This is a genomic window from Roseateles amylovorans (genome assembly GCF_025398155.2).
Lineage (GTDB): Bacteria > Pseudomonadota > Gammaproteobacteria > Burkholderiales > Burkholderiaceae_C > Roseateles > Roseateles amylovorans.
In genome coordinates this window covers 1,776,198-1,833,868 of sequence record NZ_CP104562.2, presented here as the reverse complement: position 1 = coordinate 1,833,868, position 57,671 = coordinate 1,776,198, and the positions used below count along the sequence as shown (strand labels likewise).

Genomic DNA, 57,671 nt, shown 5'->3' with positions numbered 1-57,671 from the left:
CGTTGCTCTTCCTTCAAGGCCTTCAGATTGATCGTCTTGCGCGGGGATTCGACATCGCCCGCCTTGACCTGACCGGTCTGACGGGTGAGGTCCTGGCCGCCGCCCTTGATGATGTGGGAGGCGTCGCCCGAGCCGGAGCCGCCGAACATCGCCACCTTCAGCGGCGAGGCGAAATAGTCCGCAATGCCCTTCTTGTCGCCCTCGGTGGTCGAGCCCAGCAGCCACATCAGCAGGAAGAAGGCCATCATCGCCGTCACAAAGTCGGCATAGGCGATCTTCCAGGCGCCGCCGTGAGCGGCATGGCCGCCCTTCTTCACCCGCTTGATGATGATCGGCTGGAGTTTCTTGGCGTCACCGGCCATGGCGGTCAGCTCCGGAGGGTTGGATGGTCAAGGCGCGGTGCGGGGCGATTATTTCTTGCCCTTCACATGGCCTTCCAGCTCGGCAAAGGTCGGACGCTCGGTCGAATAAAGCACCTTGCGACCGAATTCAATGGCGACTTGCGGCGCATAACCCTGCATCGACGCCAGCAGCGTGGTCTTGATGCACTGCAATTCCTTACCGGCCTCGTCGACCTTGGCCTCCAGCGCCCCGGCGAGCGGCTCCGCGAACGCGTAAGCCAGCAAGATCCCGAGGAAGGTACCGACCAGCGCCGACCCGATCATGCCGCCCAGCACCGACGGCGGCTGACCCACCGAGCCCATGGTGTTCACCACGCCCAGCACCGCCGCCACGATGCCGAAGGCCGGCAGGCCGCCGGCCAGTCGCTGCAGCGCAATCACGGCCAGAAATGCCTCGTGGTGGTGGGTATCGATTTCGGCATCCATCAAGGATTCGATTTCATGCGCGTTCAGATTGCCCGACACCATCATCCGCAGGTAATCCGTGATGAATTCCGCGACATGGTGGTCGTTGCCGACCGTCGGGTATTTCTGGAACAGCGGCGAGCTGTGCGGATCCTCGACATCCTTTTCAATCGACATCAGGCCTTCCTTGCGGGCCTTCTGCAGGATGTCGTAGAGCAGCGCCAGCAACTCCATATAGCGCGCCTTGGTGTATTTGCTGCCCTTGAAGCAGTCGCCCAGGCCTTTCATGGTGGCCTTCATCACCTTGGGCGGATTGGTGGCGAGCATGCCGCCGATGGCCGCACCGAAGATGGTGGTCATCTCGAAGGGCAGCGCCTTCAGCACCACCCCAATATTGCCCCCGTGCGCAATGAACACGCCGAAGATGCACGCCAGGGCCAGAAGCCAACCAATGATGACAAACATGGAAGTTGATCCGTCCTAAATGCCGTTGCCATCGTGTCCCCTTTCGACACGACTCGTCTCATCCGTTATCGACCGAATCCCTGCCGGCTTGAGCGACCAGGCCGCTCATCCGGGGATGGGTCGATGGCGTCTCGCGGGACCGCCCGATCTTTGAATCTTTCGATCTTTCGATCGCTCGATCACTGGATCGACTGACCGCCGCACCCCTCAAGGTCCTCAAGGTCCTCATGGCCGTCGCAGCGGTGGGGCCGGCCCCGAGTGTCGGGGGCGACAGGGCCCGCTGTCTCGGCCTGACTTGGCGGTCAGGTCCGCGCCGTGCGCAAATCCCGCATTCTGTAGACATGCACCCGATGCCGCGTCCCTGTCTCCAGCTGCGCGTGAACCCGCTGTCCGGGCAGCGGGAAATCCAGGCTCACCAGCCAACTGTCGGGTGCGAGCTCGGCCAGCGCCTTGTCCAGGGCCCGCGGCATGGATTCCGGCCGCTGGAAGAGATAGACCAGATCCATCTCCGCCCACGACTGTGCCCACAAGTCCCCGCGCGACAAGCGCGCCCAAGGACACCGCAGCCGGGCCAGCAGCCACAGCACCGCACTGTATTCAATGCCCTCCAGCCGCACACGCGGATAAGCGCGGCGAAGGGCCATCAATCCGTCGCCAATCCCGCAGCCGGCATCCAGCACCCGGGCCCCATCGGGCAGCGGCACCGCTTGGGGCAATCCGCGCAAGGCGTCGTGGGGGGTGGGATACAAGGGCGCGTCGGTCCAGCCGCGTCGCGGATAGGCCAGCAGCAGCAGCACCAGGGCGATCAGCCAGCTCCATGCCGGCAACGCCGCGCCGGTCACCACCAGGGCCAGCGGGAACCCGGCCGCCACGATCAGGCGACGCCAGGACTGCCGGTGCGGCGCTGCCAGCACCAACCCCAGGCCGCAGGCCGCCAGCGCTGCCGGCCAACCCGGTCCGAAGCCGCGCCAGACCGCCCAGCAGGCCGCCCAACTCAGCAGCGCCAGCAGCGGCCAGCGCCAGGGGGATGCGGTGGCGACCACCCGCCTCAATGCATCTGAATGCCGCCGGCGGCCTTGCCCTTGCCGGCACGTGCGGGCGGATTGCACAGGCCGCAGACGTAATGCTTGGCCACTTCATGCGGATGGGTCACGAAATGACCGCCGCACTTGCTGCACTTGGTCATCGTCAGCATGCCGTTGTCCACGAACTTCACCAGCCGCCAGGCGCGCGTCACCGACAGCAGTTGCTCCAGGTTCTGCGCCTTCGTCTGCTCGTCGTAGAGCTGATAGGCCTTGATGACCACGTCGATCTCGTCCATCTCCGCGACCTTGTTCAGGTACTCGTGGATGTTGAGAAACAGGCTGGCATGGATGTTGGGCTGCCAGCTCATGAACCAGTCGGTCGAGAACGGCAGTTGGCCCTTGCTCGGGCTCTTGCCCGAGACTTCCTTGTACAGACGCAGCAGCCGCTCATAGCTCAGGTCCGTCTCGGACTCCAGCACCTGCAACCGCGCACCCAGCTTGATCAGGGTGACCGCGCGTTCAATCTGCTTGGCTTCGGTCAGGATGGACTTGGTGCGCATGGGGGGACTCCGGTCTCAAGTTCTTGCGAGAAGCGTCGAAACAATCAGGGAGCGTCACGGGGGACGCTGGAATTCTCGGGCATCGGCGCCGGACGGACCGGCGCAATGTGGCGATCAGGCCGGCTGTTCAGGCCGCTTCCTGATGGCGACCCGCCATCAGGATGGAGGCATGCAGGCGGGAGACGCTGTCGTTGGCGGCGGGCTTGCCGTGCGAAGTCAGCAGGCCCCAGACCAGGTCGTCGTCCATGCGGAATCGGCACAGCAGGGTGTTGCCGGAGGCGATCTTCAGCATCTGCGACGCGCTCAGCGTGTCCAGCAGCGAAGCGGTCTCTTCAGAGATGCCCAGACGGAACAGCGCCTGTTCGCGGTCGGTGCGGATCAGACTTTGAGCCAGCATCAGGTACGACAGGTTGGCTTCGCGAATCTCGGCGAGGATCTGGTCTGCGTTCATCTCGGGGCTCCTGGTGCCGTCTGGCATTCGTTTCAACGTGAGACGGATTGTGGAGACCCCGACACAAAGCGCACATCAGGTCGCTTCCATGTAAAGGTTAGGTGTCGCGCCGACAGGTTTGTCAGGGAACTTCCTACAAGTTGCCAGATCAGCGCCATCCCGGCGCTGCTTTTCGTCGGATCAACCGAGCGAGGGGAAAGACTGCCGCAGGGCGCGCGCCTCGTCCGCGCGGCCGGTGGCGTCCAGCACCAAAGCCAGGTTGTAGGCGGCCAGATGGCTGCCCCGACCGGTCACCGCACCGGTTTGATCCGGCCGCTCACCGATCTCCAGACAGCGCCTCCAGGCATCTTCAATCATCGGCAGCAGTGTCTCCGCCAGCGTCGGCTCATCCGCCGCCCAGTCCAGCAGCAGGTCGCCGACGGCGAAGAAGAAGTCAGGCGAGTCTGCACATGTTTGCAATTGCGATTCGGCGAGCGCCATGCCCTCGGCGTGACGTTTCAGCCGCTTGAGCGCGAACAATCGACGCGCCACCAGATCTCGCCACCATGACGGCGGCGAGCTCAGCCGCTCGGCGGCGGCAGCGAATGCGGATTCGGCCTTGGCATGGTCCTCATAGACGAATGCGTCCTTGCCGAGCTGGTACCAGAGGTAGGCATCGTGTGGCCGGTCCTCCAGCGCACGCTGCAGGAGCAGCGCATTGCGACCCTGCTTGGCCTGCAGCCGATCGGGCAGATAGCCGTCATGGCCGACGCGCATCGCCAAGGGGCGGACCGGCAGCCCGTGAATGGGCTGCTCGTGAATGCGTCCGGCATAGCGGACCGCACCCGGCAGCACCCGGCTCAAGCGGGCTTGAGCGGTGCCGCCGTCAAATTGATCCTGGAGGGCGATGGTGCCCACGAAATCGGGGGAGGTGTGACGCAGTGCGGCCAGAACGTCGCCGCCGTCGATCAGCCACTCGTCCGCATCCAGCACCAGATGCCAGTCGGAGGCGGAAGCGGCCAGTGCCGCATTGCGTGCGGCCGAAAAGTCGTCGCACCAAGTGAAGGTGGCCAGGCGCGCACCCGCAGCCTGCGCGATGCGCGGCGTGTCGTCGGTGGAGCCGGTGTCCATCACCAGCACGTCGTCGACATGGGGACGGACGCTGTCCAGCAAGCGCTTGAGGGTGGCCGCCTCATCTCGGGCGATCACCACCAGACCGACACGCCATCGGGCTTGCATCGTCTGCCGACCTTGCCGTCGATCGGTCCGTCAATGCATCTGGATGCCGCCGGCGGCCTTGCCCTTGCCGGCACGTGCGGGCGGATTGCACAGGCCGCAGACGTAATGCTTGGCCACTTCATGCGGATGGGTCACGAAATGACCGCCGCACTTGCTGCACTTGGTCATCGTCAGCATGCCGTTGTCCACGAACTTCACCAGCCGCCAGGCCCGCGTCACCGACAGCAGTTGCTCCAGGCTCTGCGCCTTCGTCTGCTCGTCGTAGAGCTGATAGGCCTTGATGACCACGTCGATCTCGTCCATCTCCGCAACCTTGTTCAGGTACTCGTGGATGTTGAGAAACAGGCTGGCATGGATGTTGGGCTGCCAGCTCATGAACCAGTCGGTCGAGAACGGCAGTTGGCCCTTGCTCGGGCTCTTGCCCGAGACTTCCTTGTACAGACGCAGCAGCCGCTCATAGCTCAGGTCCGTCTCGGACTCCAGCACCTGCAACCGCGCACCCAGCTTGATCAGGGTGACCGCGCGTTCGATCTGCTTGGCTTCGGTCAGGATGGACTTGGTGCGCATGATGGTGTCTCCGTGCGTCGATCGTGGGGTCAGGCGTTGACGGAAGCAGCTTGGATGCCCGCCCGTCGCCCGGTGGCCTGAGGAGGCCCGCGCGAGACGCCCCGAAGAGCGTGTGCCGGCGGGCGCTGAAGGAAGGATCAGGCCGCTTCCTGATGGCGACCCGCCATCAGAATCGACGCATGCAGGCGGGACACGCCATCGTTCGCCGCCGGCTTGCCGTGGGAGGTCAGCAGACCCCAGACCAGGTCATCATCCATGCGGAAGCGGCACAGCAACGTGTTGCCCGACGCCATCTTCATCATCTGAGCAGGACTCAGGGTGTTCAGCAACACAGCCGTCTCTTCCGAGATACCCAGGCGATACAACGCTTGCTCGCGATCCGCACGGATGAGGTTCTGAGCCAACATCAGGTACGACAGGTTGGCTTCGCGGATTTCGGCGAGGATTTGGTCAGCGTTCATCTCGGGGCACTCCTTGCGGTCGTTCGGGGCAGCGGTGTCTTGCTGCGATGGAATGAATTCTGGAGGCAGGTCCACGTTCGCAACATCAGGCGCACGCCAGATCCAGGTTAGGGATCGCGCCGACGGTCTTGTAGGGCTGATTCCTACATGCCCATAGGGGCGGTGTTCCGGGCGGATGACAGCGTGCCGATGGGCAGGGTCGTCTGAGCGGGATGCGGGCCTGCCGCGCTGTCAGGGAGCCCTGCGCTGACCGGCTGACCGGGTGGCCGGAAGATGGCGTAGTCAGTGGGGGCGCACTGGCATGTTGATGTCATTGACCCACGTTCCCTGCCCTGCTGCCCTGCTGCCGCCCCCGTCCTTCACAGACCGAGCAAGATTGGAGGGGCGGGTGGCCCCTTTCCTCCATGTCCCTCTCTTCGCCACCCTGGCGGGTGTCGAATTCACTTCCTTGACTTCCGGAAAGGGGCCACCCGCCCCTCCAATCCGCATCACCCTGCCCTTCCACCGCCCCCCTCCCCCCCGCACCCGCCAAAGACACCCGGCAGCGTGAACGAAGTCACACCCCGTCCAACACGCACCACATCCTGCGCCGTCGTGATGTACGCCGACAGCCAATGTCATCGGCTATGGACTCGCAGAATGGGTCGCTTCGACCCGCCCGCTCTCCGCTCCCTTCCCCTTCCCCTTTCCCTGTCCCTTTCCCTTTCCCGCCTGGCGGTTTCCGGGCATCGCCTCGAGGGAGGAAAAAACAAAGGCCGCGAATGCGGCCTTTGTTGAACGCGCGCTGGGCGGGCGTCGGGGGGGGGAATGGTGCGCGATACGGAGACAGCGATGCGGTGATCCCTGCATCCGTACGGTGTCAGGCGATGCCTTCAGCCCGCGGCTTGCAAGCGGTGCAGTTCGGTGAAGACCAGCGGCACCAGATCCGGCGTGTCCCGGGTCAGCGAGGCCAGCGCTTCGCCCTGGCTCAAGGTGGTCAGGACCTCGATGGCGGACTTGATCTCACCCAGGCCCGACAACGCGAAGCCCAGCGTATACAGGCTTGGCGCATGGTGGGGCGAGAGCTCGATCGCCCGGTGCGAATAGAGGGCAGCGTCCGTCAGTTGCCCCGCAGACAGCAGCAAGGCGCCGACGTCCGAGAGCAACTCCACACTGGACGGATCGATGACCAGCGCGTCGCACAACAGGCTCACCCCGTCGCCGATCTGGCCCTGTGCCGCCTGGGCATAAGCCACGTTGCGGGCTTGCGCCAGCAACAGCTGGGACTCGCGGGAGCCGGGACGGACTCGGCGATCGGCATCAGCCACCACCGGGGACATCATCGACACGGCGGACCGTGCCTTCATTTGCGTTTGCTGCGGCATAGGCCTCTCCATGGTCGGGTTGAAATTGAAGGTGCGGGGACGGGACGGGCACCGCCCTGTCGGCAGCGCTGAGACGCACTTTAGGGTGGCACCCCCGTGATCGAGCGCACGAAAAGCGCCGGGTTTCCCCCTCAATACCGCCGCCAAACGGCCGTAAGAACAGGGGTGTCCGTCGCGGCACTTTCGGCCGGCAGCCCCGGTTGAAAGTCAAACGACAAAAGCCTGTTGTCAGACCCGCTTATCCAGCTTTCAAAGTCTTGACAAATCGCCCTCAAGTTCTATGGCGCAGGTGCCGACAACCAAAACAACGGGTCTGCTGAATCAACTTCAGACAGAACCGTGGTCCGGTTAGAAGGCCTCGCGACCTGAGCCCCAGGAGGGCGGGCGGCAACGGTTGACTAGCGTCGGACTGGGACCCAGCAGGGCATTCGCCCCGTGAGGTTCAGCAAGAGCACCTGCTTACGGCGCTCATGTGTGGTTCGGCGCTTTTGCCGGTATTTATGTATAGCTGTTAGGAGCAATCATGGCCCAAGTCATCAACACCAACCTGCTGTCGCTCAACGCCCAGCGCAACACCTCCACCAGCCAGTCCTCCCTGGCCGTGTCGATGCAGCGCCTGTCTTCCGGCCTGCGGGTGAATTCCGCCAAGGACGACGCCGCCGGCCTGTCCATCGCCGACCGCATGCAGGCGCAGACCCGCGGCATGAACGTCGCCCAGCGCAATGCGAATGACGGCATCTCCCTGTCGCAGACGGCTGAAGGCGCGCTGTCCAAGGTGGGTGATTCGCTGCAGCGCATGCGTGAACTGGCGGTGCAGGCGCGTAACGCGACCAACACCACCTCCGACCTGGATTCGATCGGCCAGGAATACGCCCAACTGGGCTCGGAAATCCAGCGCGTGCTGGGCGGTACGACCTTCAACGGCCGCGCCATCCTGGCCGGCGATGCAGGCACCCAGACCTTCCAGATCGGCGCCAACACGACCACCAATGACTCGGTGGACGTGCAGACGACCAACATGACCACCGACACGACGGTCACGGCTGTGACCAACGGCACCATCACCAACGCTTCGACGACCACCGACCTGGCCACCGTGATCGACAACATCGACACGGCCATCAAGACGGTGTCGACCGAGCGTTCCAAGCTGGGTGCCTCGCAGAACCGCTTCGACGCGATCATCTCCAACCTGCAGATCTCGGTGGAGAACCAGACCGCTGCCCGCAGCCGGATCATGGACGCCGACTTCGCCTCGGAAACCGCCAACCTGAGCCGCGCGCAGATCCTGCAGCAGGCCGGCAACGCGATGATCGCCCAGGCCAACCAACAGCCGCAGCAAGTGCTGGCGCTGTTGCGCTAAGCCACCCACGGCCGACGCCGGCCTCCACAGGAGGCAGGCCCTGCAGAGGTCCGGCAACGCCGGCGCCCGCAGGGCCTCGCGCGAGGGGCCCTGGCCACAGCCGGGGCGAGGCGACGCGCGGCGCGGTCGATCCGGTGGTGGTTCGCGTGACCCGGCACCTTGGTTCCGGGTGGCGCGATCTCCTTCCCGTCTGGCACCCGGCCCATCGCCGGAGACGGATGCGAAGGAGATCGCGAGCCGGCATCCAGGCGCCTGCCGAAGCGAAGACCGAGGCCGCAAAAGGACGCGCGCCTGCAGGGTGACATCGGGAGATGTCCCTGTTCATGGGGTTGGCCGCGATGCAGACCGGAGGTCGGTCGCAGCGAGGCGGCAATCCATCACGGCCCGCCGGTGCCGTTACAACCTTTCTTTTCAAGAAGGGCTCAAGTCCATTCCTGGGCGACCCGATAACTGCTTCAACGGGTCCGCAAATCTTCAGCTAGGGCCGCGTGGTCCGGCTCAGTCGGACAGTTGTCTCAACGTCCGACGGGCCGGCAAGGTCCCTGTCACCGAAAGGAATGGTTCATCATGGCTCAGATCATCAACACCAACCTGCAATCGCTGAATGCGCAGCGCAACCTCGCAGGTTCGCAGTCCTCGCTGGCCACCTCGATGCAGCGGCTGTCGTCGGGCCTGCGGGTCAACTCGGCCAAGGATGACGCCGCCGGCCTGGCCATCGCCGAGCGCATGAATGCACAAGTTCGCGGCATGAATGTGGCGCAGCGCAATGCCAACGACGGCATCTCGCTGTCGCAGACCGCTGAAGGCGCGATGTCCAAGGTGGGCGACGCCCTGCAGCGCATGCGTGAACTGGCGGTGCAGGCCCGCAATGCCACCAACACCACCTCCGACCTGGACTCGCTGGGCAATGAATATCAGCAGCTCAGCCAGGAAATCGGCCGCGTGCTGGGTGGAACGACCTTCAACGGCAAGGCCATTCTGGGCGCTGATGCCGGCACCCAGACCTTCCAGATCGGTGCGAACACCACGGCGAACGACTCGGTCGACGTGATCACCACCGACCTGACCAGCGATGCCACGATCACCGCCGTGACCGCCGGCACCATCGACAACGCCTCGACCCCAGCCACCCTGGCCACGGTGATCGACAACATCGATGCGGCCATCAAGCAGGTCAGCGGACAGCGCGCGGTGCTGGGCGCCTCGCAGAACCGGTTCGACGCGATCATCTCCAACCTGCAGATCTCGGTGGAGAACCAGACCGCCGCCCGCAGCCGGATCATGGATGCCGATTTCGCCGCAGAAACCGCCAACCTGAGCCGCGCCCAGATCCTGCAGCAGGCCGGCAACACCATGGTGGCCCAGGCCAACCAGCTGCCCCAGCAGGTGCTGTCGCTGCTGCGCGGCTGATCAGGACGCATCGCCGACGGGCCCGCGCGCCCGCCGGCTGGGCGCCGGAACCGGTGTCGGTATCGGTATCGGTATCGGTATCGGTGTCGGTGTCGGTGTCGGTGCCGATGCAGGCGCCGACGTCCACGACACAGTCAGACTCTCTCCTCAAGCGCCGGTCCGCAAGGCCGGCGACTTCAAAGGCTCCGCCGCTTCCCGGCTTACCGGGAGGCTGCGGGGCCTTCTTTTCTTTTGGGCGGTGTTCCACCCGCTAATCGAGGCTTTGCCACCCCTGCGCCTTCTTCACAATGAGTCCATCGAGCAGGAATGATCAGCTCGACCACCGGTCCAACCGGCAGATTCCTTCAAGCCTGCGATTCCCGCAGCAAGGATCGGCAGGCGAGGTCGGGAACGACAGCGTCAACCACGATCGACATCCGGATCGCAGCCAGGACAGGATCTCCGCAGGAGTGCATCAATGCCACAGACCATCAACACCAACATTGCCTCGCTGAACGCGCAACGCAATCTGAACGCCTCGCAGTCGTCCCTTGCGACGTCGATGCAACGGCTGTCGTCGGGCCTGCGGGTGAACTCCGCCAAGGACGATGCCGCCGGCCTGGCGATTGCCGAACGCATGAATGCGCAGGCTCGCGGCATGAGCGTGGCAATGCGCAATGCGAATGACGGCATCTCCCTGTCGCAGACGGCTGAAGGCGCACTGGGCAAGGTGGCCGACTCCCTGCAACGGATGCGGGAACTGGCCATCCAAGCCCGCAACGCGACCAATGCCGACAGCGACAAGGACTCCCTGGACAAGGAGTTCGGCGAGTTGGCCAAGGAAATGCAGCGGGTGCTGGGCGGCACCACCTTCAACGGGAAGTACATCCTCGGTGCCGATGCCGCCACACCGCAGACCTTCCAGGTCGGCCCCAACACCACGGCCAACGATGAGATCGCGGTCACCACGCCCGACCTCACCCAGGACGCCAGCATCACCAACATCGCCGGCACCGACAACTCGGGCACCGGGCGTGCCGTGATCGATGCCACCGCCGATCCAGCGGCCATCGCCACCGTCGTGGCCAACATTGATAACGCCTTGAACCGGGTCAACTCGGAGCGCGCCACCCTGGGCGCCACCCAGAACCGGTTCGATGCGGTGATTTCCAACCTGCAGGTCGCCTACGAGAACCAGATGTCGGCCCGCAGCCGGATCATGGACGCCGACTTTGCGGCGGAAACCTCCAACCTCAGCCGGGCGCAGATCCTGCAGCAGGCCGGCAACGCGATGGTGGCTCAGGCCAACCAGTTGCCCCAGCAGGTCCTGTCCCTGCTGCGCGGCGGTTAAAAAAATCACAAAAACGGCCCTCAAGTCGGGCGGCCGTTGCGCCGATAAACCAGACAGGGCCTCCATCACGAGGCCCTGTCGTGCATTGAGCCGAGGGAAGTTCTGCATCACATCCAGCCTCCACGGCCCCGGATGACGCGGCGTCCCCCCCCAAATCAGCGAGGAGTTCGAGCCATGGCCACCATCACTTCCACCGGTTTGGGGAGCGGTCTCGATGTCGAGAGCATCGTCTCCAAGCTGGTGTCGATCGAAAAGCAGCCGATCACCGCCCTGCAGACCCGTACCGACACCATCAAGACGCAGATCTCGGCCTACGGCAAGATCCAAAGCGCCTTCAGTGCCATGCGCGACGCGGCCTCCAAGCTGACGACACCCGCGAGCTGGGCCGCCCTGACCGCGACTTCATCAGACGCCAGCATGGCCACCGTCACGGCCAGCACCGGCAGCGGCGCCGGCAGCTATGCCGTCAGTGTCACCAATCTGGCGGCCGCCCAGAGCCTGTCCAGCCAGGCGTACACCAGCACGGCGGCAGTCGGCGCCGGCTCGCTCACGATCGAACTGGGCCAATGGAGTGCGGACAATTCGACCTTCACCGGCAAGGGCGGCACCTCTCCGGTCAGCGTCACCATCGGTGCAAGCGACACGCTCAGCACGGTGCGAGACAAGATCAATTCGTCTGGCGCGGGCGTGCTGGCGTCGGTCGTCACCGATGCCAGCGGCTCGCGGCTGGTGATCCGCTCCAAGGACACCGGCGTGGAGAACGGTTTCCGCATCACGGCTGCGGATGCCGACGGCAACAACGGCGACGCCACCGGCCTGTCCGCCCTCGCCTACGACCCCACCGCCTCGGTCGCCAGCCTGACCCGCAATGTCGCCGCGGCCAATGCGAACCTGACCATCAACGGCCTGGACATCAGCTCCGCGACCAACAGCATCGAAAGTGCGGTGGACGGGCTGAGCATCAACCTGCTGAAGAAAGGCGACCTCACCGTCACCGTCGGCCAGGACAAGGATGCCGTCAAGAAGGTCGTGACCGACTTCGTCACCGCCTACAACAGTCTCATGACGATGCTGCGCGACAACACGAAGTACGACGAAAGCTCCAAGTCCGCAGGTGCCCTTCAGGGCGACAGCACGGCAGTGAGCCTGCAGGCCCAGTTGCGCAACATCACCTCCAGCGGGAGCACCCTGGGGGGAAGCTTTGCGCGTCTGGCCGATATCGGCCTGAACATCGGATCCAATGGCCTGATCACCGTGGACAACAGCAAGCTGACCAGCGCCATGGGCCACATCAGCGACGTCAAGCAGCTGTTCATGGGCGTGGACAACACCAATGCGGACAACAGCGGCATTGCCCAGCGCTGGCGCAAATTCGCCGATCAGGTGCTGAGCGTGGACGGCAGCATCACGACCCGCACCAGCGGCCTGCAGTCCCGCGTCACGGCCAACACCAAGCGCTCCGACGAGATGACCGATCGAGCGGCCGCCTATGAGAAGCGGGTCCGCGCGCAGTACACCGCGCTGGACACCCAGATGGCCAAGCTCAACGACATGTCCAGCTATGTGAGCAAGATCACCAGCATGCTCAGCAGCAGCAGCTGACCGCGGGCACACCTCGAACAGCGCGGTGGAACCTCGCCAACAAACAAGGCCGTCGAAAGGCGCCTTCTCCGGCGCTTCGAAAAGCGTCCTGCCAAGCCTCCTCACGGAGGCTTTTGTCTTTGTGAAGTAGCGCAGAATTTGCTGACAAATTCCACGAAGTGACAGCTCAAGTCGGCGAGCGGGGGGCCGAAAACAAATTCAGGCACCCGCAACTCTCGCAGCAGATCATGTACGGTAACTCTTCACCTTTCGCCTCCCACGGCCAGCGCGCCAGCAACATGTACAACCGCGTTGGCGTGGAGACCGATGTGCTGACCGCATCGCCGCACCGTCTGGTGACCATGCTGCTGGATGGCGCCTTCGACGCCATGACCCAGGGCCTGGGAGCGATTCATGCCCAGAACGTGGAAGTGAAGAACCGTGCGCTCAGCCGCGCCGTCCGGATCCTGGATGAAGGTCTGAAAGCGGCCCTCAACCTGGAGACCGGCAAGCTGGCCACCGATCTGCGGGACCTGTATGCCTACATGTGCATGCGTCTGACCTTCGCCAACCTGCACAGCGATGTGGCGGCGATCGAAGAGTGCCAGCGCCTGCTGCAGCCGATCCGCGAAGCCTGGATGAGCATCGCACCGACCGCCAACGAACAACGCGCTGCGGCCTGAGCACGCACCGACCGCGCCCTCCGCACACTGCCCAAACGTCGACCGCACACCGAATTGAGCCGTTCCATGACCAAGCAAACCGCCGCCAAGTCCCTGAATGCGCATGCCGCTCAGACCGCCACGACGACCTCGGACCGAATCATGAACACCCATCTCCTGAGCTACTACGAGGCCATCGAGCAGGCCAGCGCCGACATGCTCAGCGCCGCACGCTCGGGCAATTGGGACGAGGTGGTGAAGCTCGAAGGCGCCTGCGTGCTGCTGATCTCGCAACTCAAGCATGCGGCCAGCTCGCAGCAGTTGGGCCCGGACGAGACCCAGCTCAAGACGCGCATCATGCAGCGCATCCTGCTGAACGACGCCGAGATCCGCCACCTGGCCGAGCCCTGGCTGGAAGATCTGGACCACCTGATGAAGGGCAAGTCCAAGACGGTTCACTGATCAAGGGTCGGCTTGCGAGAGGATTCCTCCCTTGAGTGACGCCCCCACCACGGCCACCCCGCCCGACGTCGTCGATGCCGATTACCGGCTCGATGCGCCGGGCGAAATCATGAGCTGGCTGCGCGAGTTGCTTCGCAGCCAGTCGCGGGTGCAATTGATCACGCCGGACGGTGAGGCGATCCACACGGTGCTGCGGGCCTTGGACACGCCGCACGGCATGCTGAGTTTCGAAGCCCCGGTGGATCGCCAGTCCTTGGCGCCGGTGCTGGCCAGCGATGAGCTGGTGGCCACCGCCTTCCTCGACCGCATCAAGCTTCAATTCGATCTGGCCACACTGGTCAGTGTGCGCGGCGATGGCGCGGAGGTGCTGCGCGCGCCGATTCCGCTGCGGCTCTACCGCTTTCAGCGCCGCCAAGCCTATCGGGTGCAGTCGCAGGGCCAACTGTTCCCGGCGCTGCGGCTGCAGGATCCGGACCTCCCCCGCTTGCGCGTGCTCAATGTCAGCGCCGGCGGCATCGCCCTGCAATGGCCGGCCGACGTGCTGCCGGTCCCGCGCGCGGGCGAGGCGATCCGGGGCGTGCTGGAACTTGAGCGCGAGGTCAGCTTCAGCGCCGTGCTCCGGGCGCAGCACGTGACCGACGGCCTGGAGGGCGCGCCGCATCAGATCGGCTGCGCCTTCTCGGCCATGACGCCCAGCGCCGCTCGCGCGCTGCAGCTGTTCATCGACCAGGCCCAGAAGCGCGAACGGTTGCTGCGTCGGGATTGACCGCACGCGCGGCGCGGCCCGCGCGCTCCCGCTGCAATGGGTTCGAATGGGCACGGACGAGGCACGGACATGTCCCTCAGCCCTCTGGCCGTCAGGCAATGGTCGGGCGCCGTCCCCCTCGATGGTTGACGGCGCCCGAGGGTTCGGCGACGACTACACGCCCATCACCGCCATCTGTGCCGGCATCGGCTGAGGCATGAGGTCGGTCGGCGGGCCTTGCCAGATGAGGGACTCGGACGCATCGGTCGATCGCCACGGGAGGGGCGAAGGAGATCGTGACGGGGATCCCGTCATCGGCTGCGCCGCCATCTCGGACAGCCAGCCCGCCCATGCCGCAGCGCGACCGTCACCCACAGCACTCAACGCGTCAGGCGGCAAGCGCACGGAGGTCCCGTCCTGAAGTTGAATCGACTCCAGACGGAAGCGCGCATCAGTGAACCAGCCCTCCACCGTCACGCTGTCCGTCCCCACCGGCCACGGGCTGGCGGCCTGACCTGAGGCTGCAGAGGTCCCGTCCGGCTGCAATTCGATGCGCAGATCGTTGCCCACCCGGGCGAATGTCAGGTCGGTGGCCGCAATGCCCGGGCCGAAGATCAGCGTGTCGACATGGCCCGCCGTGTCGTCCTCATCCAGGATCACATCGGCGCCGCCACCCCGTCCGAAGCGGTAGACATCGTTGCCACGGTAGCCCACCAGACGGTTGTTGGCCGCATCGCCCTCAAGTCGGTCCGCCGCATCGGTCCCGCCCAGGTTTTCGATGCCCACCAGTCGGTCGATCTGGCCCCACGAGCCATCGGACCCGATCTCCGTTCCCGCCCCCGGGCGGCCCGCCGCACTCACCGTCCCGCTGGCCAGCGAGGCGTCGATGCCTTGGTCGTGACGCTGAAGCGCTGTCCGATAGTCCACGGTATCGATCCCGTCGCCACCGTCCAGCCACTTGCCGTCGGTGAAACCGCCGAGCGTGGTCAGCGTCAAACCGCGGACCCCATAGCCGTGCGCATCGGAGGATTGGGCCACCCCGGTCAACAGGCCTTGGCTGGCCCAATGGAACGAATCGTGGGTCTTGTCGCCCCAGGCATAGCGGGACTGCACCACGCTCACGCGCACACCCCCAGCCTCGCCACTGAAGTCATCCGCCGCATCGGTGAACCGCAGTTGCACGGCCTTGGTGTGCACGCCGGTGAAGCCTCCCACCCATACCAGGCGCTCGCTGTCCCCCACCGCTTCGACCGCCAAGGCGCGCGCGCCCATGGCCCCCACCGAGGCGCCGTCCAACTGGAAGCGGCTGGCCTGGAAATCGATGTCCGCCACCCGGCCTCGGGTGCTGAGGGCCGTCGACTGGAAAGTGACGAATCGATCCAGCGTCAGCGTCTCGGGCGATTGCTCATGGCTGACCACGATCAGATCGTCACCGTCCCCGCCCTGGACCCTGTCGCGTCCCAGGCCGGTGTGGATCTCGTCGTTGCCGCCGCCGCCGTCGATGCGATCAGAGCCGCCATAGCCCATCAAGCGATTGGCCTGCGCATTGCCGACCAGCCGGTCCGCCGAGTCGGTGCCCCCCAGATGCTCGACGTCGATCAGCAAGTCACGCCCCAGGCCGACCGTCACCGAGGCGCCCGAAGTCTGACCTGTGCCGGCGGCCTCGCCCATGGCACTCGGTGGGGCCGCTGTACCCGCTGTACCCGCTGCGCCCAATGAGCCAAATGCGCCCGTAGCGCCCGTAGCGCCCGGCGCCGTCGCGGCGTCGGTGAGCACGGCCGTCACGCCGACCTGGTGATAGCCGAAGCCCGCGCGATAGTCCACCGTGTCCTGCCCGTCACCGCCGTGGATGATGAACCGGTCATCGAAGCCCGCCACGGTGAGCGCCATCGCCGCCAGGCCATAGCCATGAGCGGTGGGCGCGTCGGCCACGTTGGTCAACTGGCCGCGGGTCTCCCAATCGAAGGCCTGGCCCGTCACATCGCCCTGGGTGAACTTCGCGGTGAGGACCCGGGCGCCGATGCCACCGTCCGCCAGGTCCTCGAACCGGACCTTCACCGCCTTGGTATGGACCGACGATGCAAACCCGATCCACGCGGTGCGGACGCCGTCCACGCTGTCGTCCACGCTCAGCACTCGGGCGGATGCGTGGCCGCCGACCGCCAGGCCATTCATCGCGAAGAGGCTGCTGGAGAAGTCGAGGTCGGCCACCCGCCCGACCTCGGCGATCGTCTGCTGGCTGCGAGTGAGGTAGTCGTCGACGCGAATCGACGAATGGGCCAGGGCATCGTGCCAGTCGTGACGAACCTGGATGAAGTCGTCGCCACCGCCTGCGGACAGTGTCGGCAGCGTCACCTCGCCACCTTCGCCGGGGCCTGCGGCGGCGCGCACCGTCCTCGCCGACGCGATGAGCTGATCATGCCCCTCCGATCCCTGATCCAGCCGTGCGAGCAGATCCGCCGCACGCCACTCGGTGCCATCCTCGAAGTGCACGCGCTCCACGCCGGCGCCGCCTCCGGCGAACTGGAATCGGAGGGTGATCGAATCGTGCTCATCCCAGCGCAGCACGAGGTCATCGCCTCGCCGCAAGACCTGCGTCATGGCCGCGGAAATCCCGGCGCCGAGCGCCAGGGTGTCCACATCCGTCTTCGCGCCTGGGCCGCCGCGCTCTTCGATGACATCATGCCCATCCCCACGCTGGTACATGAAGACATCGCTGCCGGATCCGCCCCGCAGCAAGTCGTTGCCTTTGCCGCCGATGAGCACGTCGTCGCCGGCGCCGCCGTCAAGCTCGTCATCGCCGGGTTGATCGCCGGCCACCTCCTGCGCTGCCTCGCGGAGCAGCCGGTCCAGGTTGTTCCGTAAATAGGTGGCGGCCGTGCCGGTGGCTGCGGCCAGCAGGGGCGAACGATCGATGTCCTCGCCAGAGGCCCCATCGCCAATCAGGCGGTCATTCCCGGCACCGCCATAGAGGCGGTCATTGCCGTTGCCGCCAACGAGCAGGTCGTCGCCCTCATCGCCGTTCAGCCGGTCTTTTCCGCCCTCGCCGTAAAGGCGGTCGTTGCCTGCGCCCCCGGACAGGACATCGTCGCCGTGGAATTCGCTGGGCGTCAGGGCATCGTCGCCGTGCAGCACGTCGTTGCCGGCGCCGCCCCGGATCACATCGTGGCCGCCGTTGCCGTAGACGAGGTCATCGCCGTCGCCCGCGTCGATCAGGTCGTTGCCATGCCAGGCGCCGCTGAGCACCAGGCCGCCGAGGTTGTCGCCGCTGATCATGTCGTTGCCGGCGCCACCTCGGATCTCGTCGTTCTCGCTGCCGCCGTAGAGGACGTCCTCGCCGTCGCCGCCATCCAGCTCGTCGCTGCCGGACTGACCCAGCAGCCAGTCGTTGCCCGCGCCGCCGAGCAGCCGGTCCGCGCTGAAGTTGCTGCTGCTGTTGGTCGATCCCGCGAGTTCATGCAGCAGGACGGTGCCGCCGTCCAACGGGTTGTCCAGCAGCCGCTCCTGTCGTGTCACCGGCGAGAAGCGCCACGCCCAGACCTGGGTGGGCGCGCCCGGCAGATAGCCGATGCCTGGCACGTAGGTGGGCAGGCCGGGCTGCAAGCTGCTGGTGAAATTGCGCTGCGGGATGATCTCGTCGACCAGCATGTCGTCGCCGTCACCGCCGTCGGCCACATTGCGCCCTGAGCCGCCCATGAAGAGATCGTCGCCGCCGAGACCGAAGAACTGGTCATCGCCATCGACCGAGTGCACCGTGTCCACGCCGTCGCCCATCACAAACCGATCGGTGCCCGCGCTGTCGTTCCAGGCAGCGCCGACAGTGGGGGCCCCCACCACCCAATAGTTGCCTTCGGGTCGACCGTTCCAGATGGCATCAGGCTCGGGCAGCGAGCGCGGCGCGTCGGGCAGGAACAGCCCCAACATCGATCCGAACGCGCCGTCTGGGCGTGCGTCCATCAGCCCGGCCATGCCGCTCGCCATGGCCGCAGGCGTCGAGGGCTCGCATCGGATGGTGATGCAGCTGGCGTCGTACTCGCCTTGCGCGTTTCGCGTGTAGATGAGCAGGTCGTCGCCCGCCCGCCGATACAGCTCGCCCTGGGCGCCGATCCAGCTGTTCAATCCCAGGCGGCCGGCGGCCTCTGGCAGCGCACCGCTCAGTTCCACACCGTTGACCATGATCCGGCCGCGTCCGTCGGCGTCCAGCACCACGTCGCCCGCGGTCACGTGATAGGTATCGAAACCGCGTCCACCGTTGAGCACGTCGTCACCGGCGCCGCCATCGAGCTGATCGTCGCCGTCGCCGCCTTCCAGCAGGTCGTTCCCGGCACCGCCGTACAGGTGGTCGTTGCCGGCGCCGCCATAGAGTCGATCGTCGTTGCGGCCGCCTCTCAGCACATTCGCCGTGGCATCGCCGAATCGCACGAAGCGGGTCTGGGCCGTTTCACCGCCCCGCTGGATCAGCAACTGCGATTCCAAGTCGCTCCAGACGATGTCCTCCTGGTCATACTGGGTTGCGCGCTGGCTCGCCGGCTCCCGCGAGGCCTTCGTCTCATAGACCGCATTCGCTTCGTTGAAGTAGTTCTTGCGGGTCAGCAGTGCAGCGCGGTCTTCCCGCCATGCGTCGGTGACCGACAACAGCGCGGGGTTCTCCGCCGCCGTGCCGTCGGCCTGGGCCGACCGGTCGGCCTGCCAGCGGGTCCAGGTGTCGCCCCAGGTCGCACTCAGCAGCCCATCCAAGGTGGCGGGATCGCCTTGCAGCGACAGCACGAACGGGCCGAGCGCCACCAACGCCGCATAGGCACCGAAGTCCTGTCGCGCCTGCGTGGCGAGGTCGTCGCCGCCGGCGGAGAGCTGGCAGGAGACCTCCCCTCGCTGGATCGCCTGGTACAGCGGACTCTTGCGGATGTCGTCGATGCGCATGTGCAGCGATTCGCGGCCGGTGTAGCCAGGATCGTTGGGGGACGAGCCCTTCATGTCGCCCATCTCGGCGTAGGTTGCCCCGGAAGGATTGCCGCGCAACTTGGGTGCGCCGTCCGGCCCCAGGCAAAGCGCGGCCAGTGCATTCAGCGTGTTCTCCAGCACGTCGCCTTCCGCCTTGCCTGCGCCACTGCCGATAAGGACGTCGCCGTCCTGCCGGACCAGGTTGGACGCCTGCCGCAGGATGGTGCGCATGGGCTCGGTGGCCGCGACGCGATCGCCCTCCGGAAGCATCCGCACCAGCAGGTTCTGAACGCTGAGCGAGTCGATCAGCAGCACCAGGCTGTGGGTGTCGCCGAAGTCGCGCTCGCCGTAGCGGTCGGGTAGCAGCGAGATCGAGCCGGCAGCCAAGGAGGCGGACACGGCGCCGGACACGACGCCGCCGCGCATCAGCGGCTGGTCTTCAATCCCGATGCGGATGTCTTTGCCGTAGTGCCACTGGCTGTGGGCGACCATGGATGGCGAGGTGTCGGCCACCACGTCGTATTGATGGGCCAGCGCGGCGTTGCCCTCCGGGACGGGCAACGTGGACTTATCCCAGAACGTCTGCTTGAGGTTGGTCGTCACGCCGGCGCTCTGGCTGCGGCTCGACACCATGGCGACAGCCATCTGATAGTCGAGCGAAAAGGCAGCGATTTCATTGAGGGGCACTTCCATCGGGCTGGAGGCACTGGACGTGCCGTCAGACCGAAGCTTGGGGAGCCGTGCATGCTCACTCGAGAGTGTCTGCAGGTTCGACAACGCACCGATGAGGGTGGACGCCAATATGGGTGGCGGTCCGTTGTCATCATTGCCGGCCACCGGGTAGAGGCTGCGCACATGCGCCAGCGCGCGGGCCGCGTCCCAAGTGCCATCTTCCAGATGGCTGCGCACTGTGTTGTACAGCGCGATCATTTCTGGGGAATCCGTCAGTCGGGCGACGATGGTTTCCGGGCCGTGGCGCAGGAGGTTGAAATCGTCCAGCGCCGCTTGCAGCGTGCCTTCCTTGATTTGCCCGACGCCAGCGCCGTTGAAGGTCACTGTGGTCTGGGCTGCGTCGGGATTCAGCAAGTTGAAGGCCGTCGCTAGATGGCCACCCAGGCTGTAGCCGGTGACGGAAAGCGGCGCGTCCGGGGGGATCAGGCCCTGACCCTTCAACTCATTGAACCAGGCCTGCATGTCGGTGATCTGGCCCCAGGCGAAACCGGTGTTGAAGACTTCCAACGTGTTGGTGGCCTTGTTGTCGCGGACAGCGTCGTCGATGAATTCGGTGGAGCGGAAGGAGAGGATCAGCTCGCCCTTTTTGGCGCCGGTGATGGGGTCGTCTTGGCGGCATTCAAGGAGGGTGCCGCTAAACCCAGTGGCGGTGTTCGGGCAATGAGCAGCGATATTCCAATTCTTAGTCATATTCGTCGCATCAATATACGTGAAGCGACTGTTGTGATCGTTCCCTGAAAATAGTGCATTAACGAAATCAAGCCCAGCCTTTGGATCTCCATTGTCATCATTTAGAAAAGCTTCGGCGGACATTTGAGCCGCGGACAATTTGAGCAAATCTTGTACTTTGATATCTGGAAAATTCTTCATGCCTACTCCAAATTTTTAGTCAACCACTGGAATTAGTATCTTTTCCACGAAGTCCGACGTTTGACGAATCTGCATGGACGAGCCACGACGCTCCCCCTTTGCACCCGGGAACCGGTCGAAGCTCGGACAAGCGTTGTTTGCCGCGTAAAGCCATGGCTGACGGCCCATTGCCAACGACCCTTGACTCAAGTCAACCATATAGCCCACCCGTTCACCCAAAATCTCACCTGACGCAATGTCAATCACGTAGAGCCGGCTACCGGCTATCCATAAATCCCTCTCCTCTTTGGTTGAAATATCTTCATAAGCTACACCGTACTTCCCTGTTGGCCAGTTAATTGGCACCTTAAACACGTCGAATTTCCAGTCCTGCGGCTTTAGCGGGTAACTTGAGCCCTGCTTAACCTCGACCTGTCCGGTATACCGGTACCACTTACCCGATTCGACATCGAGCGCCTCCACAAAACGGTAACCTTGCCGCTGAGGCCAACCAGGCCTTGCTACCCAATAAGGTCCAACATTCCCCCGAAGAAAGCTATGTATATAGCCATCCCCAAATGCGTCTCTGCCGTATGGATCGTTCAATGCATACTGATCTACAAAGTCAACCACCTTAATCCGCTGCTTCAGCAAGACAACACCTTCAACGCCCTCAACGGTCCGGTAGATACGTTCGCCCGCTTTCGCGCATCTTTCCGCCATCAATTCGATCGCCCGTTTGGCGCGCAAATCAGACCCAGAATGGGAGCAGCCAAATATTCCAGACACGGCAAATAACACCACGAACATAAATTTTTTCATTGCAGCGCTCCTAATCTGATGGGTCCTACCCTCATATGTGGATATTGACATGCCAGGCGTCATAATCAGCACATTTGAGCCTTCCTCCTTTGAAAGTGCCCAAGCTTATAGAAGGACAGAAACCAATAACACAAAGATTATTTGTGAATCTGAATGAAACGTTTCAGAATCGAAAATCACCCTTAGATCGCAGATAAAACACAGCTTCATCCCGACCTCCTCTCCGAGAAATTCCATTGAAGAATTTCAATGCAATCAGCGTACGCCCGAGCCACCTACCGATGCATTACCTATCGAGGTCTTTTTGATAGCAACGAATTGCAGGCATTACCCACCCATAGGTATTACGCATTGGCTATAAATGGGCTTCTGCTTCACCGCTCTCCCGCTCCTCCGGCGCCTGCACATGGAACACTCCAGCCATTTCTTCGACATATTCCATCGCTGAAGGGGCCCGCTCAATGAAAAATGGCGAGCCAGAAGCTCGCCATTCGTTACGGCGCATGCCATGAAGGCAGATTCGCGACATGAAACCGCCACACGACCGGGCCGCCCAGTTCTGAAAATTCGGGAACTCGCCTGAGGTATTTCGCGACTTGACGGACTCCCGATTCCTGACGCCTCACGAGATCAGGAATCTTCATTCATCTCCTGTCGATCTGGATTACGCCAGCCGTTTAATAAATTGCGGTCGGCACTGCCCAGATCCCTATCGCCGCCATGTCGCCCCTCTCTCGAATTTCGCTCTCGACCGCCCTGCTCGCACTGCTGTCAACCTTCGCCCCAAAGCAGACTGCCCTGGCTGCGGAGCAGCAAGCCACGAGATCCAGGGCGACCCACCCCAGCGCTGCGGAACAAGTCGCAGACAAAGCGACGGGCAGAAGGATTTCCGCCAATGCGTATGAAAGCAAACTCAACGCACTCGGTAACGGCTTCCAAAACCTCTGTGAGAACCTGTCGTCCAATACCAGCGCGCTGATCGGAGCCACCGGCTTCCGAATCCTCCACATCCATGCCGCACCGACACTCCCCGCGCGCGGCTACGCATCCGCAATCGATTTCTATGCGGCATTCAGCGCAGGAAAACTGAAAGTGGCGTCGGCGGTGGAGGCGATCCAGATCGCCATCGCCTCGGAAGATCTCCCGATCTCCCTGGAATACCAGGACGCCAAAGGTCAATGGAAACGAAGCCAGTTCGATCGAACGACTGGTCAAACAACGGTCTCCGATCTTTCAGAATCGACGGCCTCCCACGGGATCATCTTCACGCAGGTACTGACCAACCTGGAACGTGATTTCGCCATCTACGGGGTGGAGATGTCCGTCATTGATCTCGGGACACAGGAGGTCGTGGCCAGAAACATCGGCTTCGCACGCGATGTGCAGTTCGGCATCGACGTCGGACGGTCGCTCATCCCTGCCCCGCAACGTTGCGGTGACACGGACGAGGTGAATTTCGTGGGTAGCTGGATCCTGTCGTTGGTGCGACCGTATCCGGCGGGCTCGCCCGATCCCTACGATCCGTCACGCACACGCCCCGTCATCAGCGACATGCAGCGCCACTGGGCCACGCCCAAGCGTCGCTGAGCAACAACCTTCAGGCCCGCATGGCCGGACAGCCAGCGATCGTGGCCCGAAAACGCCTCCCGGCGCCCCGGACTCACACCTGCATGTTCATGATTTCGGAGTAGGCGGACACCAGACGGTTGCGCACTTGCAGCGTGGCCTGGAAGCCGATCTGCGCCTTCTGCATCGCCACCATGGTCTCTTCCAGGCTGACGGTGGGGTTGTCCAGTTGAACCTCCCGCTGCAGGCGGGACGCCTCGTTCTGCTGCGCGCTCACACCCTTCAGCGCCGAGCTCATCGCATCAGCGAAGCTCGTGCCGGACGCGGCGGTGGCGGCCTTGGCCACCGGCTGACCTTGAGGGGTCAGCCCGGCGCGGGCCACCGCGTTCGCGAAATCGAAGGGTTTGAGTTTCAGGTCCACGGAACGCATCCTAATGAAAACGGGCCGGGCGCAAGATCGGAACTGGGGGGCCTTACTCGGCCTGTTCCCGGCATTCTTGAGGGTGTTCTTGCCAATAATTTCGACCTGTGGCCAGACTTGCGTCCGGCTGCATCCGCACCGTACGTCGCCGTACCGCCCCGCATCCAACGACGCCCCATCGCCGCCCCATGGACAACGCCCTGAGCAGCCCCGCCGCCGGACTCCCCGAGGTGAAGCCCGCCGAACCGACGAGCTTCCCGGCCCGTGTCGCCGCCATGCCGCTGAAGAGCAAGATGATGCTCGGCGCCGGCGTGGCCGCCCTGATCGCGGTGATCGTGGCCATGGCGATGATGACCGGCCGCGCCGACTACCGCCCCCTGTTCTCCGGCCTGTCCGACAAGGACGGCGGCGCCGTGATCGCCCAACTGGCGCAGATGAATGTGCCCTACCGCAACGAGCCGGGCGGCACGATCATGGTGCCCGCCAGCCAGGTCTACGACCTGCGCATGAAGCTCGCCTCCGCCGGCCTGCCCAAGGGCGGCATCACCGGTTTCGAGCTGATGGACAAGCAGTCCATCGGGCAGACCCAGTTCAATGAACGCCTGAACTTCCAGCGCGGCCTGGAAGGCGAACTGACCCGCACCATCACCGCCCTGGCCGACGTCGCCGACGCCCGCGTCCATCTGGCCATGCCGCAGCAGAACGGCTTCTTCCGCGAACAGCAAAAGCCCAGCGCCTCGGTGATGCTGACCCTGCGCGGCGGCCGCACCCTGGACCGCGCCCAGATCGCCGGCATCGTGCATCTGGTCTCCTCCTCGGTGCCGGAACTCAATCCCAAGGCCGTCAGCGTGCTCGACAGCACCGGCACCCTGCTCTCCCAGAACGGCGACAACAACAACGGCACGGGCCTCGACAGCCAGCAGCTTCAGTACAAGCAGCAGATTGAAGCCAACCTGAACAAGCGGATCGCCGAACTGCTGGAGCCGGTGGTCGGCCGCGACAACCTGCGCTCCACCGTCACCGCCGATGTGGACTTCAACCAGGTCGAATCCACTGCCGAGGAATTCAAGCCCAACCAGGGTCCCAATACCCAGAGCTCGGTGCGCCGCATGAATTCCGAGGAGCAGACCGGCTCCACCCCAGGCGTGCCCACCGGCGTCCCCGGCGCCGCCACCAACCAGGTGCCGCCGCCGGCCGCCGCCCCCATCAACGGCGCCGCGCAGCAGCTGCAGCCCGCCGGCACCACCGGCGGCTCGCAGAACATGCGCCGCGTCAACGGCACCGAATTCGAGGTCGACCGCACCGTGCGGGTCACCCGCAATGCCATCGGCCAGGTGCGTCGCCTGAACGCGGCCGTCGTCGTCAACCAGAAGAGCGTGACCGACGCCAAGGGCAAGACCACCAGCCAGCCGCTGTCGGCCGACGAGCTCCAGCGCCTGGACTCCCTGGTCAAGGAAGCGCTGGGCTTCTCCCAGGAGCGCGGCGACTCGGTCAAGGTGCTCAGCGCCCCGTTCGTCACCGAAAAGCTCACCCCCAACGACGTGCCGCTGTGGCAGCAACCCTGGCTGCGGGACATGGCGCGAGAAGCCGCCATCCCGGCCGCCCTGGTGCTGGTCGCCCTGATCGCGGTGTTCGGCATGGTTCGCCCTGCTCTCAAGGCGGCTTTCCCGCCGCCGGCTGAAAAGGGCGAGACTGAGGCCTCGGCCAACCCACTGAGCGAGCTGGCCGACGAGACCCCCGCCCTGCCAAGCCCCGGCGGACTGCCGGTCCTGGAAGCGCCGGTCTCCAACGACAAACTCGAACGCGCCCGTCAATTGGCGAAGGAGAATCCGATCGCTGTGGCCAACATCATGCGTGCCTGGGTGAACGGCGAAGAACTCGAGATGGCCAAGCGCTGAGCGCCGCCTCGATCCCGCGCCCACCACCCTTTCGACACCGACCGGCCTCACCGACCCGATCCCCCCCAGCGCCACCGCACCGACACAGATCAACCGAGACACCCCATGGACGACAAAGGCGTAGAAGACGCAGCCATCCTGCTGATGTCGCTGGGCGAGGAAGAGGCCTCCGAGGTCTTCAAGCATCTCGCGCCCAAGGAAGTGCAGAAGCTGGGCGAAACCATCGCCAAGATGAAGGTCGTGCCGCGCGAGCGCGTCGAGAAGGTGCTCGACAAATTCGATCAGTTGGCCGAGTCCCAGAGCACCCTGGTGTCGGACACCGACGAATACGTGCGGGCCGTTCTGCGCAAGGCGCTGGGCGAAGACAAGGCCAACCTGCTGCTCGACCGTATCCTGCAGGGCTCGGACGTCTCGTCGATCGAAAGTCTGAAGTGGATGGACCCGGGCTCGGTCGCCGAACTGCTGCGCAACGAACACCCGCAGATCGTCGCGGCGATCCTGTCCCACCTGGACTTCGACCAGAGCAGCTCGGTGCTGCGCGTCTTCACCGAGCGCCAGCGCAATGAGGTGTTGATCCGCATCGCCACGCTGGACGGCATCCAGCCGATGGCGCTGAAGGACCTCAACGAGGTCATGGGCCAGATCCTGGCCGGCGGCGAGCGCATGAAGAAGTCCAACCTGGGTGGCGTGAAGACCGCCGCCGAGATCATCAACATGATGGGCTCCAGCGTGGAAGCCTCGGTGCTGGACTACATCCGCGAGGCCGATTCCGACCTGGCCCAGAAGATCATGGACAACATGTTCACCTTCGACGATCTGGACAAGATCGACGACCGTGGCATCCAGGCCGTGCTCAAGGAAGTGCAGTCCGAATCCCTCATCGTCGCGCTCAAGGGCGCCGGCCCGGAGCTGCGCGAGAAGGTCTTCCGCAACATGTCCAGCCGCGCCGCCGAAACCCTGCGCGAAGACCTGGAATCGCGCGGCCCGGTGCGCCTGTCCGAGGTGGAGGCCGAGCAGAAGGAGATCCTCAAGGTCGTCCGCCGGCTGGTCGACGAAGGCCAGATCGTGCTGGCCGGTGGCGGCGACGACCAGTTCCTGTAATCCTCAGGCTTTCACGCCCACCGGACCCCTCGCCCCATGGCCACTCGACCGCCCCGCCAGGTTCCCCCTCCGCCCCGCGCCGAGGGCGAGTCGCCGCGCGGCAGCACCTACAGCCGCATCATTCCGCGGGAGGAGCTGTCCGGCTTCGCGGCCTGGAATCCCGGCTCGCTGGACGGCGGCCAGGCACCGCGCCGCCCGCCGGTCAGCGCACCGCCGCCGGTCGAACCACCGGCGCCCCCGCCGCCTCCCCAACCCAGCATCGACGAGCTGCTGCATGCGGCCCGCCAATCCGGCTACCAGGACGGCTACCGCGACGGCATGGCCGCGCTGGACGCCTTCAAGCAAAGTTTCGCCAAGCAGATCAGTGCCCAGGTCGGCACGCTGGTGACCAGTTTCGATGCCGATCTGCAGGCACTGGAACAGGACATGGCCGGCGCGCTGGCCCGCACCGCGGTGGAACTGGCCCGCCAGGTGGTGCGCAATGAACTCGTCACCCAGCCCGAGCTGATTGCCCAGGTCGCCCATGACGCGGTCGAGGCCCTGCTCATCAACGCCCGCCATGTGCGGGTGCGGGTGCACCCGGACGACCTGCCGCTGGTGCTGGACGGCGCCGGTGAAGAGCTGCGCGCCCGCGAGGCGCAGGTGATTCCCGACCCGGCCATTGCCCGCGGCGGCTGCAAGATCGACGCCGACATCTGCAGCGTCGATGCCACCCTGCCCTCGCGTTGGCAGCAAGCGGTGGGCGCGCTTGGGCAGTCCTCCGTCTGGGAGGACCGTCGCGCCATGGGCGCCGAGCACGATCGCCCCGCCCGCAACGCGGCGGGCTCGGAGGGGACTCGCGACGACCGATTCGCCCCTCGCGGTGAGTCACGTCAGGATCAGCGCCAGGACGGTGGCCGCCAGGACGGACGTCACGATCAGCGTCAGGACGCCCGTGACGACTTCGACGATTCGCCGCGAAGCGAGGGTCGCTCGGAGGCCCGTTCGGACCCGCGGTCGCCTCTCCGTTCGGATGACCGTGGCGAAGGTCGCGGCGACAGCCAAGGCGGCCATCGCGCCGACGACCGATTCGATCCTCGCCCCAGCGACCGAGACGATGACCGCGGCGAGCCCCGGGGCGACATCCGTCCGGATCACCGCTCGGAGCCGCGCTACAAGCCTCGGCAGGACCAACGCTACGACGCCCGGCTCGATGCGAGCCTGGACTCCCGCTATGAACCGAGTCGCTTCGGCGACGACACCCCGGCATGAACGCACGCACCGACCGTTGGCGCCAGTACCTGGATGACCTGGAGAACTTCGCCGGCAATGCGCCGACGCTGGAACCGCAGGGCAAGCTGGTGCGGGTGGCCGGTCTGGTGCTGGAGGCCACCGGGGTGAAGGTGCCAGTGGGCTCGGTCTGCGAGATCCACATGCCCTCCTCTGCGGCCAGCCCGCGGCGCGGCCAGCGGCCGGTGCAGGCAGAGGTGGTGGGCTTTTCCGGTGACCGCGCCTATCTGATGCCGACGGACGAGATCCACGGTCTGGCCAGCGGCGCGATGGTGCTGCCCCGTCCTGCCGCCCTGCACGGGCCCGCGCTCGGGGAGGTCCGCCATCCGTGGCGCCGCGACGAAGACCGTGGCCTGCACCTGCCGATGGGCGATGGCCTGCTGGGTCGGGTGGTCGATCCACAGGGCCATCCGCTGGACCGCGCCGGCCCGCTGCTGGAGGTCCGCGACGAGCCCATGGTGCGTCGCCCGATCAATGCCATGGACCGCGATCCGGTGCGCCGGCCGCTGGACACCGGCGTGCGGGCAATCAACTCGCTGCTGACTGTCGGCCGTGGCCAGCGCCTGGGCCTGTTCGCCGGCACCGGCGTCGGCAAGTCGGTGCTGCTGGGCATGATGGCCCGCTACACCGAAGCGGATGTGATCGTCGTCGGCCTGATCGGCGAGCGCGGCCGCGAAGTGAAGGAGTTCATCGAGGACATCCTGGGCGAGGACGGCCTGCGCCGCAGCGTGGTCGTCGCCGCGCCTGCCGATGCCCCGCCACTGCTGCGCATGCAGGGGGCCAGCTATGCCACCGCCATCGCCGAGCACTTCCGCGACCGTGGCCAGCATGTGCTGCTGCTGATGGATTCGCTGACCCGCTACGCCATGGCGCAGCGGGAGATTGCCCTCGCCATCGGCGAACCGCCGGCCACCAAAGGTTATCCCCCTTCCTGTTTTGCGAAGCTTCCGCAGTTGGTGGAGCGCAGCGGCAACGGCTTGGCGGGAGAAGGCTCGATCACCGCCTTCTACACCGTGCTGTCCGAAGGCGATGACCAGCAAGATCCGATCGCCGACGCCGCCCGAGGCATTCTGGACGGCCACATCGTCCTCAGCCGGGAGCTGGCCGAGGGCGGCCATTACCCGGCCATCGATGTGGAACGGTCGATTTCCCGGGTCATGACCAGCGTCGCCGACCGCCGCCATGTCGAACTTGCTCGCCGATTCCGGCAATTGCTCGCGAAATACAACAAGGCGAGGGACCTGATCCAACTCGGCGCCTATCAACCGGGGCACGATCTCGATCTGGACACGGCGGTGCGCCTGCACGGCGACATGGTCCGATTGCTTCAACAAGACATGCATTCACCCGCTTCTTTGGCGGATTGCCTGTCCCAGTTGGGCGCCACACTGAGTTTCGCGTGAAAGCCGTCGAATTCCGCCGAAATCCGTGACACGAGGTCGTCCCCATGAGTTCATCCAATCTCCAGGCTCTGACAGTTCTCCTGGAACGCGCTGAAGCCGAGCGCGACGAGGCCCTGCGCCATCTGCGTGATGCGCAGGCCCGTGCGGATGCCGCCAAACATCAGCAGGAGCAACTGTCCCAGTACCGCCAGGACTATCGGCAGCGCTGGTCGCAGGAGTTTGCGCAACGCACCACGGTCCAGATCCTGGGCTGCTACCAGAACTTCGGCGGTCGCCTGGACCAGGCGATCGGCCAGCAAAGCGGCATTGCCGACTTCGCCGACCAGCGCCTGAATGCCGCACGGGACGTCCTGCGCGAGCGTGAGATGCGCGTGGCCTCGGTGCGCAAGCTGATCGAGCGCCGTCGCGCCGAAACCCTGCGCACCCAGATGCGCCAGGAACAGCGCAGCACCGACGAGCAGGCCGCCCGCGCCGCCGCCCGGAGCAGCAACCCGCTGACCCGCCTGGTCGCCTGAGGACCCGCGTCATGAGCCTGATCCAGCAGAACACCCCCCTCTTCGGCACCAACGGTGCCGTGGGCGCCCTCGGCGTGAACGCTAACGGCCGCAAGGAAGGCGCCAACAACGCCCACGCGGGCACGCCGCCCTTCTCTCAATGGCTCAACCAGAGCAGCCAGCAGATGAAGGCGCCGGTCCCAGTGCCAACGCCCCCTGCGCCTGCGCCGACGCCGACGCCGCAGGCTAGCGCTCAATCGGCCAAGGCGCCCGCGCCCAGGCCTGAGAACGCCGCGTCGCAGGACGAGAACAAGCTGGCCGCGCGCAACGCGGCCAACCGCACCGCCGCCAATCGTCAATCCGACACCCCCAAGTCGCCAGCCAAGCCGGCATCCAAGGACGGCCCGGCCACCGACGCGGCAGCGTCGGACGCTGCCAATGCAGCAGACACCGCGCGCGCCAACGCAGCCAAAGGCAGCCAGGAGACCGGCGGCGAGGTCCAGGCCCGCGATGCCAAGTCGAGCGACGAGGCGACCCCGGACGACAGCAAGACCGACGCCACCGCCACGCCCGCCCAGCAGATCCTCGCGATGCTGCGCGGCGAGGCGCCCCCGGAGGCCAAGCTCGATGCCCGGGCCGTTGTGACACAAGGCGATCAGCCGGATGCGAAGGCGGCGGACACCGCCATCAGCGGCAACCCTCACGGCAAGCCCGGCCATGCCGGCGCGCTGCAGGATGCGCGCCAGCTCCAACAGGAACTGCGCCAAGCCGCACGCGGCGAGGCCATGGATGCCGCCACACAGGCCGATGGCCTGGAAGCCGCCCAATCCAGCCACGGCGCGCACGAGGTCGCCATGACCGACGCCAAGCCCGCCAACGGTGCCCCCGCGCACAGCTTCGAGGCCCTGCTGGCCGCTGCGCAGGGCGGCGCCAGCTCGTCGGTGGGCGGCGGAGCCGCGTCCAGTCGAAGCGAGGCGCCCACCGTCCCGCTGTCGCAGCCGATGCACAGCCCCGATTTCGCGCCCGAGCTGTCAGCCAGCGTCAGCCTGTTGATCCAGGACGGTGTGCATGAGGCGCAGCTTCAGCTCAATCCGGCCGAGATGGGCCCGGTCGCGATCCACATCCAGGTCGACGGCCAGCAGGCGCAGGTCAACTTCCATGCCGAACAGGCCGCCACTCGCGACGTGCTCGAGCGCAGCCTGCCGGACCTCGCCGCCGCACTGCAAAGCCAGGGCCTGACCCTGAGCGGCGGCGGCGTGTTTGCCCAGCAACAGTCCGGCAGCGACCAGAACGGTCGCGAGTCGCAGGGCGAGCGCGGCAGTCGCCGCGGTGGAGCCGGCAGCCAGGACGATGGCGGCCTGGCCGGCGCCGGCCGCGCCGAACGCCGTACCCCGCCCCGAGGACTGGTGGACCTCTACGCCTGACCTCTAGGCCTGGCCGGTACGCCTGACCGGTACGCCTGATTTCCCTGCCTTTTCCAGGCTTGCAGGCTCGGGCGTTCGGCCCACAATGGACGCCATTGAATCGTCCATCCCGCATAGGAGCGCCCCATGGCCACTGCCGCTGTCGGCACTGATGCCGCCCCCAAGGGCGGAGGCAAGAAGAAGCTGATCATCATCATCGCCATCGTGCTGGTGCTGGTGCTCGCCGGCGTGGGCGCGCTGCTGATGATGAAGAAGAAGGCGCAAGCCGCGGAAGACGAGGAAGGGGCCGTGGAGGAAAAGCCGGCCGCCGCCGCCCATGTCAAGCCCGGCACGCCGCCCACCTTCGTCCCGCTGGATCCGTTCACCGTGAACCTGGCCGACAAGGAAGTCGACCGCTTTGCCCAGATCGGCATCACGCTGGAAGTCAACGATCCGAAGTTTGCCGACCAGCTCAAGGCCTACATGCCGGCGATCCGCAACAACGTGCTGATCGTGCTCTCGCACAAGACCTCCACCGAATTGCTGAGCATCGAGGGCAAGGAGCAACTGGCCAAGGAAATCCGTCGCGAGGCGGTGCGGCCCATGGGCATCGAGCTGGACGACGAGGAAGACGAAGCCGCCGACAGCGCACCCAAGAAAAAGAAGAAGAAAAAGCGCGCGGTCGAGAGCCCGGTGACGCAAGTCCTGTTCTCCACCTTCATCGTGCAGTGAGCGGGCATCCCGAAGGGACCAGGCGATGAATCAGCAAATCCTGTCGCAAGACGAAGTCGATGCCCTGCTGCAGGGCATCACCGGCGAAAGCCAGAAGCTCGAGGCCGAAGAGGTCCAAAGCGGTGGCATTCGCGAATACAACCTGGCCAGTCAGGAGCGGATCGTCCGTGGGCGCATGCCCACGATGGAAATCATCAACGAACGCTTCGCCCGCAACATCCGCATCGGCCTGTTCAACTTCATCCGCAAGAGCCCGGAAGTGGCGATCGGCGGCATCAAGGTCCAGAAGTACAGCGCCTTCCTGCGGGAAATCGTGGTGCCAACCAACTTCAACATCGTGTCGGTGAAACCGCTTCGCGGCAACGGGCTGATCGTGTGCGACCCGACCCTGGTGTTCGCGGTGATCGATTCGCTGTTCGGCGGCATCGGCAAGTTCCACACCCGCATCGAGGGTCGTGATTTCTCGGCAACCGAGCAACGGGTGATCCTGCGCCTGGTCGAGGTGATCACGCAGGAATACCTCAAGGCCTGGAAGGGCATCTATCCGCTCGAGCTGGAATACCAGCGTTCGGAGATGCAGCCGCAGTTCGCCAACATCGCCACGCCGAGCGAGATCGTGGTCTCCACCTCGTTCACGCTGGAAATCGGCGAGACCAGCGGCACGGTGTATTTCTGCATTCCGTATTCGACGCTGGAGCCAATCCGCGATGTGCTCTACAGCACCACGCAGGGCGACTCCACCGAGCCGGACCGGCGCTGGGTGAATCTGCTCAAGCACCAGATCCAGTCGGCCGAAGTGGAGCTGGTGGCCGAACTGGCGCAGGCGCCGGCCACGGTGGAGCAGTTGCTGGCCTTCAAGCCGGGTGACTTCATCGAGCTGGACCTCGAACAGATCATCCAGGCCAAGGTGGATGGTGTGCCGGTGTTCGACTGCCACTACGGCACGTCCAACGGCAAATACTCGATCAAGATTGAAAAGCTGCTGACCGGCCCGGATGCCGGCTGGCTGGGAGCCCGCAATGGCTGACACGCCGAACTCCATGGACGAACAGGACGCAATGGCGGCCGAATGGGCCGCGGCCCTGGCCGAGGCCGCGCCCTCGACCAGCAATGTGGTCGAAGAGGTGCAGGCAGTGACTGAACAGGTCGCGCCGGCCACCTTCGCCAATTTCTCGCCGACCCCGGGCAACCTGCCGGGCAGCGACATCAACATGATCCTGGACATCCCGGTCCAGTTGACGGTGGAGCTGGGCCGCACCCGGATCCCGATCAAGAACATCTTGCAGCTGGCGCAAGGGTCGGTGGTGGAATTGGATGCGTTGGCCGGCGAGCCGATGGACGTGCTGGTGAACGGCTACCTGATCGCCCAGGGCGAGGTGGTGGTGGTGAACGACAAATTTGGTATTCGCTTGACCGACATCGTGACGCCCTCCGAGCGCATGCGCAGATTAAGTAAAGCGTGACCCCCCCTACCGGCTCACGCCGGCCCCCCCAGGGGGGCGAGCAGCGAGCCCGGCAAAGCCGGATCTCGTTGCTCCGCTTGATCTGTCGGCGCTCGCGCGCCTCTTTGGGTTGCGCTGCGAGGGGTGGTTGGAACGGCTCACGCCGGTCCCCAAAGGGCCGAGCAGCGAGCCCGGCAAAGCCGGATCTTGTTGCTCCGCTGGACCTGTCGGCGCTCGCGCGCCTCTTCGATCTGCTCTGTAACGGGGGACGGTCGAGCGCGTCGCCAGGTCGCGTGGTTTGCCTGTTGGTTGTCCCGTGGTCGCCTGCTGGAGAGATGCCGTCATTCACATGCGTGACGCCATAATGCCTCGATGAACTCAAGCCTCGTCCCCGTGCTCTGGTTCCTGGCCATCCTGGCCCTGATCCCCCTCGTGCTGTGGCTGCTCAAACGCACACCACTCGGCGGCGGCGCGCTGGGCGGCCAGTTGCGTACCGTCGCCCAACTGGTCATCGCGCCCAGCCAGCGCATCGTGATCGTCGAGGTCGGCCAGGGCGACGACCGCCAGTGGCTGGTGCTCGGCATCACCGGTCAGCAAATCCGAACCCTGCATGTGATGCCGCCTCAAGCCGACGCAGCCGCCGCACTCCAGACCGCGCAACCCTCGTTCGCCCAGTTGTTCAAACGCACGCTCAATCGGCCCTCCGACAACCCAGGCACCTGAGCCCTCATGACCTCATTGCCCTCGTTGCCACCGACATCCGCCCCATCGAGGGCTGACATCGGCCCGCGACCGCACGATGGCCCGCACGACCGGCCGGACAACCACACAGACAAGGGACCGCACCATCGCTGGCTGAGCGTGGGCGCCGTCCTGGCGCTGGGAGCGATCGGCACCGCCGCCTTCGCCCAGCAGACCGGCAGCCCCGCCAGCGTGCCGTTGATCATCAGCCAGGGCGCCGGCGGCAACAGCTATTCGGTGCCGATCCAGACGCTGCTGTTCTTCACCGCCCTGGGCTTCCTGCCAGCCGTGCTGTTGATGATGACCGGCTTCACCCGCATCGTCATCGTGCTGTCCCTGCTGCGCCAGGCCCTGGGTACCCAGGCCGCGCCACCGAATCAGGTGATCGTCGGCCTGTCGCTGTTCCTCACCTTCTTCGTCATGAGCCCGACGCTGGACCGCGTCTATGCCGACGCCTATCAGCCCTATCAGAGCGGTCAGATCAGCTTCGAGGTCGCCCTGCAGCGCGCCGAGGTGCCGATGCGCGCCTTCATGCTCAAGCAGACGCGTCAATCCGACGTGGCGCTGTTCTCGCGTTTGGCTCGCCTGGATGCGAACGTCACCACCGAGAACCTGCCCTTCCGCGTGCTGGTGCCCGCCTTCGTCACCAGTGAGCTCAAGTCGGCCTTCCAGATCGCGTTCCTGATCTTCATCCCTTTCCTGGTGATCGACATGATCGTGTCCAGTGTGCTGATGAGCCTGGGCATGATGATGCTGTCGCCGGTGCTGGTCGCGCTGCCCTTCAAGCTCATGCTGTTCGTGTTGGCGGACGGCTGGAACCTGTTGCTGGGGTCGCTCGCGGCCTCGTTCGCTCAGTAGCGTCAGGAGACGATCCCCATGGATGCTCAACAAGTCTTCTCCGTCGGCCAGCAAGGGCTGTACGTCCTCCTGATGGTGGCAGCGCCCATCCTGCTGACGGTGCTCGCTGTCGGGGTGCTCGTCTCCGTCTTCCAGGCGGCCACGCAGATCAACGAGTCCACCCTCTCCTTCGTGCCCAAGATCGTCGCCGCCGTGCTGGTCCTGGCCGTGGCCGGTCCCTGGATGATCACGACCCTGGTCGAATACATCCAGCGCACCTTGCAGAGCATTCCGCAGGCGTTGGGCTGAAGGCCGCTCCCCGTGCTCACCTTCAGCGAAGCCCAGGTCATGGCCTGGATCAATCCGCTGCTCTGGCCCTTCCTCCGCACCCTGGCGCTGTTCGCCGGCATGCCGGTGTTCAGCCAGCGCAGCGTGCCGACCCGGGTGCGCATCGGCCTGGCGATGTTCATCGCGGTGGCAGCCCAGCCGTCGCTGCCGGAGATGCCGGTCATCCCCTTGAATTCGCTGCCCGTGCTGCTGTCGGTCGTCGGCCAGCAGCTGCTGATCGGCCTGGCCATGGGCTTTGCGGTGCGCCTGGTCTTTGCTTCGCTGGAGTTCGCCGGTGAACTGATCGGCTTGCAGATGGGGCTGAACTTCGCCGGCTTCTTCGATCCGGCGACCGGCGCGCAGGGCACCTCGTCCGCCCGCTTCTTCGGCTCCATGGTGGCCTTCCTGTTCATCGCGATCAACGGCCATCTGATGCTCATCAACTCGCTGGTGGAGAGTTTTCAGGCCTTTCCGGTCGGCGAGGAACCCTTCCGCTTCCTGCGTGTGGCCCAGCCACAGACCTGGGGCGCGGAGGTGTTTCGCATCGGCCTGTGGATTGCGCTGCCGCTGATCACGATGCTGATGTTCGTGAACCTCGTGCTGGGCATCATCTCGCGGGTGGCACCGCAGTTGAACGTGTTTTCGGTGGGCTTTCCACTGACCGTCAGCATCGGTCTGGTCGGCATGGTGGCCACGCTGCCGCTGATGCATCAGCCCTTCATGATCGCGCTGGAGCGACTGCTCGCCGCCTTCAGCTGACAGGCCGCAAAGACAGCTTCAGCGGGGCATCAACCGGGCATCAACCGGGCACCGAACGGGCATAGAGCGGGCATCAGCGCGGCATTCACGGGGAAGCGCCGGGAAGCAACGCGACCTCAACGCCGCCAAGAATCGCCGAGCTGGCTTCCCCCATTGGTTGGATCTCCCCCGAAGGGGGCGTCCCCCTTCGGCCACCAGTTCGAGTCATGGTCAGACGCGAGCCCGGTTCTCAGAATTCGTTCATCGACGTCGCATTCCGCAACGTCCCCTGACGGAGAACCGAGATGCCCCCTGACCTTCAAACGCCCCTGCCCGACGCCCTCGCAGAAAGCGGCCCGTCGGCCCCCTCAACACTGTGCATGAACATCCCTGGCGACCTGCTCGACCAGGAGGTGCAGTTCGGCTCGCCTGGCTTCACCGCGATCATCACCGCCTTCCTCGCGGCGCAACCCATGATCGGCGCTGAAGACCTCTCCAGCTTCCTGGCCCAGTTGATGGCCGCCACGCCCCAGCGGCTGTGCACGGTGCAGATCCAGGTCGATCCGGAACTGGGCTCGGTGATGCTGCTGCTCACGCTCTACCGCTACACCATGGCGGAATCCCTCGGCACGCCCTGCCCGGCGGACATGAAGCGCTTCTTCGAGAGCATCCAGGCGCAGCCCGCCCTGCTCGCGCTGTCCGAGCATGTCTGCGTGCTGCCGTGTCCGCATGACTTCATGCCCGAACAATGAGCCATCGGAAAGGCCTCTCCCATGACCTGCTTCGACCCCGAGGGATTTCTCAGCGTCGCCGAGCGATTGCTGGCCCACCCCGATGAAGCCAGCGCCCGCAGCGCTGCCTCCCGGGCTTACTACAGCGCCTTCCTGATGGCCCGAGACCGGAGCGGCGTCCACCATCGCGGATCCGCCATCCATGCCAAGGTGCAGAACCACCTGCGCGCCCATGGCGAGGTGTGGTTGGCTCAGAACCTGCAGCGACTTCGCGCTTGCAGGAACCTTGCGGACTACCAGGTGCATCGTCGCTTCCAATCGCGTCGCGCACGCTGGGCCACCGAGATCGCGAAGGACATCCAGGTGATGCTTCGGGCGATGGACGTGAACGGTCCCTCGCATTGGCGAGCGCCGGCCTTCCGCGGCCGCCACTGAAGCATCGGTCAAACGTGTGGTCGCGTGGTCGCGTGGTCGCGTGGTCGCGTGGTCCTGTGGTCGCGTGTGGTCGCGTGTGGTCGCGTGGTCGCCTGGTCGTGACAACAGACGTGCGGAGGTGCAGAGAGTCGTGTGGAGGTGCGGGCTCGTGGGAGCCCTGAGGGTTCACGGCATTCCACACCGCCCCAGGGGGGCAACGGCCGCATCCAAGCGTCAGCTCTCAACCAGTCCGTTGCGGATGGCGTAGACCGTCAGTTCGGAATTGTTGGACAGCGCCAGCTTCTCCAGCACGCGGGCGCGATAGACGCTGACCGTCTTGGGGCTGAGCATCAACTCCTCGGCGATGTCCGACAGCCGCTTGCCGGAGGCGATCATCACCAGCGTCTGAAGCTCCCGATCGGAGAGCTTTTGGTGCGCCTGCTCTGGCGCGGGCGCGGTCAGGCTTTCCACCAGCATCTGGGCAATCTCGGGCGTGACGTATTTGCGGCCTTGGGCCACCGTCCGCACCGCCTGCACCAGCAGCTGCGGGTCACCGCCCTTGTTCACATAGCCGTAGGCGCCGGCACGCAGCGCACGGATCGCATACTGGTCCTCGGGATACATCGACACGATCAGCACCCGCGTGGTGGTGCCCTCGTCCTTGAGCACATGCAGCACATCCAGCCCGCTGCGGCCCGGCATGTTGATGTCGAGCACCAGCACATCGCATTGCTTTTCCGGCGGCAGGCTGCGCATGAGGCTGCGCAGCTCGCCATAGTCGCCGGCCTCGCCCACCACTTCGATGTCGGGTGCATCGGACAAGGTATCCCGGATGCCCCGCCGAATGAGCGCATGGTCATCACACAGAATCACTTTGATCATAGTTGGCCCCAGGTGGACGGGTCATGCTCCACATCGGTCGCGCGGGTCCCCGGCCCGCCTTCCTCGGCATCATCATCCTCGAAGGCATGGATGACGCCACGCAGCGGCACCGACAAGATCAGGCTGGTGCCATGCACACCTGAACTCAGGTCCACCCAGCCACCGACCGTGGCCGCGCGTTCCCGCAGCCCGCGGATGCCGAAGCTGCGGGCCTTGCTCAGATCACCCGGCGCCAGGCCCTGGCCGTTGTCCTTCACTTCCAGCGTCAGCACGCCGCCGTCCATGCTCAACTCCAGCTCGACCTTGGACGCCCCCGCATGCTTGGAGACATTGGTCAATGCCTCCTGCGCGGTGCGATAAGCCACCAGTGGCACGCCGGCGGGCAACTGCAGCAGTTCGCTGGTACTGATGACCGCGGTCGGAATGCCGGTGCGGCGCTCGAAGCGCGCAGCCAGCCATTGCACCGCCGCCAGCAGCCCCTGCTCCAGGATCGCCGGCCGCAGGTTGTGCATGATCCGCTGGCTGGATTCGATCGCGCTGGTCACCGTGTCCAGCGCCGAATGCACCCGCTGGAGGATGGCCGGGTCCTTGCTGTGACGGGCCATCCAGGCCAGTTCGAACTTCAGCGCGGTCAGCGAGCCGCCGACGTCATCATGGATCTCGCGCGCGATCGCGGCGCGCTCCATCTCGATGCTGGTCTGCAGGTGGCCCGCCAGCTCGTGCAGCTGCTGCTTGGACTTGAGCAGCTCCCGATCCGCTTCCTGGCGCGCGCGCTGGGCCTCGCAGGATTCGATCGCATGCAGCAGCGCCGGCGCCAGGCGCGCCAGGTTGTTCTTCAGCAAGTAGTCGGACGCGCCGGTCCGCATCGCCGCCACCGCGGTGTCCTCGCCGATTTCGCCCGACACCAGGACGAACGGCAGCACCAGTTGCCGCTGTTTGATCAGATCCAACACCACCAATCCGGAAAAACCCGGCAGGTTGTAGTCGGAAATCACGGCATCCCACGGGTGAACCAGCGCCGCTTCGATATCCGGCAGGCTGTCCAGCCGCTTGACATCAAACCGCAATCCGGCGCGCTGCAACTGCGCCAGGATCAGTTGGTGATCCAGGTCGGAATCTTCGATATGGAGCAAACGCAGGCGGCGTTCAGCCAGAGGCGAGGAAGGCATGGCGCGAGTATGCCAAGTTTGTCGCGACTCCCTCATCTACGAGAGGGACACAGCGCGCCATTGACATCTGGAAACCTTAGAGTTGCCGTTTTCCCTTATCGAGAATTTGAGCCTCAGGGAGCGGTCTGAAGTAAATGGGCGGGATTTGGCCAATTAGTCCCGTCGACAGACGCCTCCTAAAAGCCGAAGATTCTTGTCAGCCGTCAAGTCCAGGTACGGGTCGAAGTGGGATCGACCCAGGTAGGTCCTAGGACACCTATGTGGAGCCAAGATGCAAATCGATGAGACAGCGGTCGAGCCAGACGGTGGGCTGATGCCGTTGCTGGCCGCCGCCGAAATGCAAGATCATCTGATGACGGTCAATAACGACCTCGAACGCCTGCAGCGTTTGCTCGATGATGCGTGCGAAGCGTTGTCAACGCATTTCTTCGGCGCGTCGTCGTTGGTCGACCAGCTCAAGGCACGTGCCGCGAGCGAGCAAGACACCGATGCGCTGCAGCAACTGATGCTGCATCTGGCCGGAGCGATCACTGCGCTGCAATTCCAGGACATGTCCACCCAGTTGATCGCGCATACCAGCCAGCGTCTGAGGAATTGTTCCGATCAATTGGCCCGGGATACGTTCGGCGAGGATGAAGACGGCTTGACTGTCGTCGAAACTGCACCCCTGCGACCGAATCCCGTGACGCAGGACGAGATGGACGCCGGCTCGGTCGAGCTGTTCTGATATCCGCCCGCGCACCCGTAAGAGCGCCCACAAGGCCCTAAAGATTTTTCAGGTCCCACCGAAAACCGCTTGTCATCCGGAGAACCAAAAATGCCCTCGATCCTCGCCGTAGACGATTCGGCCTCCATGCGCCAGATGGTCTCGTTCACCCTCAAGAATGCGGGTTTCAATGTCGTGGAGGCGGTGGACGGGCAGGACGCCTGGGAGAAGTCCTCCCAGCGCGACTTCGACCTGGTGCTGACCGACCAGAACATGCCCCGCATGGATGGCATCAGCCTCACCAAGAAGCTGCGCGACAACCCCAAGTTCAAGACAACCCCGATCCTGATCCTGACCACCGAGTCCAGCGATCAGATGAAGCAGGCCGGCCGCGCCGCAGGTGCCACCGGTTGGCTGGTCAAGCCTTTTGACCCCGCCAAGCTGATCGAAGTGATCGGCAAGGTCATCCGCTGATACCGGCGGGGGAGAGATTGATGGGAGACATGACCTCTGAAGGCGCCAATCTGGGTGCTGGCATCGACCTGAGCCAGTTCTACCAGGTCTTCTTCGAAGAAGCCGGCGAGAACCTCGACAACATGGAACAGCTGCTGCTGAACCTGGACATCGAGAACCCCGATGACGAGCAGATGAACGCCATTTTCCGTTGCGCCCATTCGATCAAGGGCGGCGCAGCGACGTTTGGCTTCAATGACGTGGCAGAACTGACGCACCAGATGGAAACGCTGCTGGACAAGCTGCGTCGCCATGAACTGGCCCCGACCTCGCCGATGGTGGATGTGCTGCTGCAGTCCGGCGACGCCCTGCGCGCCCAACTGGCCCGCCACCAAGGCTCCGGCGCCGAAGCCTTCGACACCTCGGACCTGCTGGTCAGCATCCGGACCCTGGTGGACGGCGGCACGCTGGACGGCGTCCGCGCAGCGCCCGCACCCGCCCCGGTGGCGGCGCCGGCCCCTGCCCCCAGTGCCGCACCGGCGGCGCTGAAGTCCAATGTGCGCCAACTGGAACTGCTGGTTGGTCCCCTGAGCAATCCCACACAGGCCGACAACCTGGTCGACCTGTTCAAGGAAATCACCGACCTGGGCACGATCGAGCCGCTGGATGGCGGCATCTCGGCCGACGGCATGCGCCGTTTCAAGGTCCTGACCAGCAGCAGCGACAACGACCTGCTGGACCTGTTCACCTTCCATGTCTCCCGCGAGCAGGTCAAGATCCTGCCGCTGGGTGAGGGTTTCGGCTTCCATGAAGGCGCACCGGGTGCGCCAGTGGAAGCCAAGAAGGAAGAGGATCCCGGCTACGGCTTCTTTGACGACGCTCCCGGCGTACCCGCCGCTACCGCGGCCGAGTCCAAGGCGGCCGAAGTGGCCAAAGCCAATGTGCCGGTGCCGGCCAAGGTCGCCGCACCCGCCAAGGTCGAGGCCGCGCCGCGTGCCGGCGGCGCCAACATGGACCAGTCCACGTTGCGGGTGTCTGTCGAGAAGGTCGACCAACTGATCAACCTGGTCGGCGAGCTCGTGATCACCCAGGCGATGCTGGCCCAGAACAGCCGCAACCTCGATCCGGGCCTGTACCAGCAACTGGCCTCCGGCCTGGCCGACCTGGAGCGCAACACGCGCGACCTGCAGGAATCGGTCATGTCGATCCGCATGATCCCGATGTCGGTCGTGTTCAACCGCTTCCCGCGGATGCTGCGCGACCTGGCGGCCAAGCTGGGCAAGAAGGTCGAGCTCGTCACCCAGGGTGAAGCCACCGAGCTGGACAAGGGCCTGGTCGAGAAGATCACCGATCCGCTGACCCACCTGGTGCGCAACAGCTGCGACCACGGCATCGAATCGCCCGCCGACCGTGCAGCCAAGGGCAAGCCCGAGCAGGGCACGATCACCCTGGTGGCGTCCCACCAGGGCGGCTCCATCGTCATCGAAGTGCGTGACGACGGCCGCGGCCTCAATCGCGAGAAGCTGATCAAGAAGGCCCGCGAAAAGGGCATCGATGCGCCGGACAGCATGTCCGACCAGGAGGTCTGGGGCCTGATCTTCGCCCCCGGCTTCTCCACCGCCGACCAGGTCACCGACGTGTCGGGCCGCGGCGTGGGCATGGACGTGGTGAAGAAGAACATCACCTCGCTGGGCGGCACGGTCGAGATCGACTCGGCCGAAGGCTACGGCATGAAGGTCTCGGTGCGCCTGCCGCTGACGCTGGCCATCATGGACGGCATGAGCGTGGGCGTCGGCGAAGAGGTCTACATCCTGCCGCTGTCCTCGGTGGTGGAGTCCTTCCAGGTGCAGTCCGACACCATCAAGACCGTGGGCGGCTCCGGCCGTGTGGTCGAGGTGCGCGATGAATACATGCCGGTCGTGGAACTGGAGCAGGTCTTCAATGTGCCGCGTTTCGACTTCGAGCACGTCAGCTCCATCATGGTCGTCGTGGAAGCCGAAGGCGGCCGCGTGGCCATGCTGGTCGACGAGCTGCTGGGGCAGCAACAGGTCGTGGTGAAGAACCTGGAGGCCAACTACCGCAAGGTGACGGACGTATCCGGCGCCACCATCATGGGCGACGGGCGGGTGGCCCTGATCCTGGACGTGGGCAGCCTGGTCCGACGTTCGCGCCATTGAATGGTGCGCCAAGTCCGAGATAACGAGATAAGAGGTAGGACATGAACTTCAGTGCACTGCTGCGTCAATTCAGCATCCGCACGCGCATGATCGGCGCCATCGGGATCGTGCTCGCGCTGCTGGTGGTCGTGGGGAGCGTCGGCCTGTATGGCATGCAGTCGATGCGCGGCCAGACACAGCAATTCCTCGAGAAGTCGACTGCGCGCGGCAATCTGATCGCCGATCTCACGAGCACGATGGGAAAGATCCGTGTCCATGAAAAGGACATGATCATCAATTACGAGAAGCCCGACGTCGTCAAGAGCCGCCATGCCAAGTGGGACGAGGCCCGCAAGAAGGCGTCGGAGGAACTCGCCGAACTGGGCAAGCTCAGCGGCGAAGATGATCAGGATGCCATCAAGAAACTGCAGACTGCGCTGGAGACCTATGCGGCCAAGTCGGCCAATGTGGTGACCCAGCTCGAAGCCGGCGCCTACGACCACGCCGCCGTGGCCGACCGCCTGCTGCAACCGGCCAAGGACCAGGTCGTCGAGGCAGAGAAGCAGCTCGACGAACTTGCCCAGCGCCTGGAAGCCCAGTCCGAGGAGATGCGCAAAGGCATGGAGAGCACCCAGGGCGGCGTGCTCTGGGCCTTTGGCCTGGTGCTGGTGTTCGCCGCCATCGTCGTGGTGCCGCTGACGCTGCTCAACATGCAGACCATCTGTGCCCCGCTGGCCGATGCCGAAGCGCTGGCTGCCGCGATCGCCGAAGGCGACCTGTCGCGCGCCATGAAGCCGGTGGAAGGGGTGGATGAAGCCTCCAAGCTGACCCGCTCGCTGCACCGCATGCAGGAAGCCCTGCAGACCATGGTCGGACAACTGCGCACGGCTGCAGATTCGATCCGCACCGCGTCGATGGAAATCGCCACCGGCAACCAGGATCTGTCCAGCCGGACCGAGCAGACCGCCTCCAACCTGCAGGAAGCCGCCTCCTCGCTGGTGCAGTTGACCGGCACCGTCAAGCAGACCGCCGACTCCGCCCGCACCGCCAACCAGCTGGCCTCCTCCGCCTCCGGCGCGGCGGCCAAGGGTGGCGAGGTGGTGAGCCAGGTCGTCTCGACGATGGACGAGATCAATGCCAGCTCCAAGCGGATCAGCGACATCATCGGCACGATCGACGGCATCGCCTTCCAGACCAACATCCTGGCGCTGAACGCGGCGGTCGAAGCTGCCCGTGCCGGCGAACAAGGCCGCGGCTTTGCGGTGGTCGCCGGCGAGGTCCGCTCACTGGCACAACGCAGCGCCGAAGCGGCCCGCGAGATCAAGACCCTGATCGGCGCCAGCGTCGAGCGGGTCGAGACCGGCTCGCGCCTGGTGCAGGAAGCCGGCAGCACGATGAGCGACATCGTCTCCAGCGTGCAGCGGGTCACCGACATCATCGGTGAGATCACCGCAGCCTCCAGCGAGCAGAGCGACGGCATCAGCCAGGTCACCCAGGGCGTGGGCAACCTCGACCAGATGACGCAGCAGAATGCCGCGCTGGTGGAGGAATCCGCCGCCGCCGCCGAGAGCCTGAAGGATCAGGCCGAGCGCCTGGGTTCGGTGGTGGATCGGTTCCGCGTGAGTTCGAGCGCTGCGGTGGCAGCCGCGCCGGCACCGGCGTATAAGTCACATGGCGCGTCGGGTGCGGTGAAGTCGGCGTCGGCGCACGCGTTCTCGAATTCGTCGTCCTCGGCCTCCCCATCGACGACGCACGCCCATTCATTTGCCACGACCAGCCCGAAGGCGCCGGTCAAGTCCGCTGCGTCGTCAACGTCGTCGACCGCCGCCAAGCCTGCTGCAACGACCTCCTCCACCGCATCCCACGGCGCTCGCCCGAGCCCCGCAGGTGCACTGAAGAAGCCGCTGGCAGCCGGCGCCAAGCCGGTGTCGAAGACCAAGCCGGCCGCATCGCCCCTGAAGAAGCCCGCTGCGGCGCCGAAATCGGCTGCCGCCTCGTTCACTCCCTCCCCCGCGCCGGCAATCCCGGCCACGGCCGCCGCTGATGGCGACTGGGAAACCTTTTAATCCGTCGCACGAGGTCACATCATGGAAATCGTCCAACAAACCGGCACACAGGTTGTGCAAGCCAGCCCCGGCGCCGCGCTGACCCTTCCTTCCAGCGCGTCGAACGCGCCGGCCGGTGGTGAGTACCTCACCTTCCGTCTGGGACAGGAGGAATACGGCATCGACATTCTGAAGGTGCAGGAAATCCGCTCCTACGAGCAGCCGACCCGCATCGCCAACGCGCCCGACTTCATCAAGGGTGTGGTGAACCTGCGCGGCGTGATCGTCCCGATCGTGGACCTGCGCCTGAAACTGGGTTGCGCCACGGCCGAGTACAACAGCTTCACCGTGGTCATCGTGCTGAACGTGAAGAACCGCGTCGTCGGCGCGGTGGTGGACTCGGTGTCCGACGTGCTGGAACTGAACCGCGACGTGATCCGTCCCGCGCCGGAACTCAGCGCCAGCACCGTCAACACCAGCTTCATCATGGGCATCGGCGCGGTGGCCGATCGCATGCTGATCCTGATCGACATCGAAGGCCTGATGTCCAGCGCGGACATGGGGCTGATGGACAGCCTGACGGTCTGATGACCGTCCGGCCCTGCGACCATCAGGCGCTTGCGCTGCATCTGACGGTCTGACCGAAGGTCATCCTCCGGCGGTCGGATCGACCGCTGGCTCGGCCGCCTGATCGGTCCCGATGAAACGCCCGGCTTGCCGGGCGTTTCGCCGTTTGGGGCCTGTCGCGACGCCATGGGGCTGCTGCGCACGCAAGCCGAGCGGCAGACCGGACGGCGGTCTCTGTGCCGTCTCTATACGAGTGGACAGCGCCCGTCCGGGCGCCCTGTCCCTTTGCATGCCTTGCGACGCCTCGGCGTCAACGCGGCAAGTCGGCGGGGCCCTGCCAGCCCTGCTCGGCAGATCGCCTGCGCAGTGGCCCAGCGGGCGCCTGCCCGGCGCGCCCACTCACTGCGTATCGGCTTCGCGCAGCGTCTGCACCACCGGACGCTTCAGCACGCCGCGCAGCGCCCACCAGCCCGCCAATTGGGCCAGGATGGCTCCGCCCACGGTGGTCCCGATCAGCACCCAGGGCTTGAACTGCCATTCGAACTCGAAGGCGTAATGGGTCAGCGCCCAGCCCAGCGCCTGGGCGGCGAGCCCCGCCAGCGCACCGGCCAACGCACCCAGCCCCAGCAGCTCCGCCCGTTGAACCGCAGCCAGCAAGGAACTCGGTGCCCCCAGCGCACGCATCAGCGCGAACTCCCGGGTACGCGCATCCCGCGACCCGACGGCCGCCACCAGCAGCACCACCACGCCCAGCGCCAGCGCCACCGCGAACAGCAGTTGAACCGCCATGATCACCTGCTCCAGCACCGACTGCACCTGATGCAGCTCGGCCGACACATCGATCAGGGTCAGGTTGGGATACGCATTGATCAGCCGCCGATCCAGCGCTGCGGCTTGCCCGTCGGGCGAGCGGTAGGCGGAGATATAGCTGATCGGCAGCTCCGGCATCTCGGCGCGCGGGAACAGCACGAAGAAGTTGACCCGCATCGAGCCCCAGTCCACCTTGCGCAAGGTGGTGATGCGCGCCTCGGTGACGATCCCCGCGATGTCGAAACGCAGGCGGTCACCCAGCTTCAGGCCCAACTGATCCGCCAGGCCTTGCTCGACGCTCAGACCGTCCTTGTCGTCCGCCTGCCACGTGCCGGCAGTGAGCAGGTTGTGCGCGGGCAAGGTCGCCGTATGGCTGAGGTTGAATTCGCGTTCCACCAGGCGTTGGGCGCGCTCTTCCTGGAACTGTCCGGGCCGCACCGGCTGCCCGTTGATCGCGACCAGTCGGCCGCGGATCATCGGGTACCAGTCGTAGTTCTGGACGCCCGCCTGTTCCAGGCTCGACCGGAATCCGGTGCCCTGCTCCGGCTGGATGTTGATGACGAAACGGTCCGGCGCATCGGTGGGCGTGGCCGCTCGCCAGCTGTCGATCAGGTCGGTGCGCAGCAGCACCAACAGCGCGAGCGCGAGCAAACCGAGCGACAACGAGCCCACCTGCAACACCGCGAACGCCGGGCGTGCCGCCACCTGCCGGGTGGCAAGCAACAACCAGCGCGGTGCGCCCGCCTGCGGCACCACGGCGCGCAGCGCCTTGACCGCGAGCCACGCCAGCAGCGCAAAGCAGGCCAGGGCGACCGCAAACCCGCCGGTGGCGACCAGCCCCAGCCGCCAATCGGCCGACAGCGCCGTCAGCACCGCTGAGAAGCCCAGCACGCCGGCCAGCAGCACGACGATGGAGCCCAGCTTCGGCCGTCCCAGTTCACGACGGATCACCCGCAGCGGCGGCACCGCCGCCAGTTGCAGCACCGGCGGCAGACCAAACCCAAGCAGCAGGCACATGCCCATGCCCAGGCCCAGCAGCACCGGCCAGATGCCAGGCATCGGCAGGTCCACCGAGATCAGACCCGCCAACAGGCCGATGAAGGCGTAATGCAGCAGGAAGCCCAGCAGCACGCCGATGGCGCTGGCGATCAGACCCACCCAGGCAAATTCCAGGGTGAAGACCCAGGTCAGCCGGCGCTGCGGCTGGCCGAGCACCCTCAGCATGGCGCAGTCGTCCAGATGCCGATTGGCGAATTCACGCGCGGCCAGTGCCACGGCAATGGCTGCCAACAAGGCCGCCAGCAAGGCGACCAGATTCAGGAACTTGGTCGCGCGATCCAGCGTCTGGCGCATCTCCGGCCGGCCGGATTCCAGTGACTCCAGCCGCACACCGCGCCAGTTCTGCTCGCGCGTTTGACGAGCCGTCTCGGCATTGAACTGCTTCAGCGCGGTCTCGCCGCCGATCACCGCAAACCGATAGGTGACCCGACTGGCCGGCTGGATCAGCGCGGTGGCGGCAAGATCCTTCATCGTCAGCATCACCCGGGGTGCGAAGTTCAGGAAGCCGGCGCCGCGGTCCGGCTCATTGGCGATCTCACCGGCGATGGTCAGCGTGGCGTCACCCAACAGGATCGGATCGCCCACCTTCAAATCCAGCGCACTCAGCACGCCCGCATCGACCCACACCGCCCCCGGCGGCGGCGCGCCCACCTGACGGCCGTCCTTCAACGCCAATTGGCCGCGCAACGGATAGGTCTCGCTCACCGCCTTGACCGCCACCAGCCGACTGCCGCCGCCCTGCGCCTCGCCGGCGCGGGCCATGCTGGGGAAGTTCAGGCTGTCGACGGTCTTCAATCCAAGGCGGGTGGCCAGGTCGCGCACCATCTGGGGCGTTGGCTGGTCGCTGGCGACCACCGCATCACCGCCCAGCAACTGAGCCGCATCGCGCCGCAGGCCGCGATCCAGCCGGTCGGACAGGAAGGACACCGCGCATACCGCCGCCACCGCCAGCATCAGCGCCAGGACCAGCAGGTGCAGCTCGCCGGCGCGCGCATCACGCCAGGTCTGCAGGGCGGTCTGGCGCCACAGTGAAGGCGGGCGGCGCGACGAGGCGCCCTTGGGCGACATCCCCGTCGCGCCGGAAGTCAGGCCGGACGGCGGGTTGGACTGAAGGGGGGATTGCACGCTCATGCCCGCACTGTAGCGAAGGACGTGCCCGCGCGTGCGACACGCCACTGCGGTCGTGCAAGCCAGTTGAACAGACCATGCAAGCGGTTTTCATGATGGCGTTCGTGGCAAGGGCTTAATTCGGGCATGGATTCCAACCACCACCGCCCTGGCGAGACCGCCATCGATCGCCGCTTCCCCGCGCTCTTCGTGTCCCACGGCTCGCCGATGATCGCACTGGAGCCGGGCCAGACAGGTCGGTTCCTTCAGCATCTCGGCCGTACGCTGGACCGCGACTGGGGCCGCCCCACGGCGGTGCTGGCGATCTCCGCGCACACCACCGCCCGCGAGGCGGTGCTGCTGGGCGGTGCCCAGCATGAGGCGATCTATGACTTCGGCGGTTTCCCCGCCGAGCTCTATCGCCTGCGTTATGACGCCCCCGGCGCCCCGGCGCTGGCTCAGACGCTGTCGGACGCACTCGCCTTGCCGGTGATCGATCACGGCGGTCTGGATCACGGCATCTGGACGGCGATGCGCCACCTCTACCCCGACGCCGACGTGCCGGTGCTGCCGCTGGCGCTGACGCCGCACGCCACACCCGCCCAACTCATGGCGCTGGGCGGGCAGTTGCCAATGCTGTCGGCGCAAGGGGTGCTGGTCTTGGCCACCGGCAGCATCACCCACAACCTGCACCTGCTGATGCGGGGCCAGCCGTCCGAGGATGCCGTGGAGATGACGGAATCCCACGCCTTCCGGCAATGGATCGCAGACCGCAGCGCGGCCCTGGACTGGGAGGCGCTGGCCGACTATCGCCAACAGGCACCGCATGCCGCCCTGATGCATCCCACGGACGAGCATCTGCTGCCTTGGTACGTCGCGGCGGGCGCCGGCGGATTGACGATCCAGCCGCAGCGCATCCACCAAGGCGCCACATTCGGCTGCCTGGGCATGGACGCGTATGCATTCGGTCCGCAGGCGCTGCGCCTGGTCCAGGCCCTGGCGGCCTGAGGCAGACCGACCACCCACGACGCCCCGGCGGGCTGCTCGCACATGAACAAAGGCCGCGCACTGCGCGGCCTTTGTTCATGTCGAACGCCCCATTCGGCGTCGGAGTCCTCCCCCATCTGCGGACTGACGCCCTCTGATGGTGCCGACGCCATTCCGCCGTTCCGCCGTTCCGGCGTTCCGGCGTTCCGGCGCTCAGATAAAGATCGCCGCCAGGATGCCCAGAATCAGCGCCCACTTCACCACGTAGTAGCCCAGGCGCGACTTGGCCTTGAAGGCTTTGAAGAAGATCCGAACCTTGTACGCGTGATAGAAGAACTTGTTGAGCCCGCCGATCGGTTCGCTCTCCAGGTTCTGGGTGGCCGCGGCCGTCATCACCAGCTTGCCGAACCAGCGGTTCAGCCAACGGGTCGGCGCGAAGTACAGCGGACGCTCCACATCACAGAACAGGATTACCCGTTGCTGGTCGGTGGTGTTCTCGGCGTAATGGATGAAGGTTTCGTCGAACATGACGTCCTCTCCATCGCGCCAGTGATAGCGCTGGCCGTCGACCTCGATGAAGCAGCCCGGGTCGTTGGGGGTGGTCAGGCCCAGGTGGTAGCGCAGCGAGCCGGCATACGGATCGCGATGGCGCACCAGGCGAGCCCCCGGCGGCAGGGACGCGAACATCGCCGCCTTCACCGTGGGAATGCGGCGCAGCAGTTCGACCGTCTTCGGGCAAAGCGACTGCGCCGATTCCATGTCGCGGTCATACCACTTCAGGTAGAAGCGCTTCCAGCCGGTGCGGAAGAAGGAATTGAAGCCGATGTCGTTGTAGCCGGACGCGGCCTTGATGTAGCCCTCGTCGTTGAGCTTGAGCGCCTCTTCGCGGATCAACTGCCAGTTCTCGCGCAGCAGGGCGAGTTCCTTGAATTCCTCGGTCTTGAGGTAGGGCGTGGCCGGCGCGCGTGAGAACAGGTACATCACCGCATTGATCGGCGAGATGAGCACCGTGAAATCGGTGAGCGCGCGGGCCAGCTTGAAGCGAACCCGGCCCCGGAAGTGGGCATACAAGGCCGAGGCGATGAAGATCGCCAGCACCCAATAACGCGTCGGCGGCAGCCAGTCGGCCATGTGCAGATTCTCCAGAAAGCGCCGCGACTGGCGCTTGAGCCACGGTCCCCGCCCTGCTTGCCCATTTGCCCATTTCTCGGCAACTTCCGGAGCCTCCCGGAGGGCCCGACACGCAGGGGACCGAGTGAAGCGCGGGATTATCACCGCACGCGGGATTTCCCGCAGAAGGGATCAGACGCGAGCGTCAGGGCTTCGCACCGCCGCGCGTGCGCGGGACCGATCCACCGCCAGCGACACCGCCCAGATCGCCAGCCCGCCGAAGGCCAGCACCACGCCGACCCAGCCGGTGGACGTCCAGCCATAACCGGCCGCGATCGTCAGCCCGCCCAGCCAAGGTCCGAGCGCATTGGCCGCATTGAAGGCCGAGTGGTTGAGCGCGGCGGCCAGTGTCTGCGCATCGCCGGCCACATCCATCAGCCGCGTCTGCAGCACCGCACCCAAACCGCCGCTGCAGCCGATCATGAAGACCACCAGCAGCAGCGTCCACAGGTTGCCGGCCGCAAACGGGTACAGGCCCAGCGACAAGGCGCTCCACAGCAGCAGCCCGCCGACGGTGGGCATCAAGGCCCGATCCGCCGCCCAGGCCGCGCCCAGGGTCCCGGCGGTCATGCCCATGCCGAACACGCTCAGGACCACCGGCAACATGCCCGGGCCGGTGCCGGTGACTTCCAGCAGCGTGGAGCCGAGGTAGGTATAGACCGCGAACATGCCGCCGAAACCGATCGTGGCGATGCCCAGCGTCAGCCAGACCTGACCACGGGCCAGCGCACCCAGCTCACGCATGGCGCTCGCGCCCGCACGAACGGGGTCGCGCGGTGCATGCAGGGCAACCAGCGCGGCCGTGAGCAGCGCCATCACGGTCACCACGCCAAAGCCCCAGCGCCAGCCGGCCCATTGGCCCAAGGCATTGGCGAGCGGCACACCGACGATGGTGGCCACCGTCAAGCCCAGCATCACCAGGCTGACCGCCTGCGCGCGCCGCGCCGGCGCAACCATCGACGCCGCCACCAGCGCCGCCACGCCGAAGTACGCCCCATGCGGCAGCCCGCTCAGGAAGCGGAACAGCAGCATCGCGTGATAACCGGGGGCCAGCGCGCTCAACCCATTGCCGATGGCGAATCCCAGCATCAGCAGGATCAGCAACGTCCGCCGGGGCACCTTGGCGCCAAGCACCGCCAACAGCGGCGCGCCGACCACCACCCCCAGCGCATAGGCACTGATCACATGGCCGGCGGCCGGTGCATCGATGCCCAGATCCGGCGCGAAAAAGGGCACCAGACTCATCGCCGCGAATTCGGTGGTGCCGATCGCAAAGCCACCGATCGCCAGCGCCAGCAAGGCCCAGCCGGTGTGCGCGCCGGGCGGCACCGGCGCGTCAGAGGACTCGGGCGTGGCGATCGGAGCGGCGGCAGACATGGATTGAAAGGTCTCGTTCAGGAAACGTTCAGCATTGCAACACGATTCGGACAACCGGGTCCCGCACGAGGTCGCAGCGCGCCCATTGCAAGCAGGTTGCGGGGAGGATGGAACTGCCCTCCCGTCGCGCTACACTGCGTGCCTTCGCCGCGAGCCGTGACGGCACGCGCGCCGAACCAGCCCTGAGCGGGCGTCGTATAACGGCTATTACCTTGGCTTCCCAAGCCAATGACGAGGGTTCGACTCCCTTCGCCCGCTCCACCTGTCCCACACCCTCCTTTCGCCACGACATCCCCCTCGCTCACGGCGTTCACCGATGGCGGGGCTATGGGTTTTCGCGCGAGCTTGTCGGTCGCTCAGGTGCTTTGGCAGGCCCCGCATCCTCGCGGCGCACGACGGCTTCCGGCTCCCCGCCCGGCCATCGATGCCGCAATTCAGCGCCCTCGGGCCGATGCAGCCAGGGTGCCAGTGAAGGCGGCGCCTCACGCCGATAGGTGTAGACGAAGGGCAGGTAGATCGAGGCCGCCAACGCGCCCACCGTCGCATTCACGATCAACGACTGATGGCCCGCCGACAGGCCGGTGCCTTGCAGGGCCGAATCCACCGCCAACGCGCCCGCCATGATGGTCTCGAAGGCCGAGGTTCGTTGGGCCAAGCCCAGCAGGCACTGGTCCGTGACCGTGTTGCGGTCCGGCCAGCGGGCCCGAAGCGTCAGCCGCAGGGGCTCGACCCTCGGTCGGGGCGCCCGGCCGCAGGCGACATCCACGGCGGCCCGCTGGCGCTGCTCCCGCTGCGCGAGAAGATGGGTGGCGATCGGCATGAACAGGACGTCCAGCACTTCGCCGCCCGCGTTCAGCCCGCCTCTCAGCAGGTCGTGCGGCAGATGCGGCGCCATGCGTTGCACCGCCGCTCGCACCTGGTCGCCGAGGCGGGACGGGGTGGAGGCGAGCCCGGATGCCCCGTCGGCCGCCTGGATGAACCAATGCGCCGCGCTGTCCAGCGGCGAGGTGCCCCGCGGCGCGCGGGCCGCTTCGGCCATCACCCAGCCCGCGCCCGAGCGCGGCGCCCACGCATCCATGCCCATTCCGGTCACGGTCTGACCCACACCATAGGCGCCGGCACCGATGACCGTGCCCCCCAGGCGCACTGGCGAATTGCCGGTCAATGGGAAGAACAGCTGGGCGGTCTCCCGAGCGATGCAATAGCTCAGCATCTGCAAGCCGAAACTGCTCATCCGGCTGGCCATCACCGGTGGATGCCCGACCAGCGCAGCCACGCACAGCCCGCAAGCCGACAACAACAGCATCGACACGCGCGCGAGCCGACTGGCGGCGGTGGCGCGGTTCTGGCATTCATCCCGCATCAGGCCGGCGATGTTCAGGGCCGGACCGATCAGCAGGCAGGACGCGCCGATGGCGTGACGCGCGGTGTCCGACAGCTCTCCGATCGTCATCGCGCGCTCCAGCGCGAAGCCCAGCAACTGCCGCAGCGTGGTGGTCACCGCCACGATCAGACCGGTGTGGATGCTGGCGTTGGTGAGGTTCGCGGCCCAGCGGGCAGCGTCGCTCTCGAACCGGTTCTGGGCCACGGCGGTGCCGGTTCCGTTAACCACGCGCAGCAGGCGCGTCAGCAGCGACAGCAGCGCCATCGAGCGATCCCTTGGCGTGGCGCCGCCGGATGCGGCTGGCAGATGCAGCACCATCAACTCCAGCACCTCGCGCGCGGGCCCCTGGGGATGCGCGGCCCGCGCCGCCGGGACACCCTCCTCGCAAACGGCGAGCGCCATGTCGGCCAGGGCGTCCACTTCGGCGGGAGCCGACTGGCGCAAGCCATCCTCAATCTGCTGCAGTTCGGCCTGCAAGCCCTGCAGCACATTCACGAAAGGAGCGCGCTGCGGCGTCGTGACGGACGACCGACCCACCGCCCCTAACCATCGCGCTTCGACGGTCAGCAGCGCGGTGGCGTCGAGTTCCTCCAGGCATCCCAGGGTGGCTCGGCGCGGTCGCTCGCGGGGCTCGGCGGCCGGCCCCGCGTCAGTCCGTGAATCTGCCTGATCGCTGGAGGCGGCCCAGGAGGGCATGGAGCGGGATGCGGCGAGTGGATTCACGATGGCCTCCTGCGTTGCGCCAAGGCGGCGCTGAGCCGACCGAAGGGGTCGACGAACGGAGGTCAGTCCGGCCCTTGTCTGGCAAGTTCCACCATGACACCTCGCCTCACAGGCGCTCCCGAGCGGCCATCCGCCAAAGTCGTTCAGCGGGGCCACCTGACGGCCACCCGCGCCTCCCCAGCGACCGCGCCACCAGTGGATCGCGCCGCCTCAAACACCCGCCATCATGGTGGCGCTTCCGGGTCGGAGGCCTCCGGGTGGACCTATGGCGATGCGGCCCGATCGCGCGGAACGGCTGACGGAATGACCGTTCAGCTCCTACGAACCCTGGCAGAAAGGTCGGCACTGATCGGCCATTGAGCCAACCCCGGAGCCGTCGTCCATGTACCTTCAACCCCATCGATCCGGCGCTCAGTCACCGGACCTCGACACGCCGACCCAGGCCGCAGCCGCCGAGTCATCCGCACCTGCCGTCCCTGCGGATGAGGCGGGTCGGAATGGCCAGGCGGAATCGCCCGTTCCCAATTCTTCAGCGGCCGAGGCGGGCACGCAGGCATCGAGACGGGAACATCACCGCGAGCTCACCGTGCCCGACTCGGCCTCAGCGCTGGCGGAAGCTTCGCACCCGATCTTTCGGCGAGGTGCCACGCATGAGCGCATGCACAGGGCACGGGCCGCCCAGCCCACCGCCGGGGCCCCCAACACGCGACGCGGTGTGGCCTTGCACGCGCTCCTGGAGGCCAATGCACCGTCACGCCCAGCACCATCACGCGCCGCGCTGACACGCACCTTGGCAGTGCGGCCCGATTCAGGTGATGCAACCGCCCCTGCACGTGCCCACACACCCTTGACATCGTCTCCTGCATCGGCCGCGTCGGCGCCGCTGGGCCGACAGCACCCGCCGTTGGGCCGCCGTGTGGCTCAGGCACCCGGCCAAGCGCGCTCCGGCAGCGACCATCCCGGCACCACTCGACCCGCTCATCCGCTGTTGAGACGCACGCCCGCCGTCGCGCTGGAGGAACGCTCTGCCGCCACGCCGTTGCCAACGCAGCCCGCGCATCAACCACTGATCCGCACACCAGGCGTGGGGCCTGGCGGCACGTCGGCCCCCAGCACGGAACCGTCCAGAGCCCATGCCGCGCTCACACGCACCCTGGCCTCCCCGCTGGATCCGCACGCTGCCTACACCACGCCCACACCGCCGACACGCATGGCACTGGCGCGTTCGCCCGCGGTCAACCCGTTCGACGCCCGGCGTCTGCCGTCGGATCCGGGCGCTCACGCCCCATTGAGCGCGCTGAATTCGAATGCCTCGACCGTCTCCAACAGTTCGGTGCACTCGGACCTGGCGTACGACGTCGAGGATCCGGACCAGCCGGCCACACCCGAGCGATCCCTCGGCACACCTTGGGCACGCATGGACGGGCCACAGCGCAACCTGCAAAACATGTCGCGCGACACCCGCGCGATGTTCGACCCGCTGCGACCGGCGACCGGGACGCTGGACACACCGGCCGAGCAGCAGGCGCTTCGAGAGGACCTGGAGCGGTTGCGCAACATGCCGCTGCGTTCGCTGCTCAACGAGAGACGGCAGAGCCGCGCCCAAAGCCAAGTCCCGTTGGAGTTCGCACGCGCCGTGATCGTGCATCGCGATGTGGTGACCCAACGCGGCGGTCAAATGCTGGAGCGGCTGAAATCCCCCACGGCGGAGCAGATGCTGGAGGACATTCGCAGTTGGCCCGACCGGGACCGTGCCAACGCCATTGCCGCGCTGACCTGGGCGAACATGGTGGAATTCGAACTCGGCAAGGAATCACCCGCCACGGCCCGCCTGATCGCACTGTGTGCCGAGAACAAGCATCTGTCGAATCACATCGATGCCTACTTCCAGACGCTGGAGTATCGCCACAACAATCAGGACTTCCAGCGCGGCCTGCGTGCGGGCGCCTCGCGACGTGCACCCGAAAGCCGGCTCCCCTATCCCGTCGAAGCCATGCTCACCACACTCGGCATTCGCGAATGGCGCAGGGACCGTCCCAGCCCCGACACGCCCTGACAAAGGAAGGCCCCGGCAGGCAAGCGCCTGCCGGCCCCCCCCCGATCTCAGCGCTGAAGGTCGCCCAGGCAGAGGTACTTGCTTTCGAGGTACTCGTCGATGCCCTGGTGCCCGCCCTCGCGCCCCAGGCCGGATTGCTTCACGCCGCCGAAGGGCACTTCCGCGGTCGAGATCAGTCCGGTGTTGACGCCGACCATGCCGGACTCGATCGCCTCGCCCACGCGGAAGATCCGCCCGATGTCGCGGCTGTAGAAATAGCTCGCCAAGCCGAATTCGGTGCCGTTGGCCATCGCGATGCCTTCGGCCTCGGTCTGGAAACGGAAGACCGGCGCCACCGGGCCGAAGGTCTCTTCACGGGCACAGAGCATGTCGGAGGTGACATCGGCCAGCACCGTCGGCTGGAAGAACCGGTCATGCAGCCGTTCCCCCCCGATCAGGATGCGCGCGCCCTTGGCGGTGGCGTCCGCCACATGGCGCTCCACTTTCTCGATGGCCGCGTCGTCGATCAGCGGCCCTTGCGTCACGCCCGACTCGAAGCCATTGCCCACCTTGAGGGCGGCCACCTTCTCCGCCAACTTGGTCACGAAGGCGTCATAGACGCCGTCCTGCACATAGAAGCGATTGGCGCAGACGCAGGTCTGGCCGGCGTTGCGGTACTTGCTGGCCAGGGCGCCTTCCACGGCGCTGTCCAGATCGGCATCGTCAAACACTAGGAACGGCGCATTGCCACCCAACTCCAGCGACAGCTTCTTGATGGTCGGCGCGCTTTGCGCCATCAGGATGCGGCCGACCTCGGTCGACCCGGTGAACGACAGATGGCGCACCGCCGGGCTCTCGCACAGCACCTTGCCAATGGCGATCGACTGGTCGCCGTCGCCGGTGACCACGTTCAGCACCCCGGCCGGCATGCCCGCGCGCTGGGCCAGCTCGGCCGCGGCCAAGGCGGTCAGCGGGGTCTGTTCCGCCGGCTTGATCACGACCGGACAGCCCGCGGCCAGGGCCGGCGCGACCTTGCGGGTGATCATGGCGAGCGGGAAGTTCCAGGGCGTGATCGCCGCGCAAACGCCCACGGGCTGCTGGATCACCCAGTAGCGCTTGGTGGGATCGGTGGTGGGGATGGTCTCACCGTAGACCCGCTTGCCTTGCTCGGCAAACCATTCCAGGAAACTGGCGCCGTAGACGATCTCGCCGCGGGCTTCGGCCAGCGGCTTGCCCTGCTCGGCAGTGAGGATGCGGGCGAGGTCGTCGGCATGCTGGATCAGCAGGTGATACCAGCGCATCAGAATGGCGCCGCGCTCCTTGGCCGTCTTGGCACGCCAGGCGGGCCAGGCGGCCTGGGCGGCAGCCACCGCCGCATCCGCTTCGGAAGCGCCGAGATTGGCCACATGGGTCAGCAGCTCGCCGGTGGCGGGATCGTCCACATCGAATCGCGCCGCGCCGCCGACCCATTCGCCGTTGATCAGCGCATCCGTCTTGAGCAGGCTGGGGTCCTTCAGCTGGGCCAGCGGGGAAGTCTTGGTGTCCATGAAAAATCTCCAGGCAGTTCTCGGTCACGCCGCACAAGGGCAAGCGCGGTGCGAGCGGCTGAGTCGGCACAGCCATCGTTCGGGTCATCCTAGCGGCTTTGGCAAACACGCCACGTCACCAAGGCGGCGCATCCACAGGGGCATGAGGGGCGCTCCTATAATC

At 65.8% G+C, this 57,671-nt stretch carries 48 protein-coding genes, 1 tRNA gene and 1 pseudogene (1 of these 50 only partly in view); 31 read left to right on the top strand and 19 right to left on the bottom strand.

Annotation, left to right across the window (positions count from 1 at the left end; translation table 11 throughout):
* The 9 genes from motB to N4261_RS07870 form a co-directional block, all read right to left on the bottom strand.
* A protein-coding gene (gene motB / locus N4261_RS07910; RefSeq protein WP_261759624.1) for a flagellar motor protein MotB crosses the window boundary here: on the bottom strand, window positions 1-362 show its beginning. It extends 613 nt beyond the left edge of the window; the window shows 362 of its 975 coding nt (coding positions 1-362); it begins with the start codon at window positions 360-362; its stop codon lies off the left edge, out of view.
* Window positions 363-410: 48 nt separating this feature from the next.
* On the bottom strand, window positions 411-1,271 hold the full coding sequence (motA, locus tag N4261_RS07905; protein WP_261759623.1) for a flagellar motor stator protein MotA: 861 nt from the start codon (window positions 1,269-1,271) through the stop codon (window positions 411-413).
* A 302-nt stretch (window positions 1,272-1,573) separates the two neighbouring features.
* On the bottom strand, window positions 1,574-2,314 hold the full coding sequence (locus N4261_RS07900) for a class I SAM-dependent methyltransferase (protein ID WP_261759622.1): 741 nt from the start codon (window positions 2,312-2,314) through the stop codon (window positions 1,574-1,576).
* Between the two features lie 5 nt (window positions 2,315-2,319).
* A complete protein-coding gene (flhC, locus tag N4261_RS07895; RefSeq protein ID WP_261759621.1) occupies window positions 2,320-2,856 on the bottom strand; it encodes a flagellar transcriptional regulator FlhC in 537 nt (178 codons plus the stop codon).
* A 127-nt stretch (window positions 2,857-2,983) separates the two neighbouring features.
* Window positions 2,984-3,307 (bottom strand): flagellar transcriptional regulator FlhD, encoded by a 324-nt coding sequence (flhD, locus tag N4261_RS07890; RefSeq protein WP_261759620.1) that lies wholly within the window; start codon window positions 3,305-3,307, stop codon window positions 2,984-2,986.
* Between the two features lie 180 nt (window positions 3,308-3,487).
* Window positions 3,488-4,525, bottom strand: a complete 1,038-nt coding sequence (locus tag N4261_RS07885) for a glycosyltransferase (protein WP_261759619.1) — start codon at window positions 4,523-4,525, stop codon at window positions 3,488-3,490.
* Between the two features lie 30 nt (window positions 4,526-4,555).
* Window positions 4,556-5,092: a flagellar transcriptional regulator FlhC gene (gene flhC / locus N4261_RS07880; protein WP_261759618.1), complete on the bottom strand. Its 537-nt coding sequence runs from the start codon at window positions 5,090-5,092 to the stop codon at window positions 4,556-4,558.
* Between the two features lie 137 nt (window positions 5,093-5,229).
* Window positions 5,230-5,553, bottom strand: a complete 324-nt coding sequence (gene flhD / locus N4261_RS07875; RefSeq protein WP_261760645.1) for a flagellar transcriptional regulator FlhD — start codon at window positions 5,551-5,553, stop codon at window positions 5,230-5,232.
* A gap of 872 nt (window positions 5,554-6,425) precedes the next feature.
* Window positions 6,426-6,899 (bottom strand): tetratricopeptide repeat protein, encoded by a 474-nt coding sequence (locus N4261_RS07870; RefSeq protein WP_261759617.1) that lies wholly within the window; start codon window positions 6,897-6,899, stop codon window positions 6,426-6,428.
* A 541-nt stretch (window positions 6,900-7,440) separates the two neighbouring features.
* On the opposite strand from N4261_RS07870, the gene N4261_RS07865 reads away from it, so the two are divergent.
* The 7 genes from N4261_RS07865 (at window position 7,441) to N4261_RS07835 (ending at window position 14,491) form a co-directional block, all read left to right on the top strand.
* On the top strand, window positions 7,441-8,280 hold the full coding sequence (locus N4261_RS07865) for a flagellin N-terminal helical domain-containing protein (protein ID WP_261759616.1): 840 nt from the start codon (window positions 7,441-7,443) through the stop codon (window positions 8,278-8,280).
* Window positions 8,281-8,847: 567 nt separating this feature from the next.
* Window positions 8,848-9,690 (top strand): flagellin N-terminal helical domain-containing protein, encoded by an 843-nt coding sequence (locus tag N4261_RS07860; RefSeq protein ID WP_261759615.1) that lies wholly within the window; start codon window positions 8,848-8,850, stop codon window positions 9,688-9,690.
* Window positions 9,691-10,147: 457 nt separating this feature from the next.
* The gene (locus N4261_RS07855) at window positions 10,148-11,020 is read left to right on the top strand and encodes a flagellin N-terminal helical domain-containing protein (RefSeq protein ID WP_261759614.1); all 873 of its coding nucleotides are present in this window, start codon (window positions 10,148-10,150) and stop codon (window positions 11,018-11,020) included.
* 174 nt (window positions 11,021-11,194) lie between these two features.
* Window positions 11,195-12,622, top strand: a complete 1,428-nt coding sequence (fliD, locus tag N4261_RS07850) for a flagellar filament capping protein FliD (protein ID WP_261759613.1) — start codon at window positions 11,195-11,197, stop codon at window positions 12,620-12,622.
* Between the two features lie 278 nt (window positions 12,623-12,900).
* Window positions 12,901-13,284, top strand: a complete 384-nt coding sequence (gene fliS, locus N4261_RS07845; protein ID WP_261759612.1) for a flagellar export chaperone FliS — start codon at window positions 12,901-12,903, stop codon at window positions 13,282-13,284.
* Window positions 13,285-13,425: 141 nt separating this feature from the next.
* Entirely contained in the window at window positions 13,426-13,725 is a 300-nt protein-coding gene (locus tag N4261_RS07840; RefSeq protein WP_261760644.1) for a flagellar protein FliT, read from the top strand.
* 31 nt (window positions 13,726-13,756) lie between these two features.
* Complete coding sequence (locus tag N4261_RS07835) at window positions 13,757-14,491, top strand: flagellar brake protein (RefSeq protein WP_261759611.1); 735 nt, start codon at window positions 13,757-13,759, stop codon at window positions 14,489-14,491.
* A gap of 153 nt (window positions 14,492-14,644) precedes the next feature.
* Here N4261_RS07835 and N4261_RS07830 read toward each other — a convergent pair whose 3' ends face one another.
* Together N4261_RS07830 and N4261_RS07825 are read right to left on the bottom strand one after the other, a co-directional pair.
* On the bottom strand, window positions 14,645-21,013 hold the full coding sequence (locus N4261_RS07830) for a calcium-binding protein (protein ID WP_261759610.1): 6,369 nt from the start codon (window positions 21,011-21,013) through the stop codon (window positions 14,645-14,647).
* Between the two features lie 15 nt (window positions 21,014-21,028).
* On the bottom strand, window positions 21,029-21,814 hold the full coding sequence (locus tag N4261_RS07825; RefSeq protein WP_261759609.1) for a hypothetical protein: 786 nt from the start codon (window positions 21,812-21,814) through the stop codon (window positions 21,029-21,031).
* Window positions 21,815-22,534: 720 nt separating this feature from the next.
* Between N4261_RS07825 and N4261_RS07820 the strand changes: the two genes are divergently transcribed.
* Window positions 22,535-23,401: a hypothetical protein gene (locus N4261_RS07820; protein ID WP_261759608.1), complete on the top strand. Its 867-nt coding sequence runs from the start codon at window positions 22,535-22,537 to the stop codon at window positions 23,399-23,401.
* A gap of 73 nt (window positions 23,402-23,474) precedes the next feature.
* On the opposite strand, the gene fliE is transcribed toward N4261_RS07820, so the two are convergent.
* Window positions 23,475-23,801, bottom strand: a complete 327-nt coding sequence (gene fliE, locus N4261_RS07815) for a flagellar hook-basal body complex protein FliE (RefSeq protein ID WP_261759607.1) — start codon at window positions 23,799-23,801, stop codon at window positions 23,475-23,477.
* Window positions 23,802-23,989: 188 nt separating this feature from the next.
* On the opposite strand from fliE, the gene fliF reads away from it, so the two are divergent.
* The 15 genes from fliF (at window position 23,990) to N4261_RS07740 (ending at window position 37,352) form a co-directional block, all read left to right on the top strand.
* Window positions 23,990-25,699: a flagellar basal-body MS-ring/collar protein FliF gene (fliF, locus tag N4261_RS07810; RefSeq protein ID WP_261759606.1), complete on the top strand. Its 1,710-nt coding sequence runs from the start codon at window positions 23,990-23,992 to the stop codon at window positions 25,697-25,699.
* Between the two features lie 105 nt (window positions 25,700-25,804).
* Window positions 25,805-26,800, top strand: coding sequence for a flagellar motor switch protein FliG (gene fliG / locus N4261_RS07805; protein ID WP_261759605.1), 996 nt, complete (start codon window positions 25,805-25,807; stop codon window positions 26,798-26,800).
* A 36-nt stretch (window positions 26,801-26,836) separates the two neighbouring features.
* Window positions 26,837-28,051, top strand: a complete 1,215-nt coding sequence (locus tag N4261_RS07800; protein WP_261759604.1) for a FliH/SctL family protein — start codon at window positions 26,837-26,839, stop codon at window positions 28,049-28,051.
* On the top strand, window positions 28,048-29,472 hold the full coding sequence (gene fliI, locus N4261_RS07795; protein WP_261759603.1) for a flagellar protein export ATPase FliI: 1,425 nt from the start codon (window positions 28,048-28,050) through the stop codon (window positions 29,470-29,472). The genes N4261_RS07800 and fliI overlap by 4 nt, the downstream gene beginning before the upstream one ends.
* A gap of 44 nt (window positions 29,473-29,516) precedes the next feature.
* Window positions 29,517-29,987 carry a flagellar export protein FliJ gene (gene fliJ, locus N4261_RS07790; RefSeq protein ID WP_261759602.1) on the top strand — a complete coding sequence of 157 codons (471 nt, stop codon included), beginning with the start codon at window positions 29,517-29,519 and terminating at the stop codon, window positions 29,985-29,987.
* A gap of 11 nt (window positions 29,988-29,998) precedes the next feature.
* Window positions 29,999-31,390: a flagellar hook-length control protein FliK gene (locus tag N4261_RS07785; RefSeq protein ID WP_261759601.1), complete on the top strand. Its 1,392-nt coding sequence runs from the start codon at window positions 29,999-30,001 to the stop codon at window positions 31,388-31,390.
* A gap of 126 nt (window positions 31,391-31,516) precedes the next feature.
* The gene (locus N4261_RS07780) at window positions 31,517-32,101 is read left to right on the top strand and encodes a flagellar basal body-associated FliL family protein (protein WP_261759600.1); all 585 of its coding nucleotides are present in this window, start codon (window positions 31,517-31,519) and stop codon (window positions 32,099-32,101) included.
* Between the two features lie 25 nt (window positions 32,102-32,126).
* Window positions 32,127-33,128, top strand: coding sequence for a flagellar motor switch protein FliM (fliM, locus tag N4261_RS07775; RefSeq protein ID WP_261759599.1), 1,002 nt, complete (start codon window positions 32,127-32,129; stop codon window positions 33,126-33,128).
* A complete protein-coding gene (gene fliN, locus N4261_RS07770; protein WP_261759598.1) occupies window positions 33,121-33,564 on the top strand; it encodes a flagellar motor switch protein FliN in 444 nt (147 codons plus the stop codon). The genes fliM and fliN overlap by 8 nt, the downstream gene beginning before the upstream one ends.
* A gap of 351 nt (window positions 33,565-33,915) precedes the next feature.
* The gene (locus N4261_RS07765; RefSeq protein ID WP_261759597.1) at window positions 33,916-34,266 is read left to right on the top strand and encodes a FliO/MopB family protein; all 351 of its coding nucleotides are present in this window, start codon (window positions 33,916-33,918) and stop codon (window positions 34,264-34,266) included.
* Between the two features lie 6 nt (window positions 34,267-34,272).
* A complete protein-coding gene (fliP, locus tag N4261_RS07760) occupies window positions 34,273-35,142 on the top strand; it encodes a flagellar type III secretion system pore protein FliP (RefSeq protein ID WP_261759596.1) in 870 nt (289 codons plus the stop codon).
* Window positions 35,143-35,160: 18 nt separating this feature from the next.
* Window positions 35,161-35,430, top strand: a complete 270-nt coding sequence (gene fliQ, locus N4261_RS07755) for a flagellar biosynthesis protein FliQ (protein ID WP_088403381.1) — start codon at window positions 35,161-35,163, stop codon at window positions 35,428-35,430.
* Window positions 35,431-35,442: 12 nt separating this feature from the next.
* A complete protein-coding gene (gene fliR, locus N4261_RS07750; protein WP_261759595.1) occupies window positions 35,443-36,207 on the top strand; it encodes a flagellar biosynthetic protein FliR in 765 nt (254 codons plus the stop codon).
* 359 nt (window positions 36,208-36,566) lie between these two features.
* Window positions 36,567-36,938, top strand: coding sequence for a hypothetical protein (locus N4261_RS07745; protein WP_261759594.1), 372 nt, complete (start codon window positions 36,567-36,569; stop codon window positions 36,936-36,938).
* 21 nt (window positions 36,939-36,959) lie between these two features.
* Window positions 36,960-37,352, top strand: coding sequence for a hypothetical protein (locus N4261_RS07740; protein ID WP_261759593.1), 393 nt, complete (start codon window positions 36,960-36,962; stop codon window positions 37,350-37,352).
* Between the two features lie 213 nt (window positions 37,353-37,565).
* Here N4261_RS07740 and N4261_RS07735 read toward each other — a convergent pair whose 3' ends face one another.
* Together N4261_RS07735 and N4261_RS07730 are read right to left on the bottom strand one after the other, a co-directional pair.
* The gene (locus N4261_RS07735) at window positions 37,566-38,213 is read right to left on the bottom strand and encodes a response regulator (RefSeq protein WP_261759592.1); all 648 of its coding nucleotides are present in this window, start codon (window positions 38,211-38,213) and stop codon (window positions 37,566-37,568) included.
* Window positions 38,210-39,382: a hybrid sensor histidine kinase/response regulator gene (locus N4261_RS07730; RefSeq protein ID WP_261759591.1), complete on the bottom strand. Its 1,173-nt coding sequence runs from the start codon at window positions 39,380-39,382 to the stop codon at window positions 38,210-38,212. The genes N4261_RS07735 and N4261_RS07730 overlap by 4 nt, the downstream gene beginning before the upstream one ends.
* 271 nt (window positions 39,383-39,653) lie before the next feature.
* Here N4261_RS07730 and N4261_RS07725 point away from each other — a divergent pair, with 271 nt between their 5' ends.
* From N4261_RS07725 to N4261_RS07700, 5 genes and pseudogenes are all read left to right on the top strand, one after another.
* Complete coding sequence (locus N4261_RS07725) at window positions 39,654-40,109, top strand: hypothetical protein (protein WP_261759590.1); 456 nt, start codon at window positions 39,654-39,656, stop codon at window positions 40,107-40,109.
* A gap of 90 nt (window positions 40,110-40,199) precedes the next feature.
* Window positions 40,200-40,562, top strand: coding sequence for a response regulator (locus N4261_RS07720; protein WP_067068294.1), 363 nt, complete (start codon window positions 40,200-40,202; stop codon window positions 40,560-40,562).
* A 20-nt stretch (window positions 40,563-40,582) separates the two neighbouring features.
* Entirely contained in the window at window positions 40,583-42,718 is a 2,136-nt protein-coding gene (locus tag N4261_RS07715) for a chemotaxis protein CheA (RefSeq protein WP_261759589.1), read from the top strand.
* A 41-nt stretch (window positions 42,719-42,759) separates the two neighbouring features.
* Window positions 42,760-44,403: pseudogene (locus N4261_RS26035) on the top strand (methyl-accepting chemotaxis protein); the annotation flags it as partial.
* A 381-nt stretch (window positions 44,404-44,784) separates the two neighbouring features.
* Window positions 44,785-45,330 carry a chemotaxis protein CheW gene (locus N4261_RS07700; RefSeq protein WP_261759588.1) on the top strand — a complete coding sequence of 182 codons (546 nt, stop codon included), beginning with the start codon at window positions 44,785-44,787 and terminating at the stop codon, window positions 45,328-45,330.
* A gap of 378 nt (window positions 45,331-45,708) precedes the next feature.
* Here the strand turns inward: N4261_RS07700 and N4261_RS07695 are convergent, their stop codons facing one another.
* Complete coding sequence (locus N4261_RS07695) at window positions 45,709-48,246, bottom strand: ABC transporter permease (RefSeq protein WP_435532056.1); 2,538 nt, start codon at window positions 48,244-48,246, stop codon at window positions 45,709-45,711.
* A gap of 186 nt (window positions 48,247-48,432) precedes the next feature.
* On the opposite strand from N4261_RS07695, the gene N4261_RS07690 reads away from it, so the two are divergent.
* Window positions 48,433-49,293: a dioxygenase family protein gene (locus tag N4261_RS07690; protein WP_261759586.1), complete on the top strand. Its 861-nt coding sequence runs from the start codon at window positions 48,433-48,435 to the stop codon at window positions 49,291-49,293.
* A gap of 192 nt (window positions 49,294-49,485) precedes the next feature.
* Here N4261_RS07690 and N4261_RS07685 read toward each other — a convergent pair whose 3' ends face one another.
* Entirely contained in the window at window positions 49,486-50,403 is a 918-nt protein-coding gene (locus N4261_RS07685; protein WP_261759585.1) for an aspartyl/asparaginyl beta-hydroxylase domain-containing protein, read from the bottom strand.
* A 171-nt stretch (window positions 50,404-50,574) separates the two neighbouring features.
* Window positions 50,575-51,819 (bottom strand): MFS transporter, encoded by a 1,245-nt coding sequence (locus N4261_RS07680; RefSeq protein ID WP_261759584.1) that lies wholly within the window; start codon window positions 51,817-51,819, stop codon window positions 50,575-50,577.
* 186 nt (window positions 51,820-52,005) lie between these two features.
* On the opposite strand from N4261_RS07680, the gene N4261_RS07675 reads away from it, so the two are divergent.
* Window positions 52,006-52,080 (top strand) — tRNA-Gly (locus N4261_RS07675).
* A gap of 64 nt (window positions 52,081-52,144) precedes the next feature.
* Here the strand turns inward: N4261_RS07675 and N4261_RS07670 are convergent.
* Entirely contained in the window at window positions 52,145-53,926 is a 1,782-nt protein-coding gene (locus N4261_RS07670) for a hypothetical protein (RefSeq protein ID WP_261759583.1), read from the bottom strand.
* Between the two features lie 847 nt (window positions 53,927-54,773).
* On the opposite strand from N4261_RS07670, the gene N4261_RS07665 reads away from it, so the two are divergent.
* Complete coding sequence (locus tag N4261_RS07665) at window positions 54,774-55,982, top strand: hypothetical protein (RefSeq protein ID WP_261759582.1); 1,209 nt, start codon at window positions 54,774-54,776, stop codon at window positions 55,980-55,982.
* Window positions 55,983-56,029: 47 nt separating this feature from the next.
* Here N4261_RS07665 and N4261_RS07660 read toward each other — a convergent pair whose 3' ends face one another.
* The gene (locus N4261_RS07660; protein ID WP_261759581.1) at window positions 56,030-57,508 is read right to left on the bottom strand and encodes an NAD-dependent succinate-semialdehyde dehydrogenase; all 1,479 of its coding nucleotides are present in this window, start codon (window positions 57,506-57,508) and stop codon (window positions 56,030-56,032) included.
* Window positions 57,509-57,671: the final 163 nt, after the last annotated feature.

What these genes read in the sequence shown, in the direction of transcription:
- motA (WP_261759623.1), bottom strand. Translation starts at nt 1,271, where the DNA reads ATGTTTGTCATCATTGGTTGGCTTCTGGCCCTGGCGTGCATCTTCGGC.
- flhC (WP_261759621.1), bottom strand. Translation starts at nt 2,856, where the DNA reads ATGCGCACCAAGTCCATCCTGACCGAAGCCAAGCAGATTGAACGCGCG.
- flhD (WP_261759620.1), bottom strand. Translation starts at nt 3,307, where the DNA reads ATGAACGCAGACCAGATCCTCGCCGAGATTCGCGAAGCCAACCTGTCG.
- N4261_RS07885 (WP_261759619.1), bottom strand. Translation starts at nt 4,525, where the DNA reads ATGCAAGCCCGATGGCGTGTCGGTCTGGTGGTGATCGCCCGAGATGAG.
- flhC (WP_261759618.1), bottom strand. Translation starts at nt 5,092, where the DNA reads ATGCGCACCAAGTCCATCCTGACCGAAGCCAAGCAGATCGAACGCGCG.
- flhD (WP_261760645.1), bottom strand. Translation starts at nt 5,553, where the DNA reads ATGAACGCTGACCAAATCCTCGCCGAAATCCGCGAAGCCAACCTGTCG.
- N4261_RS07870 (WP_261759617.1), bottom strand. Translation starts at nt 6,899, where the DNA reads ATGAAGGCACGGTCCGCCGTGTCGATGATGTCCCCGGTGGTGGCTGAT.
- N4261_RS07865 (WP_261759616.1), top strand. Translation starts at nt 7,441, where the DNA reads ATGGCCCAAGTCATCAACACCAACCTGCTGTCGCTCAACGCCCAGCGC.
- N4261_RS07860 (WP_261759615.1), top strand. Translation starts at nt 8,848, where the DNA reads ATGGCTCAGATCATCAACACCAACCTGCAATCGCTGAATGCGCAGCGC.
- N4261_RS07855 (WP_261759614.1), top strand. Translation starts at nt 10,148, where the DNA reads ATGCCACAGACCATCAACACCAACATTGCCTCGCTGAACGCGCAACGC.
- fliD (WP_261759613.1), top strand. Translation starts at nt 11,195, where the DNA reads ATGGCCACCATCACTTCCACCGGTTTGGGGAGCGGTCTCGATGTCGAG.
- fliS (WP_261759612.1), top strand. Translation starts at nt 12,901, where the DNA reads ATGTACAACCGCGTTGGCGTGGAGACCGATGTGCTGACCGCATCGCCG.
- N4261_RS07840 (WP_261760644.1), top strand. Translation starts at nt 13,426, where the DNA reads ATGAACACCCATCTCCTGAGCTACTACGAGGCCATCGAGCAGGCCAGC.
- N4261_RS07830 (WP_261759610.1), bottom strand. Translation starts at nt 21,013, where the DNA reads ATGAAGAATTTTCCAGATATCAAAGTACAAGATTTGCTCAAATTGTCC.
- N4261_RS07825 (WP_261759609.1), bottom strand. Translation starts at nt 21,814, where the DNA reads ATGAAAAAATTTATGTTCGTGGTGTTATTTGCCGTGTCTGGAATATTT.
- N4261_RS07820 (WP_261759608.1), top strand. Translation starts at nt 22,535, where the DNA reads ATGTCGCCCCTCTCTCGAATTTCGCTCTCGACCGCCCTGCTCGCACTG.
- fliF (WP_261759606.1), top strand. Translation starts at nt 23,990, where the DNA reads ATGGACAACGCCCTGAGCAGCCCCGCCGCCGGACTCCCCGAGGTGAAG.
- fliG (WP_261759605.1), top strand. Translation starts at nt 25,805, where the DNA reads ATGGACGACAAAGGCGTAGAAGACGCAGCCATCCTGCTGATGTCGCTG.
- N4261_RS07800 (WP_261759604.1), top strand. Translation starts at nt 26,837, where the DNA reads ATGGCCACTCGACCGCCCCGCCAGGTTCCCCCTCCGCCCCGCGCCGAG.
- fliI (WP_261759603.1), top strand. Translation starts at nt 28,048, where the DNA reads ATGAACGCACGCACCGACCGTTGGCGCCAGTACCTGGATGACCTGGAG.
- fliJ (WP_261759602.1), top strand. Translation starts at nt 29,517, where the DNA reads ATGAGTTCATCCAATCTCCAGGCTCTGACAGTTCTCCTGGAACGCGCT.
- N4261_RS07785 (WP_261759601.1), top strand. Translation starts at nt 29,999, where the DNA reads ATGAGCCTGATCCAGCAGAACACCCCCCTCTTCGGCACCAACGGTGCC.
- N4261_RS07780 (WP_261759600.1), top strand. Translation starts at nt 31,517, where the DNA reads ATGGCCACTGCCGCTGTCGGCACTGATGCCGCCCCCAAGGGCGGAGGC.
- fliM (WP_261759599.1), top strand. Translation starts at nt 32,127, where the DNA reads ATGAATCAGCAAATCCTGTCGCAAGACGAAGTCGATGCCCTGCTGCAG.
- fliN (WP_261759598.1), top strand. Translation starts at nt 33,121, where the DNA reads ATGGCTGACACGCCGAACTCCATGGACGAACAGGACGCAATGGCGGCC.
- N4261_RS07765 (WP_261759597.1), top strand. Translation starts at nt 33,916, where the DNA reads ATGAACTCAAGCCTCGTCCCCGTGCTCTGGTTCCTGGCCATCCTGGCC.
- fliP (WP_261759596.1), top strand. Translation starts at nt 34,273, where the DNA reads ATGACCTCATTGCCCTCGTTGCCACCGACATCCGCCCCATCGAGGGCT.
- fliQ (WP_088403381.1), top strand. Translation starts at nt 35,161, where the DNA reads ATGGATGCTCAACAAGTCTTCTCCGTCGGCCAGCAAGGGCTGTACGTC.
- N4261_RS07745 (WP_261759594.1), top strand. Translation starts at nt 36,567, where the DNA reads ATGAACATCCCTGGCGACCTGCTCGACCAGGAGGTGCAGTTCGGCTCG.
- N4261_RS07740 (WP_261759593.1), top strand. Translation starts at nt 36,960, where the DNA reads ATGACCTGCTTCGACCCCGAGGGATTTCTCAGCGTCGCCGAGCGATTG.
- N4261_RS07735 (WP_261759592.1), bottom strand. Translation starts at nt 38,213, where the DNA reads ATGATCAAAGTGATTCTGTGTGATGACCATGCGCTCATTCGGCGGGGC.
- N4261_RS07730 (WP_261759591.1), bottom strand. Translation starts at nt 39,382, where the DNA reads ATGCCTTCCTCGCCTCTGGCTGAACGCCGCCTGCGTTTGCTCCATATC.
- N4261_RS07725 (WP_261759590.1), top strand. Translation starts at nt 39,654, where the DNA reads ATGCAAATCGATGAGACAGCGGTCGAGCCAGACGGTGGGCTGATGCCG.
- N4261_RS07720 (WP_067068294.1), top strand. Translation starts at nt 40,200, where the DNA reads ATGCCCTCGATCCTCGCCGTAGACGATTCGGCCTCCATGCGCCAGATG.
- N4261_RS07715 (WP_261759589.1), top strand. Translation starts at nt 40,583, where the DNA reads ATGGGAGACATGACCTCTGAAGGCGCCAATCTGGGTGCTGGCATCGAC.
- N4261_RS07700 (WP_261759588.1), top strand. Translation starts at nt 44,785, where the DNA reads ATGGAAATCGTCCAACAAACCGGCACACAGGTTGTGCAAGCCAGCCCC.
- N4261_RS07695 (WP_435532056.1), bottom strand. Translation starts at nt 48,246, where the DNA reads ATGTCGCCCAAGGGCGCCTCGTCGCGCCGCCCGCCTTCACTGTGGCGC.
- N4261_RS07690 (WP_261759586.1), top strand. Translation starts at nt 48,433, where the DNA reads ATGGATTCCAACCACCACCGCCCTGGCGAGACCGCCATCGATCGCCGC.
- N4261_RS07685 (WP_261759585.1), bottom strand. Translation starts at nt 50,403, where the DNA reads ATGGCCGACTGGCTGCCGCCGACGCGTTATTGGGTGCTGGCGATCTTC.
- N4261_RS07680 (WP_261759584.1), bottom strand. Translation starts at nt 51,819, where the DNA reads ATGTCTGCCGCCGCTCCGATCGCCACGCCCGAGTCCTCTGACGCGCCG.
- N4261_RS07660 (WP_261759581.1), bottom strand. Translation starts at nt 57,508, where the DNA reads ATGGACACCAAGACTTCCCCGCTGGCCCAGCTGAAGGACCCCAGCCTG.